Genomic DNA, 57671 nt, shown 5'->3' with positions numbered 1-57671 from the left:
AATGCAGGACCTAGGAGCAGGAACGTATAATGTTCCTACTGCATTGACGCTGCATAAGCTTGCTGCCATCCGCCAAGCAATTGATATCCCAATCGATTTATATGTAGAGGTGCCAGATAATTTGGGCGGTTTCCTCCGCTACTATGAAATTCCGGAAATTATTCGTGTATTGGCACCGGTGTACATTAAATTCGGTCTGCGGAATCATCCAGATGTGTACCCATCCGGAAGACAATGGGAAAGTACCAACATTTCACTGGTGAAAGAACGTGTCCGCCGTGCGGCGCTAGGCGTCCAAATGATTGAACGATATTATCCTGAGGCTAAAACATCCAAACTAGGTGCTGAAGGACTAGGGATTCCAAAGATTGTATCTGCAACGGCTAGTGTATAACTGCATTTCTTAAAAAATTACTGGGAGGAATTTAAGATGAAATTCGTTACTTACCGTAGTGAATCGGGTCCACAGCTTGGAATCATTGCAGCAGGAGATCAAGTTTTACATGCAGGCGATTTGAATGCACGTTACAAGGAGCAGCTTTCACAAGGCTGGGTGATTCCTGATGATATGAAGCAGTTTATTGAACAAAGTGAAACCTTGCTTCCTTATATAGAAGCCCTTCTTCAGTGTTATGAGAATGATTCGGAAAAACAGGACCTTAATAAGACCTCCTTGGCGGATGTAGAGGTATTAGCCCCCATCTCGCAGCCGGAAAAAATCATCTGTGTCGGTCTAAACTACCTAGACCACTGTAGAGAAACCAACATGGAGCCGCCACCCTCACCGGTTATTTTTTCAAAGTATGCCAATACCATCATTGGAGATAAGGACGCCATTGTACTGCCGATCAATTCCCAGCAAGTTGATTATGAAGCAGAACTTGCGATTGTGATTGGAAAAGAAGCAAAGTGTGTGTCAGAAGCGGAAGCGGAGGATTATGTGTTTGGTTACACGATTATGAATGACGTCAGTGCCAGAGATCTTCAATTTGCAGACGGCCAATGGTCTCGTGGAAAGTCGGCGGATACTTTTGCACCTATAGGGCCAGTGATAGTCACAAAAGAAGAGGTCGGAGATCCGCATCAGCTAGACATTTCGCTGACGTTAAATGATGAAATGATGCAGCAATCCAATACATCGAATTTAATTTTTACGATTCCAACCATCGTTTCCTACTTATCTCAGAGCATGACGTTAAAGCCAGGTGATCTGATTGCAACGGGGACACCTCCAGGAGTAGGAATGGGCAGAAATCCTCAAGTGTGGTTGAAGGAAGGAGACATGTTATCCATTTCCATTGAAAAAATTGGCACGCTCACTAATCATGTAAAAAATGATTCAAAAAACATCCAACATTCATCAGACAAGACCCTTTTAACCTCTAAGTAAATTTCTTCTAGATATGTTATAAACCGACTGACTCAGGATAAGCATTTAGACCCCATACGATGGAGTTGTGAGGTGAACCTGCTTACGAGTCAGCCTCCACTCTCTTCTAAGAATGAACAGAAATCCTATAGATTATTTGTAAACGATTACACTGCTGTTTTTTCAAATCTATAAATATAAACAGGAGAGTGAAAGAATGAAAATTAAACAAACAATTGATAGAGTCCCTGGCGGCCTCATGGTTGTCCCGTTACTAGCAGGAGCCTTGTTTAATACGATTGATCAACTGCATCTTCCCTTTATAATGGATCTCCTCAAATCACTGGGAGTGGCTCCTAACGAGGATGGAAACTATGAGTTTATGAAAATCGGAGGTTTTACACAGGCGTTATTTAAGGATGGTGCTTCCACCCTGTGTGCCTTATTCTTGTTTTGCGCCGGGAGCCAAATGAATCTCCGTGTCGGGGGAAAAGCACTTAAGAAGGGTGTGCTATTGACGTCCTCCAAGTATTTAGCTGGGTTTGCCATCGGGATGATTTGGGGGATACTGTCCGACCCCGTTCATGGCTTCCTTGGTCTATCGACGATGGCGATTATTGCCGCGATGACAAATGGTAACGGGGGAATGTTTGCGGCGTTGACGGGACAATATGGAAATCGTTCGGATGTTGGAGCAACGGCTATTCTCTCCCTGAATGACGGGCCGTTTTTTACCTTGATGGCACTTGGTATGATGGGTGCCAACTTCCCGCTTATTGCTTTTATCGCTGTCTTATTGCCGATTTTAATTGGTATGTTATTAGGGAATTTGGATCACGAAATCCGCAACTTTTTAGCGGCTGGAGAAACGTTGGTTATTCCGTTTTTTGCCTTTGCTTTAGGGGCCGGTATGAATTTGGCAAGCTTCTTTAACCCTGAGGTAGTTGGGGCTGGCGTGGTTCTTGCACTGATGACCGTTCTTATTTCAGGAGGTACGATGGCTCTTACCTTCAAGCTATTCCGTGAAAAAAGTATTATTGCCCCTTGGGCGGAAGCCTCTACGGCTGGAAATGCCGTGGCCACACCTGCAGCGATTGCAGCGGCTGCAACGGTTGCCAGCGGTTCAGGGTTAATGTCTGCTGCTGATGCAGAAGTATATCATGGCCTTGTGGCAATAGCATCGGCACAAATCTCCATTTCGACGATTACGACGGCCTTTCTAGTTCCGATTGCTGTTATCTTGGCTGATAAGTATCAAAGGAGACGCGGCATCGATGGGAAAGTAGAGTTCCACAATGAGGTTCAAACATCCGAAGTGAAAACCAGTATCGAAGAAAATCTGGGTTGATTTTTTGCAGTATTTCTACTATTTATTTGCTGGAAATGAAGGGAGCGATATCGTTGGACTATTCTTTTAACGGGTACAAGCGAAATGATGGGAAGGCAGGAATCAGGAATCATATTGGGGTGATCTGTTCTGTGGTCTGTTCCAGTGTAGTGGCTCGGGAAATTGCCGAAAAGGTTCATGGTGCGGTCCCATTTGTTCATGGTAATGGCTGTGCGCAGCTCGGCGACGATTTTAAATTAACGAAAAATATGGTAGCAGGGGTCGCAGATAACCCCAACCTTTATGCCTCGCTGCTGGTCGGTTTAGGCTGCGAAACGAATCAAGTAAGTGGCTTGCTAGAGAGTATTCCAAAAACCAAGCCGATAAAAGGTATCGGGATTCAGCAGCTAGCAGGTGGCGAAAACACGATTAATAGAGGTGTGGAAATAGCTGAACAATGGTCACGGGAAGCATCAAGTCAACAGCGGGAGCGCCTGCCAATCTCCTCACTGTCGGTTGGCATTTTACCGGTTGATTTAGATGAAGGTTCCCTAGAAAAAGCTGCTCCTGTTATAGGCGGGGTGGTGGACAGTTTAGTGGAGCAGGGAGCAAATGTCCTGTTTGGCCTTTCACAATCTTTAGAACCAGCGGGTCTTTTATTATCCCAACGTTCTGATGATGAAGAGGTGAGCAATCGTTTGAAGCGGGCCGGTGAGGGATTGCAGCGCCGACGATGGAAGGAAGTCAGCAACGGCTCGCTCACTCATGATAATTTTTCAGAACCAGAACAAACACTTGCCAGTCTTGAAGCGGAGATGACAGGTACCCAATCAATAAAAAGTGTGCTCGGATATAGCGAAATACCCGCTGAAAAAGGGCTTCATTTGATAACAGTTCCAAGCAATATCGTAGAGGCCTTATCGAATATGGCTTCGAGCGGTTGTAACCTTGTATTAATTGTCAGCAATAGAGGGGTGTTGACGGGATCGCTGGCATTGCCTTGTATGACCATTGCACCACAGCATCAAAACGAAGCGTTTGATGAGTTAATTGATTACACCGTTACATCCGAACCTGTTTCTCTTCAAGTGGAAGCGGTTATCTCAGAATTCCTCGAGATTTGTTCCGGTAAGCAAACATGTCTGGAACAACTGGAACTCGGTGAGTTTTCTATACCTCATGTAGGTACGACTTTTTAAACAAAGGATGGTGGGAACGAAATGAGCCAAAAATACAATGCACTGAAGCTTAATGAGAATGATAACGTAGCCGTGGCACTTAGGAACATAAGTGAGGGTGAATGGCTTTCTATTCAAGGGAGCGATGAAACTGTAGAAGTTAGGAAGACGATTCCTTATGGACATAAAATTGCGACGGTAGTGATCCCTAAGGATGGAAAAATCCTAAAATATGGGGAATGTATGGGGATTGCTACAGAAGATATTCAGCCTGGTTTCCATGTGCATGTCTTCAATGTCCGTGGATTGAAGGAAGAGGAACGATTGAGCACGCGAAAGGAGGTTCACTTGCCATGAAGACCTTTCAAGGATACCGGCGGGCGAATGGAAGTGTAGGGGTACGAAATCATGTCATAGTGATGAATACGGTTGGAGAGTTGGCCAGCTTTACGAAAAAAGTGGCTCAGTTGGTCCCGGGGGTTATTCCTGTTTCCCATCAGGCAGGAAAAGCCCAATATCCGGAGGATTTAGATCAGACGATTCGAACGCTTAAGGGTACGGCCGGGCATCCGAATGTGAGTGCCGCCCTTCTTTTAGGGATGGGCAATGACGACCCCGCCAAGGAAATTGTTGAAAGCTTAAAGGAAGAGGGCTGTTATGTCCATTCGATTACTTTTCAAAAGGATAAAAGCATTTCAGACATTTTGAAGGAAGGAAAGCAATGGCTCGAAACGGCAGTCGAACGAAGCCATGCCCAAGAAAAGGTAACGGCCGATATAACAGAATTGACTATTGGGCTTGAATGCGGCGGATCGGATGCATGGTCCGGAATCACCGCTAATCCCGCGATTGGGGCGTGCTCGGATGCGGTTGTACGAGATGGCGGTACCAGTATTTTAGCGGAGACGACCGAAGCTATCGGAGCGGAGCATATTTTGGCCAAACGAGCTGTTAGTCCGGCGGTCGGGGAGGCCTTTTTAAAAATTGTTCGAGAATACGAAGAACGAATCCGCGACACCGGTGAAGATATTCGCTCGGCCAATCCAACGCCGGGTAATATGGCAGGCGGGTTAACGACCCTTGAGGAAAAATCGTTAGGCTGTATTAAAAAGGGTGGGAATTCGACGTTGATGGAAGTGATCGCCTATGCACAAAAGCCAACAGAAAAAGGGTTTGTCTTTATGGACACACCGGGTTATGACGTGGAATCGGTTGCGGGCCTGGCTGCAGGTGGTGCTCAAATTGTCTTGTTTTCGACCGGGAAGGGCTCGCCGACAGGTTCGCCTATTGTCCCAGTGATTAAAGTGGGAACTAACCCAAGACTCTATGAAATCATGTCGGAGCATATTGATGTGAATGCCGGAAAAATCATTCAAGGGCTCAATACGATTGAGGAAATTGGTCAAGAAATCTATGACCTGATCATGCAAACGGCAGGCGGCAAGTTGACGGCGGCCGAAAGACATAAAAATCAAGAATTTGCAATTTGGCGATTGGCAGAAACTAGATAGAGAAGTGGGAGCATGGGGACGGTTCTCGTGCTTCCTTTTTAATGTTAAAAATGTGGTGAAAGCTTTGATAAATTTGTATATGATAGACTTGTATTATACTTCTCGTAAAATCTTAACACTTTGGAAAACCCTCTTATTTCTTTTCTCTTTTTTTCCATTAATTAAACTACACTTTTTCAATCTACAAATGACTTATCCCTTCGCATTTAATAAAAGATTTAGTTAATCCCCAATTTATGAATTCCTTTATTTTTTCGAATGTAAAAAATCTTGAATAGGTTAGTGGTGATAGAGATGCCTCGAGTTGCTCGCGTAAAAAGCTGGAGCGGTATTTACCATGTAATGTTGAGAGGAGCGAACCGACAGGAAATATTCCATGAGGAGGAGGACTGCTTAACATTCCTTAGAATTTTGGAGAGATATAAAATCAAATCAGAATTAAAAATTTTTGCATGGTGCTTGATGGGTAATCATGTCCATCTCCTTGTCAAAGAAGGAAATGAACCACTTTCAACCACCATGAAACGGATCGGTGTAAGCTTTGTTTCTTATTATAACTGGAAGTATCAAACAAACGGGCACCTTTTTCAGGGCCGATTCAGAAGTGAAAATGTGGAAGATGTTCGGTATATATTGACGGTCGTGAGTTATATCCTCAAAATCCAGTAAAAGCTGGGATGGTAGGCAAGGTGAATGAATGGAGATGGAGCAGCTGTCCTGGGTACTATGGAAATCATCTGGTTTCCAAAAGTCTGGTTGATTGCCAATACATACTTAAGTTTTTTTCAGATGATTTAGCCATTGCAAAAGCTCAATTCATTGATTTTAATGAGAGATATCTAAATGTTCAATGTTTGGATGAACCGGAGAATTATAAAAGAAGATTATCAGATGAAGAGGCAAGGCTTATGATCAAGGACGTGCTTGGTGGAATAGAGATAGCTCAGGTCAAGAGCTTGCCAAAGCTGCAAAGAAATGAGGTGTTCCAAGCAGTCAAAAAAATCAAGGGCCTGTCGCAACGGCAGGCAGCGAGAATATTGGGTGTGTCGGCGAGTTTGATTTTTAAAGCGTGATGGAGTGGTGCACGGGGACGGTTCTCATGCTTCCGAAGCATGAGAACCGTCCCTGTGCTTCCTTTGGTGAATTTAGGTTATATTAGATATATACATTGCTCAAATATAGATAGAAATGGTGAAACATGAATATTATAAAACAACAAAAAAGGACACTAAAGCCCGCCCAAATGATCGTGATTTATTATCTGATAGCTGTAGTGGTTTCTACCATATTATTAATGCTGCCGATTACACAACAGCCGAATGCTAAATTATTGTTTATTGACGCCTTATTTACGGCTGTGAGTGCCGTTAGTGTAACAGGGTTATCAACCATTGCCATTAATGAGGTACTTAGTGTTCCGGGCACATTTATTTTTGCTCTCATTCTGCAATTTGGCGGTATCGGGATTATGTTTCTTGGAACCACTATTTGGCTTTTAATTGGGAGACGTATAGGGATAAGAGAAAGAATGCTTATTATGACGGACCAGAACCTCCCGACCTTTTCTGGCATCGTTAAACTCGTAAGAAATATACTTATGCTATTTATGATTATTGAACTGGTTGGGGCTATTATATTTGGAACATACTTTTTAAAATACTTTCCTACTTGGCAAGAAGCTTATTTACAAGGTTTCTTTGCCTCTGTTAGTGCGGCAACGAATGCTGGATTTGATATTACGGGAGAATCCCTAGTTCCCTTTGCCCACGATTATTTTGTGTTAGTGATGACGATGGTGTTGTTAATTATAGGAGCGATTGGATTTCCCGTTCTTATGGAAGTCATCCAGTTTTTTAAACATAGAAAGAAAATTCCCTATCGTTTTTCCTTATTTACGAAAATAACGACGCTAACCTTTTTGGTTTTAATCGTTATTGGTACGATTTTGATCTATCTATGTGAATATAATCATTTTTTTGCCGATAAAACCTGGCATGAGTCGTTTTTCTATTCGCTTTTTTATTCGGTGTCTTCTAGGAATGGCGGGCTTAATACGATGGATGTTAACGAGTATTCCACTCCTACTCTATTGATTTTAAGCATTCTTATGTTTATCGGGACCTCTCCAAGTAGTGCTGGAGGAGGAATAAGAACGACATCGTTTGCGATTATGTTATTAAGTATCTATTATTTTGCTAACGGAAATACGACTATAAAAGTTTTTAAGAGAGAGCTTGTCATGGAGGATGTAATCAAGTCCTATATGGTCATTGCAACTGCGATGATGCTCTGTGGTGTTAGTACGATTATTCTTACGATATTGGAACCGACTTTTTCTTTAATGGAAATCATATTTGAAGTGTCTTCTGCTTTCGGGACGGTTGGATTTTCCATGGGAATCACTGCGGAATTAAGTACGATGGGTAAAATTTTTATTATGATTTTAATGTTCATTGGGAGAATTGGTATTTTTGCATTTTTATTAATAATAGGGGGTAAACCCATTAAAACTAATTATCAATACCCAAAAGAGCGAATCATTATTGGCTAATTTAAATAAGATTTTCAGAGTTTGTTGCAGTTCAATAGTAAAAAAGCCTATCCGTTCTTGGACGGATAGGCTTTTTTATATCTTGTCTGTAAGTATTCTCCGGTAAGTAATTCTATTTAATTATTCCTTAATGAAGGATACTCATCTAAACTCCCGGATTTTTTGAGGCCGTTTTTCAACCAAATCCTCATAAATAGAACTTGCATACATACGATTAAGGTATATATTGTTGTGTGATTTTCGTCACCACACCATTTTTTACTTCGATATGATAAGGAATTTGATGATGCTTATCTTGCTGTTTCAAAAAGGTGATAAACTGACTTCTAGTTACTTTTTCGTTCCATTTAATAGCGTATGAACTTCGTGTCTGCAGAACATATTGGGCATTATTTGAAATGGTAAAGGTGCGTATCTTCGGATTCACGTTCCGAATCCAGTATCCATCCGGTGCATGATCCATTTCTTTACTGCAATGACAGTCCTTTAAAAATTCTCGATCAGCAGCCTTGCCGAAATACCATTGTATATAATCAAATTTCCCCACCCATTTACCATGTTCGTATGTAAAGGAAGTAATATAGGTGGGTGCTTTTTCTGTTACTGACTGTTTTGAAACCTTGGTTGTTGCGGATGCTTTTGAAATCGTTGAGGGCAATAATAACAAAGTAAAAATCATTAGTACGGAAAAGAATAGTTTAATTGATCTTTGTATCTTCATGCGTAATTCCCCCTCTTTAATACTTGTCTACACTTAAAATATAATTGGTCTGCCTTAAAAACGGTGTCGATATAGGAGATACTAGTAAAATATTTTTTGCTTTAAATAATAGTTACCCTCTTTTAAGAGAAATCAATCCTAAGATGCAAGGGGACGGTTCTCATGCTTCTTTTGAAGCATGAGAACCGTCCCCTTGCTCATATATTTATTGAGGAGGGGGGGAAGGCATCATGAAGAATAACAAACTCATTATAAGCGGCTTGATTTTGGTTGTGGTTATTGTGCTTTTTATTTTTTCAGGCACAACAGTGGCATCTGGGTATAGAGGGGTTCTTTTACAATTAGGGGCAGTCAAGCCAACAATATTAACGGAGGGCTTTCATTTTAAAATTCCGTTCATTCAAAATGTGGAACAGGTTGAGGTCCGGGTTCAAAAAGAAGAAAGTTCTCAGACCGCTGCCTCAAAGGACCTGCAAATGGTCACAGCAAATGTCGCTGTCAATTATTCGGTTGATACTGGTGCCGTAAATAAGCTGTACCAAGAAATCGGTCCTGATTATCGCGCTCGCATCGTGGATCCTGCGATTGCTGAATCATTAAAAGCGGTTACAGCTCAATATACCGCTGAAGAGTTAATATCAAAACGCCCGGAAGTATCTGCTCAAGTGAAGGATATGCTGTCCAAGAAATTAACCAAGTATTATATGATCCTGGAGGATATTAATATTAAAGAATTCGCCTTCAGTGAGGAATTTAATAAAGCCATTGAATTGAAACAGACGGCCGAACAAAATGCGTTAAAGGCACAAAGGGATTTGGAAAGAATCAAGATTGAAGCGCAGCAGCAAATCACCCAAGCGGGTGCTGAAGCAGAGGCCTTAAGATTAAAAAAGCAGGAAGTCACACCGGAGCTAATCCAATTAAAACAAATTGAGGTTCAAGAAAAGGCGTTGGAAAAGTGGGATGGACGTCTTCCAAGTGTAACTGGAGGAGCTACCCCGTTTATAGATTTGAGCGGGACTACTGCTGAGGAGAAATAAAATGAAAAGGGAAGATGGGTGCAGGGGGACGGTTCTCATGCTTCCTTTGAGAACGAGTCAGGTTTCCATTCGGTGCAGTGGAAATTAACCAGACTCGTGTAGAGGATTAACAAAGAAGACTCCCTTCATAGGTTCGAAGGGAGTTTTAAGAATGAGATAACGGGTTTTGTTCTTATCAATTCACCGGAGAACGAAAGTTCATTGGCTAAGTGATGATGCAATTCAATCGATACTAATGATCCTTACGATACCTATTCCTAAGACTCCAATCGAGAAAAATGAATATTCACTTTTTATTTTACGGGTGCGATCCTTCTAATATGAGGGATCGCTTTTTTCTTCAATTAATGGGGCATCGTGGTGGAAGAATATTGAAATAGGAATAATGGCACTATAATGGTATTGGGCACGAGGAGCACCAAAAAGGTTGATTAACGTTCTATGCCCCATGAAAGGTATTGAGCCGCCATTTTATTTTATAATTTAAGTGTCTAAATAGGTAAAACTGAAGCGATGCCGAATTGGCATCGCATTTTTTCGAAAGAAAGTGGGGGGAAAGCTTTTATGGATTCACTGGAAAGAAAAAAGAAAATTGACCGTGAAAAATTCACAGTTAAAAATATCGTCAAAAGAGCTTTTTTTATTACTTTAGGTTCAACCATTATGGCTTACGGGTTAGAAGCCATATTAATTCCAAATCATATGATAGACGGGGGAGTAACAGGCCTGTCCATGATCTTGAGTCATGTGACAACAATCAACCTTAGCATATTTCTAATCATTTTAAACTTACCTTTCTTTTTCTTAGGGTATAAGCAAATTGGCGGCACCTTTGCTCTTAGTATGTTGTATGGAATTATCGCTCTTTCTGTGGCCACTTCTTTCATGCATGATGTAAGTCCGATTGTCCATGATAGGCTGCTAGCGGTTGTTTTTGGAGGGGTGGCATTAGGGTTTGGTGTTGGTTTAACATTAAGGAATGGTGGAGTTTTAGATGGTACAGAAACATTAGCGATTTTAATTGAGAAGAGGGCACCATTTTCTGTAGGTGAAATCATCATGTTTATAAATGTGATTATCTTCTCCGTTGCAGCCGTGGTGTTCGGGTTAGAAAATGCTTTATTTTCGATGCTTACTTATTATATTGCCTTTAAAACCATTGATATTGTAGAAAAAGGTTTGGAGGAAATGAAATCGGTGTATATCATAAGTGATCATAATACTGAGATTGCGGAGGCTATTACAGAGCGTTTGGGTCGGGGCATAACTTATTTACATGGAGAGGGTTCTTATTGTGGTATAGATAGACGTGTTATTTTATGTGTTTTTACAAGGTTAGAGGAAACAAAGTTGAAAGATATTATTAGAGCGTTAGATCCTCAAGCATTTATCATTACTACGGATGTATCTTCCGTTCATGGCGGGCGATTTAAGAAAAAAGACATTCATTAATACAATGTCTATGATGTCACGCGTGCGTTTCTACTAAAAGTGGAGACGTTTTTTCTTTGACAGTGTAAGTTTGAATATCCAATCTGATATTATCTTGGCGGTTTTTTGTTATTGAGTGTACGAATCGGGTTAGTTTAACAAAATGAAGGGCAATGTAATGGTGAATTTTGGTTATATTAGATATAATATATTGCTTAAAATAGATAGAAATGGTGGAACATGAAAATTATAAAACAACAAAAAAAGAACGCAATAAAGCCCGCTCAAATAATCGTTATTTATTATCTAATGGCTGTGGTTGTTTCAACCATCTTATTAATGCTGCCGATCACACAACAACCGAATGCTAAATTATCGTTTATTGATGCCTTATTTACGGCTGTTAGTGCCGTTAGTGTTACAGGGTTATCGACCATTGCGATTAATGAGGTTCTTAGTGTTCCGGGAACATTTATTTTTGCTCTCATTTTGCAATTTGGCGGCATCGGAATAATGTTTCTTGGAACCACTATTTGGCTCTTAATTGGGAGACGTATAGGAATAAGAGAAAGAATGCTTATTATGACGGATCAGAACCTCCCCACTTTTTCTGGAATCGTTAAACTCGTTCGAAATATTCTTATGCTATTTATTATCATTGAACTTGTAGCGGCTATTATTTTTGGAACATACTTTTTAAAATACTTTCCTACTTGGCAAGAAGCTTTTTTACAAGGTTTCTTTGCCTCTGTTAGTGCGGCAACGAATGCTGGATTTGATATTACGGGAGAATCGCTAGTTCCCTTTGCCCACGATTATTTTGTGTTAGTGATGACAATGGTGTTGTTAATCATAGGGGCGATTGGATTTCCCGTGCTTATGGAGGTTATCCAGTTTTTTAAACATAGAAAGAAGATCCCTTATCGTTTTTCCTTATTTACAAAAATAACGACGCTAACTTTTCTGGTTTTAATCGTTATAGGTACTATTCTGATCTATCTATGTGAATATAATCATTTTTTTGCCAATAAAACCTGGCACGAATCTTTTTTCTATTCTCTTTTTTATTCGGTCTCTTCTAGGAATGGTGGACTTAATACAATGGATGTTAATGAGTATTCCACCCCTACACTTTTGATTTTAAGCATCCTTATGTTTATCGGAACCTCTCCAAGTAGTGCTGGAGGAGGAATAAGAACGACATCATTTGCGATTATGCTATTAAGTATCTATTATTTTGCTAACGGAAATACGACCATAAAAGTTTTTAAGAGAGAACTTGTCATGGAGGATGTAATCAAGTCCTATATTGTCATTGCAACTGCGATGATGCTCTGTTGTGTTAGTACAATTATTCTTACGATCTTGGAACCGACTTTTTCTTTAATCGAGATCATATTTGAAGTGTCTTCTGCCTTCGGGACGGTTGGTTTTTCGATGGGAATCACTGCGGAATTAAGTACGATGGGTAAAATTATTATTATGATTTTAATGTTCATTGGGAGAATTGGTATTTTTGCATTTTTATTAATAATAGGGGGTAAACCCATTAAAACTGATTATCAATACCCAAAAGAGCGAATCATTATTGGCTAATTTACGAGAATGAGAAGAAATAAAAGGAAAAGGGAAGGTCTCATCATTATGCAGCATGAGACCTTCCCTATGATTTTCTTTTATCTGTTGATACTCATTTATTGTCAATAAAAAAATTCAATAAATTCATGTTTTAATTAGTATAAGCCCCGCCTACGCTAAATACTATGATGTCCACATTTCCCATCCAACCCAGTATAATTATACATTATAATGATTATATATTCAATAACTAAACATAAGCTAATTCATTCCTTTTTAAGGTTATTGAAAAAAGATCAATTAATAGGGTTTACTCATGCGACGCGTTTAGTTAGCAAAAGAAGTATGTTTTGTTTTCCATTTCTCCATTGCAATAAACAACCAAAAACTATATATGCCTAATGTAATTAAGCAAAGAAACCACCATTTAATCCAGTTCCCAAACAATTCAACTGCTGATCCAGTGAACTGTAATCTTCTCCCATTAATGACTGTGTGTCGTGTTTTCCATCCTAATATCATTGTAATTGCCCAGGGATAGCAAATCCCCAAAGTACAGATTGTTACAAGTCCGCCTAAGATAGACCATCCTATGTACTGAAATAACCCACCATCGAAATAAGATTTTTCTTGAGTTTGTGCAGCATAATTTTGTCTTACTGTTGATTCACTCACTAAACATCCCCCTAAAGTAAATAAACTAATACAGGATAATTGTATCATAAAATTATAGTAAAAAAGTACTATTTGAAGAGCAAAGGGACGGTTCTCATGCTACTGAAGCATGAGAACCGTCCCTTTGCTCTCTTCTCCCTATTTCCCACACGCCCATACGACTATCCGAATATACTGTCTAACGAGATTGTCGTATGGAGGGAAAAGATGATATGAAGAAACGTCAATGGGTTTGGAGTGTATTTTTAACCGCCATCTTGGTTCTTCCTTTACTTCTTATATTCTTCAACCAGATAACTACTCAAGTTCAGCTCTATTCGCCGCAAATGGTCCAAGATGTTTCTGCCAAACAAGTTGTAAAATCCCAAGAGGATTCAACCAAACAAGACGAACAAGCCAAAGCTGAATCCAAGCAAGGGGAGCAGCCTTCAAATAAACCAACCGATAAAGGTAATAAAGCCCAAGAAAAACCAGCGCAAGAAAAAAAGCCAACTATTGTTTGGGGAGTAGACACCGCTTCTAATGTTGACCAAGCATTTCTTCAGTGTGTAAAGGAGAATTATGGGGCACCAAGTGTATTTGGACGATACTTGGAGACCAAGGGAGATGTGTCGATGGGTTTGACCAAAGAAGAAGTCGATTTACTTCATCGGCAAGGGATCAAGATCTTACCAATTTTTAATCATTTTACAGAGGCTGTCGGTTATGATAAGGGGGTATCCGAGGCGAAAGAGGCAATTGCTTACGCACAAAAAATAGGAATACCTAAGGGAGTAGCCATCTTTGCGGATATCGAACCAACCTATCCAGTCGATGAAGCGTTTATTAGAGGATGGGTGAACACATTAGCTAGCTCGCCTTATAAGCCAGGAATTTATGGTGTTATAACAACAGATAGTGAACTCTCCGCTGCTTATCAAGCCGCTGTTTCGAAAGATAAAAAAGTTCAAGGGCAAACCATCCTTTGGAGCAGTAATCCTGATCCTGGTGTGACAGCGAAAAATAAGGCACCTGCCTTTCAGCCTGGAGCACCAAAGAATATAAATATCTCGATCTGGCAATATGGAATCGATGGGGAAACTTGTAATATTGATACTAATCTCATTCAATCTACTGTACTGAATAAATTATGGTAGGTTAAGATATGAAAAAAATGATGATATACGCTGCTCCTGTATATCATCATTTTTTTGTTTATGGGTATAACAAAAAATAGTGTCCGAGGTATTTGTTTTTAAAAAAAGTAAAGCTTGAGGCGCATCAAATTTACCTCAAGCATTTTTTGTACATTTATTACTATCGTATGCTGGAACTTGTAGGGGACTGTGGGAAATAGCGAACCAATATAAAATCTATTAAACTCTAAATTACCCACTCCACCATATATCTCGTTACGGTAGTTGCCAAGCTACATTGTAGTCATCGTATCCACCATAGTACTGCCAAATTTCTGCCTTTTCGTTTGTTCCAGGGAAATTGAGCCAATCTGAATTGCTCGTTGTCAAATCGGAAGGGATGTCACTAGGGTAATAAGCAACCCAATAAGCGCCCGGAGTGCTTGGTGAAAAGTTCCCCATCGTGAGTTCCCAGTTCCATGGAGACGAATAGGTACCTGGTTTTACACCTTGTCCATATTGATTTAGATAATTAACAAATGCGTTATAAATCGATTGATTATTTGCATAGTCATAGTCATTCATACCGGTTAAAGCCGATTCTACATCAATAAAGATAACAGGTCTAACTTTCGAACCATATACAATCTTCATAGCTTCGTAGGCTTCTAGTGCTAGTTTTGCCTGCTGCTCTCCCCACTCACTTGCAGACATTCCTATTGGCGCCATTTGTATACCAGATAAAAACCAATAACCGTAAACATAGCTAGCATTCTGTGCCCGTGCACTACTAAAATAAATTGCACTGCCTGTACTTTCATCAAATTGCACAGTGCTGCCATAACCTAACTTTCCTAGATAAAAATCTTCCCCTTCAGGATTCGCTGATGAAGCGGAATCCGCTCCGAACAAATATCCCGTTGTAGCATCAGCATCAGTTTCAGGTTCAGTCATTTCTACCGATGGGGTTTTCGAAAAGATGGCTGAGTTTGGGGCAGCATGCATTTTTGCGGTTTCACTAGCATGTATACTTGCTTGCGATTTCACAATTTTGCCCGCTTCCTTCTGTGGAATCTCAGCTTTTACTTCTGCTTTAGACTGAACAGGGACCTCCGGCTTTGCAGGAGTGGCCTTTTCGCTGGTATCTATATTTTGGGAACTGTTTGCTTGAATAGCCTTAACAGGTTCCACTTTTGTTTTATTTTGGGAACTATTTGCCTGATCGGCTTTAACAGGTTCCACCTTTACTTTATTTTGGGAACTGTTTGACTGAACAACTTTAACAGGTTCCACGTTTTCCTTATTTTGGGAACCGTTTGCCTGAGCAACTTTTACAGGTTCCACTTTTGCTTTATCAAGTCCAGCCGCTGCCGTAAAATGGCCTCCTGAAAAAAGCCCAAAAGACAATACTGTCGTTGCTACGAAAGATTTTACAAGTTTCTTTGTGTTAAGGTAATTTTTCATTCCAATTTTGCTCCTTTTAATTATCGTTACATGTAGCTAAATAAGTAGTGAACGTTAAGAAAAAAGGAGCTGCTTTTGGTGGTGGTGAAGGTGGAGCATTGATCCATTGATTACGGTACTTAGCCTGTTGAGAAGTATAGATGGGGCTAATGTTCAAACCAAAATTTTCATCCCAGTCAAACTGATTGGCAATAAAGCTTATCGTGCCTGCCCCCGGGCTGAACTGCTGATTTGATTGCCCTCCAGAGGATTGCATTCGTTGTGGAGGGTTATTCATGATTTCAACTTCTCTAGGATTCTTCCTATTATTAGATGGAGTCTTGTTTTCTTCATCCATTAACGGTTTATGTACCAAGGTTAGGGAATGACTCGTCTTTATTAATATTGAGGATTCAGCCTCTTCTGTATAATTTTCTGACTTAGCATTTAAACCTGGAGTCTGGATGTTGGTTTCCACCTCAGAATTTCTTTCATTTGAGGAGAGTGACTTAGGAGCCGCCGGAATCTTTTTCGTGATAGCATTTAGCTTTGCTCTTCCTGTTTGTCCTGTCTGTCCTGCAACTTCTACCTTTGCAACAGGGTTAGCAGTTTTTTCTGCCACTTCCACCTTTTCAACAGGGGCTGCAGTTTATCCTGTATCTTTCACTTTTGCAGTAACTACTGCCGGCTTACCAACATTTATATTCTTTTCTGAAGAAGGCACTGCCTTTCCAATACTCCTATTGGTCTTGTTTGGTGACTTTTGAACAGGTTTTGTTGGTACGGTTTGATGGGTTCTGGGATTCGTCTCTGGTTTTTGAACCACTCCACTTTGACTTTTATGTACGTTTTCAGGTGTAACGGAAACTGCTTTATTCGAAGCCATTGGAGTTTCAATTTTCTCCAAAACGAGAGTATGTACTTCAGAGTTTTGAGGTTACGGTTGACCGGCGGCTTCGTTTTTCTCTGCAAATACGTTATTTGGCAAGAAAGCGGCCGCCCCTAAAAATACACCCATTAAAATAAAATGCCGGATGTGCATTATTTCACCTCCTTTCAAAAACAGAGAATCATCACTTCCATGGACAGCATTCGACATTGTTTTTAAATTTTTGTCGGTTGTTCATTCCTTTAACAAATAAAGAGTTCTTTTAACCTAAGGTGAATCTATAATGCCTGAGTCGAATTTCCTTGAATTAGGGGAACTCATAGGCTATGAAACTTTTTATTTATCAAAATATAAAAAGCTGATTTTCAAATTTGAGAATCGACTCTGAAAAATTTAATTAAGCTAATCCACCTATTTAATTTTTCAATGCTGAGGTAAAAGGACAAGCAGCTTGTTTGAAGTCGGAGGGAAAACTCGTCATGTCAGAAATTTGGCGAAGATTGATAGGTTTCTAGTGTATTAAAAAGTGATAGAATGGAGTTGCAACTGAATATCGTGAGGGTGACTGGTTTGTGATCTTCTTTTCCAATAGGAAAGGAGGTGATATTCCTGGACTATTTTCTTGAAATTCTAAAGGAGATTCTAAAAGGAGTTTTGCGAGAAATTATCGCATATTTCTTTCGGAAAAACGTTCTAGAAAACAAGAAAACCACCCTGCGCCGTCGGAAGCAAAAGGGTGGTCTTCATAAATAATGTACACAAACAACCATCACCCTGACGGTAGAGGTTGCAGTGAGAAGTGTTAGCCGCACTTCTCTTTTTTATTATTATATTCATTATATACAATTATATTCTGCTTTAAAAGTGGAAGATAAGATGCTTGGGCGCCAACAGTGAATTTCTAATTTTTTTATCTATCATTCATGCCTTGTCCTCTTAAGCAGAAAGGTTGTACTATAGTATTTGTTGTTACAGGAAGGGAGATTCATAAATGAGCAAAAGAAAGTGGTGGATTCTTGCGGCAATTCTTTGGATGGCAGTCATTTTTACTTTTACGCAGGTCCCGTATTCTACTGGAAGCAGTACTTCAAGTGCGCTCGAGAAGCTATTTGTAGCATTACATATAAACTTGAATCAATCTGCTATAGATTTCTTAAATTTTATTGCGAGAAAAGCTACACACATTACGGTATTCGGTATCCTGGCATTTTTATTTTTTAAGTCTCTAGAAATCTATCGATACTCTTATGTCCTTTCATGGATTTTAACGGTTATTTATGCGATGAGCGATGAATATCATCAATCGTTTATGCCAGGGAGGACCGCGTCCATAAAGGATGTCTTTTTGTTTGATTCTGTCGGTGCCTTTCTTGTCCTACTGCTGACGTTTCTGATTGTTAGGAAGAGTAAGCAGAAAAACACAAAAGTGGGATAATTTTCTGCCAAGAAATCTAACTGGATTTCAAATAGTTAAAAGTATTAATCAAACGTTCATTTAGAAGTCATTATCTGAAGAAATGGTAAGCGGGGAGTTCAAAAGGCTCTCTGCTTTATTTTTCTCTTGCTTTCAGTTCCTCCGTTCAGATTATTCAATGTCTCACGAGTGCTATTGGAAATAATTGATAAATAGGATAGTGAATAACTTATTGTCGGCAATAGACTTTTATAGTAAGTTTTTTATAGTATCATATAAATAAGTTTTTGAAATCGATTGCAACTCGGTCAAAACTAAATTCATGTGAAAAATAAGGGGGTTCTATGAAGTCTCTTTTTCGTCTTATCTGTTTAATCATCGTTATTTTACTAACTGCGTGTGATGGTCATCAGTTAGAGGCGGTAACAGCCCAGAAAGAAAAGGTTCAACTTGAGTTTTTATCACCAAAATTTGAAACAGAGAGAGTTTTTAACGATCTCATTCAGGAATTTGAACAACAACATCCTTCCATTGAAATTAATCAGATAGTGGTACCAGGAGGAATGACGGTATTAAAAACGAGAATCGCGAGAGGGGATAGTCCGGATATTTTTATAACTTATCCCATTGAACAAGATTACCTGATTAGAGCCAAAAAAGGTTATTTATTAGATTTAACGCAAGAAGACTTCATTCAAAATATTGATCCCAATATACAAAATCGCTATCTAGTAAATGGAAAAATGTATGGAGCTGCCTTCACTCAGAATGCGGTAGGAGTAATATACAATCAGGATCAATTTAACGAATATCACCTTTCAATCCCTAAAACATGGGACGAATTTATTGCGGTAATGGAAAAATTAAAAGCCGCAGGTAAAACCCCCTTGTTGATGCCCAATAAGGATGCCGATAAAACGAGTGTCTTCAATTTAAACCTCGTAGCTAACGAAATTAACAACAACTATTGGAGACAAGATTCTTTTTCTCTATCGAAGGATCAGGCATGGCGGGAAATTTCAGAAAAGACTGTCAAAGTGCTTTCCTATGTACAACCAAATTCCTTTCAAGATGATTATTTTGCTGTGAATCAAAGATTTGCCAATGGAGAGGGAACGATGTATGTGATGGGGACATGGGCTTTACCAGAAATAGAAAAATACAATCCTCCCTTTCATTATGGAATTTTTCCGTTTCCCGCAACTAACCAACCGGAACAAAATAAAGTATTAGGCGGAGTCGATATCGGACTTGCTATCTCATCTGATACCAAACATCCAAAGGAAGCAAAAGAATTTTTAGCATTTTTAACAAAAAAAGAGGTGGCTCAAAGACTCTCGGATTACGAAGGCTCCATTAGCACGGTTAAGGGCGTAAGAGTCAATAAAGAGCAATTAAAATTGCTAAATCAAAAAATTATAGAGGGTAAGACAGTGAATTGGCCGAACCATTATTGGTCCGGAGGTACGGCAGCAGAATCGGACTTCCGAAAGTACTCGTCACAATTCTACTATGATAAGGACATCGATGCCTTTCTTATCAATCTCGAAAACATGTTTAATCATTATAAGCATTCAAAATAGAAGAAAGGTGTCTGCATGCTAAGATTTCAACAAAAAATGATACTCGCCTTTTTACTTTTTATCTTATTGCCTATTATTATATTGGGATTTGTCTCTTACAAAATTTCATCGACCACACTTCAGCAAAAAATCAGCAGTCAGACGGTCCAAACATTGAAGGCGGTTGACCGAAATGTAATGGCTTCGGTTTCTGAGGTAGATGCGTTTTCAGATTATGTCATTTCATCAGGTGAGATTCAGTCATATTTAAATACAAACGATCAAACTTCTATGATTGATTTTTATAATAAGCAGCAGGCAGTCGCTGGAATGATGCTGGGAAACTCTCAAATTGCTGATTTTATTTTATACAGGGAAAGCGGGGGAGCCACCCATTTGAGAGATACCCAAATCCCTGCATTTGAAATATTTCGATCAAGCCCTTTTTACCAGCAAATTATTAAAGAAAAGGGGAGACCCGTGTGGTTAACCCCTTCTGAAGATCAGCCATTTACACAAGACAAACGATTTTCTTTCACATTAGGAAGAGTGGTAAAGGATATTAATACGCTTAATAACTTAGGATATGTCATCTTAGACGTCAACATGAACTTGTTTGACTCGATTTTCAAGGATGTACAAGAAGGTACAGCCTATGGGATGTTAGTCAATCAAAATGGCAGGATCGTCTATTCATTAAATCGAGAGCTGATTGGCAAGCCCTTTGCTATTAATCATTTTTCCGACATTCAATCAAAGAAAAGCGGATATCTGATTGATAAGTGGGACGGGGAAAAAAGTTTAATTACGTATATGCCTTCAAGCTTCCACATGGGTTCAAGCTCTTCTTCCCTCATGATGATTTCGATTAAACCATGGAAGGATATTTCTAACGATATTACTCATATTCGAAATATGACCCTATTAATTGTCGGCTTAGCTTTACTCATTGCAGGTCTTTTTAACCTGTTTTATTTAAAACGTATTTCTCTTTTCATTCAAGAGCTATTAAAAGACATGAAGCTTGCTGAAAAAGGAACGCTAAGCATTCGGATGAGGCGTTATAAAATAAAGGAATTAGAGAATATCGCGATTGGGTTCAATAACATGATTGCACGTATCCAAAGGTTATTAAAAGAAGTGGAAACGGAACAGGAGAGAAAGCGGGAGGCGCAATTCAAGGTACTGCAACAGCAAATTAATCCTCACTTCTTATACAATACGCTTGAATCGATTAATGCCCTTGCATCCTTAAATGGTCAAAAGGATATAAGTAAAATGACGATTAACCTGGGTAAATTATTGCGAATCAGCATCAATGGCGGGTACGAAGTGAAGGTTAAAGATGAGATTCGGCATGTGATGAGCTACTTAGAAATTCAAAAGGTCAGATATGATAACCGTTTTTCATATGAAGTGGAGGTTGAAAAAGCACTGGAATACCAGCCTGTCTTAAAACTGATTCTTCAACCGTTAGTGGAGAATATCTTAATCCATGCATTTGATCAGGATCACACAGGTCTAATCAAAATTAGCGGGACCATTAGGAATGGACATGGCCAATTTTTCATCGAGGATAATGGCAAAGGGATGGAACATAACGTATTGCTTAAATTAAACCGTATAGAAGAAGATCGTCCTAAACATGGAGGACATGGTATTCGCAACGTTCAGGAACGATTAGAACTTTATTACGGTAAAAATTATGGATTAATGATTTGTTCAAGTGAAATTGAAGGTACGACGATTAGAATCTCATTCCCAATTCAAGGTGATAAACATGTATAAAGTATTAATAGCTGATGATGAGCCTTTGATATTAAAAAACCTGACACAAATTATCGATTGGCCGGCACTGAATTGTACCGTTGCCGGTACCGCCCAAAATGGTCATGAGGCGGTCGAAATTTTAGAAAAAGAACGGTTCGATCTCGTCTTAACAGATATCTCAATGCCTGGAATGACAGGTATTGAATTATTAAAACAGATCCAAATGATACCCTATAAACCCATCACCCTATTAATTAGTGGATATGATGATTTTGAGTATGCTAGAGAAGGACTAAAAAATAACGCCTTCGACTATATCCTAAAACCTATCGACTATGATGAATTGCAAGAATGCATTGAGCGTGCCATTGCCGAATTAAATCAACAAAAACTTAATGAACATGAATATGAAAAGTTCTTCATCTATGAATGGATTACAACAGAAAAAACAGACTTAGAGGTGCCGAATAAATACCAGCCCTATATCGCACTAGCTGTGAAATCCTATGAAAAAAACGTAGAGGTCGTCGTTCAACAAATACATGAGAACCTTTATGTCTACAGGATGTCGGATGAAGAGATCATTATCGTATTAACGGGTTCTGATGATTCGATAAAAGAATGTGCTGGGGATGTAGCCCAGCAAATCATCCATAAGGCTTCACAAAAGTGTATTGTTTCCATTGGCGACTACGTTGATTGTTTATTTGATGTTAAAAAGTCTGTTACCCATGCGAGGGAACTGCTTAAGTTTGATGCCTTTACAAAAAGTGCCATCATTACAGACGAATTGATTAAACAGGAGAATAAACCGAAACAATCAGCAGCGGACTTAATGGATGACGCCATCTCGTATATAAAGAATCATTTTGAGCAGGATTTAGGAATTGAGCAGGTGTCAGAACAGGTTGGCCTGAGTGTCAGCTATTTTAGCCATCTTTTTAAACAAAGAACAGGGGTTACCTTTCTCGAATACTTGACCAATGTAAGAGTTGATTATGCCTGCCTGCTATTGGAGAATCTAGATTTAAAGACCTATGAAATTGCTCTAAAAGTGGGCTATACTGATCAACGGTATTTCAGTCAGGTTTTTAAAAAGAAAATGAAGAAAACACCAAGTGAATATCGAAAAATGGTCAAATAACTTCTCAACATTTTTGAGAGGTTTTTTTTTATATTAAGAAAATTAACTTTGAACATTGTCCAGCTCCAGCGCCCTAGCGGCGAGACGCCTTCGCGCTCCGCCCTACGATAAGTCAACATCGAATCGCTATCGCTCTTCGTGTTTCCTTTATCTCAGTTGGAGCACTCCACAAGGAACGCTTCGGTAGCATAAGCATCGCACGAAGGAAAAGCGACAGCTTTTCCGAGGAGGCCATACGCCGCTGACCAGGGCGCTTGCGCTTTTCTAATTAAAGTAAGAATTTAAACATTGATAAGAGGAATACCACGTTTTGAAAGCGGTTCATTTCTATTATTCTTAATACATGAAAACGCTTTACAGAAAAAACAAGACAGAGGGGGAAATTTAGGTGAAAAAGTTTTTAGCACTTAGTATGGCTGTTGTTTTGTTACTTGGAATCTTAAGCGCTTGCGGAAGTAAGGAAAGTTCTTCGTCAGGGAGCGACGGTGGAGTCGTCAAATTAACCTTATGGCATCCAAAGGGGGACACTTCTGATGCGTACACAAAAATTATTAAAGAGTTCAATCAGAAATATAAAGGGAAAATCGAAGCAGAAATGACCTTTATCCCAAGGGGTAATAAATATGCTTATGAAGATAAGGTTTCTGCTGCAGCAACAAGTAATACACTGCCAGATTTAGTGGCAATGGATGGTCCGAATGTCGCGAACTACGCTGATTCCGGAATTATCCAACCAATTGACGGTCTTGTTGAGAATCAAGATGATTTTGTCAAGTCGATCATTACACAAGGTACTTATAATGGAAAGTTATATACGGTTGGAGCTACGGAATCAACGGTTGCCCTTTTTTATAACAAAAAAATGTTAGCAGATGCTGGCATTCAACCACCAACCAAGCTGGAAGATGCCTGGACTTGGGATCAATTCTATGAAGCTGCTAAAAAGTTAACGGACAAAAAGAAGGGCATTTATGGAGTAAACTGGACACTCGATTATGGCGAATGGATTATCTACTTCTCTGGTCCAACAGTTTGGAGTAATGGCGGCAACTTTATCGCGAAAGATGGTTCGAAAGCAGAAGGTTATGTAAACGGTCCAAAAGCAGTGGAAGCATTGAAATATCTTCAAAAGTTTACGAAAGAGGGTCTAGTGAACTTACAGCCTAAACCAACTGAATTTGAAGAAGGAAAGGCTGCGATGATGTTAATGGGTTCTTGGGAATGGAGAAAGTTACAAGATTATCCTAATACAGAATGGGGCATCACCTACTATCCAAAGAGCAACAGTGGCGAGCAAGTATCACCATCAGGCGATTGGAACTGGGGAATCTCCAAGGATACAAAGCATAAGAAAGAAGCTGCAACACTTCTAAACTTTATTTTGAATAAAGACAATGTAATTAAACTAGCTAAGGCCGATAATAAGCCGGCAGCACGTATGTCTTCATTTGAAGCCATGACCGAATGGAATGAAGCACCGCTTAATATTCTAAAAGATCAAGTGTTAAAGACAGCTCATCCTAGACCTGTAACTACTGCTTACCCTGTATTGTCAACCAAGTACGGTCAGGCTGTCCAAAACATCTTCCTAGGCGGAAATGTTAAGGAAGAATTAGATAAGGTAGCGAAAGAAGTCGATAAGGAAATTGGACGAAAAAAATAAAAACTAGATAAAAGGCAATCAATTGATTGCCTTTTTTCCTACAAGGTGGTGTGAAAAATGGAAACAATCGTTAGAAAAGGTGAAAGTCAGGTCAAGTACAAACGTAAAAGGAACATGACCTACGAGCGTCAGCAAAAAGTACTAGGAGTGTTGTTTTCTCTTCCCGCTTTAGTATTGTTGTTTACATTTTTGATCTTGCCAGTCGCTCTAGCATTTGTTTATAGCTTTATGAATTACAATATGTTAAACCCCGATGAAAAGGTGTTTACTGGTTTAGATAACTATGTAAGACTCTTCAAAGATGCCATCTTTTTCACGGCATTAAAAAATACGTTATATTTTACGGCTCTTGTTGTTCCTCTTCAATGTGGGGTTGCCCTTTTTCTAGCCATTCTCGTTAATAAAAAGGTAAAGGTGGCTTCCTTAGGACGGGTATTCTTCTTCAGTCCGGTTGTTACCTCCATGGTGGTCGTCGCGATTTTATGGACCTTTTTGTACAACGTGGATAATGGACTCATCAATCATACCTTGAACTTTTTTGGAATCAAAAATCAGCCGTTTTTGTTAAGTCCTAACCAGGCGATGAACAGCATTATCTTTATGTCAATCTGGCAGGCGGCCGGATTTCAAATGATGATTTTCCTCGCTGGATTAAAGGATGTGCCTGAGGAATTGTACGAAGCAGCTGAAATCGACGGGGCCAATGTATGGCAGAAATTTAGAAATGTTACCTTACCGTCTATCCAACATGTCACCGGCTTTGTCCTGATCATCACAACGATTCAAGCGTTTCGCTTATTCATCCAGCCATATGTCATGACAAACGGTGGACCAAGTGATTCTACCAAAACACTTGTCTTTATGCTTTATGAAAACGGGTTCCAGTTCCGGGATGTTGGTTATTCATCTGCGATTGCCGTTGTCTTTTTCCTAGTGGTACTTATTACATCCATGGTTCTTAAGAAACTATTAAAACAATAAAGGGGTGGACTTCTGATGACAAACCGTACGAAAAAAAGAATGGGGAAAATAGGGATTACGATAAGCATCCTTGTACTTGGGTTTTTGTTTATCTCGCCGCTCCTTTGGATGATTATTGCTTCAATCAAACCTGAAACCTTAATTTTTAAAGATATGGGATTTGAAGCGTTTATTCCTAAACAAATGACGTTTGATAACTATTCAAAAATTTTATTCTCCGATAATATTAATTTCTTTCATTATATGGGTAATAGTTTATTTACAGTTGGTATGATTGTGCTATTTGGTACCATTGTGAATTCGATTTGTGCCTATGCGCTCGTAAAATTGAAATTCCCTGGCAGTGACTATGTATTACTTATTATCATTGCTTTGTATGTCGTTCCGTTTGAGAGTGTCTTGATTCCCCTCTATATTGTCGTCAATAAATTTGGGTGGATTAATCAATATCCGGCACTGATTGTTCCGTTTATCGCCAGCGCCTTTAATATCTTTTTGTTCAGGCAGTTTTTCATGGGCTTTCCAAAAGAATTGGAAGAAGCGGCTCAAATTGATGGGGCTTCCCCATGGCAGACTTTTATTAAGATTGTTGTTCCTAACTCGAAACCTGTCTTTGCGACAGCTGCTATTTTAACCTTTGTCACCCATTGGAGTGACTTTATGTGGCCGCTGATTGTGGCAACCGACCAGTCGATTCAGACAGTACAAATAGGGATTCAATATTTGTTCACCGATAACAACATTCAGTATGGTCAGATCATGGCTGCCCTTACGTTAACAACCGTTCCGGTCATTTTGATTTTCTTATTTTTCCAACGTTATTATGTCCAAGGAATTACGTCTAGTGGGGTGAAAGGGTAATGAAAGAGGAAAATGGCAAGTGCGAAGTTGTATCCTTAGGGGAATTACTGATTGATCTAATTCCCCATCATGATTATACTGCCGATGCCCCTTCCTATGAAGCAAAGGTCGGCGGTGCGCCCATTAATGTATTGTCCGGATTAGCCAAGTGGGGACATACGACCGCTTATATTTCAAAGGTAGGGAACGATGCTTTTGGCGGCTATCTGAGGAAACAAGTAAAAGGTGCAAATATCAATGTCGATTATGTGCTGACTGAAAGAGCAGCCCCAACAACAGTAGCGATTGTATCTTTGGATGAAGAAAAAAATCGGACCTTCGATTTTATCCGTAATCCCGGGGCAGACCAGCTTTTAACAAAGGATGAGATTCATTGGAGTCTAATTCGAGAGGCTGAGGTCTTCCATTTTGGTTCTTTGTCTTTAACTCATCATCCGTCGAGAGAAGCGACATTGGCAGCATTGAAATATGCCAAAGAGAACCGTAAAACCATTAGCTATGATCCAAACTATCGACCGTTATTATGGGAGAATCAAGATGAGGCCAAACGGTGGATGATCGAAGGATTAAAGTGGGCGGATATCGTCAAGATTTCCGATGAGGAAGTACAATTTATTACGAATGAAGAAGATGCCTTGATGGCTGCCCAAGTGCTGGCAGAAACCCACCATATTCGGTTGTTGGTCATGACAAAAGGAAAAGAAGGTGCTTTGGTCGTTTGTAACGGACACGTCCTTGATGAAGATGGACATACGGTACAGCCTGTGGATACGACAGGGGCTGGGGATTGCTTTATGGCATCGGTGCTGCATCAGTTTTTAGTAAAGCGTAAGCCTATTAGTGAGTTGACGAAACAAGATTTAGTGGAACTATTACAGTTTGCGAACCGTGTGGCAGCCCATTCTACGACTATAAAGGGCGGTTTTAGCGTCGTACCCGCTTTGGATGAACTAGAAAAATTAACAAGAGGTGTTCAATATGTATGATGAGCGATATCGGCCCCAGCTTCACTTCAGCCCGAAAGAAAACTGGATGAATGATCCGAATGGATTGGTGTATAACAAAGGGGAGTACCATCTCTTTTATCAATATCATCCGTACAGTATGGTATGGGGCCCTATGCATTGGGGGCATGCCGTAAGTAAAGATTTGCTGCATTGGGAGGAGCTGCCGATTGCTCTCTATCCCGATGAGTTAGGACAGATTTTTTCAGGCAGTGCTGTCATTGACGCGCAGAACACAAGCGGCTTAAAGACGTCCGATGAAGATGTGATGGTCGCGATTTTCACCCATCACGGTGAGGATAATGAAAAGCAAAGTATTGCCTATTCCAATGATAGGGGAAGGACTTGGGTTAAATATGAAGGAAACCCAGTGATTCCTAATCCGGGACAAAAGGATTTCCGTGATCCGAAAGTATTTTGGCATGAGGAATCAGAAAAATGGGTGATGTCACTTGCGAGCGGTGATTGCATTCGTTTTTACGGCTCGCCTAATCTGATTGATTGGAAGCTTCTATCGGCGTTCGGAAGTGAATACGGTGCGCATGGTGGAGTTTGGGAGTGTCCAGATTTAATCCAATTGCTGGTAGAGGGGGAAGACCAAAAGAAATGGGTCTTGATTGTCAGTATTAATCCAGGCGGGCCGAATGGTGGTTCTGTTGTCCAGTATTTTGTTGGGGAATTCGATGGTGAGGAGTTTGTTTGTGATGATCGTCCGGAGGTTGTGAAATGGGCGGATTTTGGACGTGATTTTTATGCTGCCGTTACATGGAGTAATTTTCCTGAACCGATTTGGATTGGCTGGATGAGTAACTGGCAATACGCTAATCAAGTTCCATCTGAGCCGTTTAGGAGTGCGATGTCGATACCAAGGAAGTTAGGACTGCGCCGGGTTGATGGGGAGTTCACCTTGGTTCAATCCCCTATTGATCTTTCTTCATTATTTAAGAAAGTGATAGTATCAAATGAAACAATCACACTAAGGTCTAGTGAGACCTTTCAAGTTAAATTGGATAACCGCCAAATATTTGCGAAAGCGAATGTGATGAACAGTACCGCTTCCGAGTTTTTGATCACTTTTAAAGGAGAGCAGGAACGGCTGGAGATTGTCTTTGATCAAAAGAGAAATGAAGTACGGATCGACCGCAGGGATAGTGGTCAGATTTCCTTTTCTGAGCTTTTTGCCAGCATTGACCGGATGCCGTTGGCAAGATTGAATGATTTTACCTTGATACTCGATAAAACCTCCATTGAGCTGTTTGTCAATCAGGGTAATCGTGTAATGACAGAGTTATTCTTTCCATTAGAGTCCGAATTCACCTTAGAATTCAGGGCTTTGGATGGGGAAGTTATTTTAGAAAATGTTGAGTTACGTCATCTTGAATCTACTTGGAAATAAGAAAGGGTGTTAACCATGAATCCTTGGGAAGGGAAGACCTCTATATTCTTGAAAACTGTTACGAACATCGTCATCCTAAATTTCTTATGGGTGATTTGTTCGATGCCCGTATTGACGATTGGACCTTCTACTGCCGCGATGTATGGAGTAATTAGAAAGTGGCATTTGTATAAGGATGAAAGCGTCATTCGGAGCTTTATCCATGAATATCGGTTATTTTTTAAACAAGGATTTCTGGTGGGCACTCTATGGCTATTCCTTGGGATGCTGCTTTTATTAGATGTTTACTTTTTCTTGCAGGTGCCTGGCACCGTAAAAGTGGTACTGATTGTGGTAACAGTGACAACGTTTATTCTTTATATGTTGACTAGTGCTATGTTGTTTCCGATTATGGTTCATTATCAAACAAAAGGAACTGAACTGATTAAACAAGGGTTTACGTTTTCTATTATTGATGGGAAGACAACTTTTGCCATTATCCTGATGTGGATTGGGGCAGGTATGGTACTTTTTTATGCGCCATTAATGGTTCTTGTTATTGTTGTTCCTGTTTCGATGATCTCATTCCGGTTTTCGATGATGGCGTTTGATAAAGTTGGGAAGCTGCCAAGGATACAATCGAGGTATATTCCTTTCACTACGGGATCTGATCCACGTTCTAGTTAATATTAGAGTGGTGGGGAGATTTGGTTGAAGACATTTTTTTTGCTAAACAAAAAGAACCCAATCTAATTAACACATAGAATGGGTTCCACTATTTAATGTACTAATACGTTATTTAATTGGCTTTCAATTTGCCCATTGTTTCAACACTTGCTCTTTTCCAATCTCGTGAATTTCTTCTTGTGTCAGGTTTTTATCAGCTATCACATTAGTTTGATATAATTTTCCCTTGAAGGGTACATAGATGGTATACATGCACATGATGTTCATTCTCCTTTTGATAAGATAATATTTTTTCATAGTTTATTTACCCATATATTATTCTCTTAATCCTCTTAATAAGGATTATATTAACGCGATTCAATTAAACCATAACGTCCGTCTCTGCGTTTGCAGCTTCCTTCTTGATTAAATGCCGTTCTAGCTTTGAAACGTTCTTTTTAACATATTCCCGAATTGCAAAAGTTCCCTCAATGTTTTCTCCACCGATGTTATATTTCATTTGTGAATTCCTCCTCATCATTGATCAATTGCAACGTTAGAAGATTCTGTATCTTAAACCATGTCTGTATTGTGCACCACTAACCTGAATGTTTCCTTAACTTTTAATAGGGATAGGATGCCATTTAAAAAAACATAATGGGCAACTTGTAATGCAAGGAATGGAGGAGCGATGTGTGGAAATCAAATAATAGGATTGTGCTAACATACATATTAAAGGCGTAATCATTAAAATCGCGTAGGAATCAAAAAATCTAAATTTTTTTAGAAATGGAGGGAATTCATATGAGGGAATTAAACGGAGTGGACTGTGCAACAAAGCTGAATACTGCGTTAGCTAAAGGCCTCAAATCCAACGGTATTCAGTATGTTGCACGCTACCTCGGAAACAGTTGGAAATCGATGGACAAAACAGAGGCAGATGCCATTTTAGATGCCGGGTTACAGATCGTAAGTATATGGGAAACCAATCCGACGAACGTGGCTTATTTTACAAAGGAAAAAGGGATCTTAGATGCAAAAGAAGCATCTTCATATGCGAACACAATTGAACAGACAGCAGGAAGCGCCATTTACTTTGCTGTTGATTATGATGCTCAACCATCTGACATGGCCTCCATTTTAAACTATTTTTCGGGTGTGCGAGACGGAATGGACCAAAGTTATAAAGTGGGAGTTTATGGTTCCTATTCTGTGCTCCAAACGCTTTTTCGTTCCCGAGACGCGTATTTTTATTGGCAGACAACTTCATGGTCCCGTAGCAATGTAGCTGATTTTAACGATATTCTTCAATATCAGCATAATACAACACTAGTAGGTATCCAAGTTGATTATAATGAATTTTCGAATAGTGCTGGGTCGTGGAGCAGAGCTGTCTCGGATGCAGGTTCGCCGCAGTCTGCTATAACCACCTATACTGTTCAACCAGGTGATACACTAAGCGGAATTGCTGCGAGATTTAATACAACGGTTGGTGAGTTGGTCAAAATAAATAAAATCGAGAATCCTAACATTATTTATGCTGGTCAAATTTTGCGGATTTCGATTAAAAAATCATCAGAACCTGCTTTTTATATCATAAACACGGGAGATACTTTGTCTCAAATAGCATTGGTTTTTGAAACAACAGTGGCCCAGCTGCAAGCTTGGAATGGTATTAGCGATCCGAATGTTATCCGGGCTGGTCAAAAGATACGTGTGAAATAATCCCGCGATTCTCGACATTTCTTTTAAGCATTTGGAAACTGAAATACACTATTGATGCGGTTCATCTCCTTTTTAAACAATCGTTTGGTTAGTGTTGAATCATCGGGAAATGACGAGAAAGATGTCAGTCTAAACGAAAAGTGGAGAATTTTCCGGGAAATTAAGTTTTTTTCTGCGGGGAATTCGACATTAATTTTTAGTGGTTTATAAAAGCAATTGTAGCAGGGCATCCCTTTCGGCTGTTTCAACTAAACGTTTGTTTAGTAAAGCTTAAATGATTGTGGTCGAATATGTGTTGTTTTAATGCCCGTTTTATTTGATAAAATCGCATAATTCTCTATTTGAATTTCCAGTACTTAACGATAAAAGTAAACTACAAAATATGTGGTAAAAACGACTCTCAAAGATAACGATGAGAATCGTTTTTTTTTTTTTTTTTTGCATAAATATGGAAGTACGGAGGGCACTTTCTATTCAAAATGGAAGCACGAGAACCGTCCCCATGCTCCCTTCTTGAAAAAAGATGTTAGATTTAATCACATGATTATGGAATATTTTCTCTTTTAGTATTAATTTAAATACATAATATTTTAAAAGTTACTATAATTCAAAAAACAGTATCACAAATTACCGTGTTGTATAGAAGGAGGGGAGTAAATGAATTTTGAAGAGGTGGCTGTTGCCAAGATACCTCAAAGCATTGTTGCTCAAATTAGAAAAAAATTAATAGATGGGAGTTTAAAGCCAGGACAATTGCTTCCTTCAGAGGTAAAGCTTGCAGAGATGTTTGGGGTCAGTAGAAGCTCTATAAGGGATGCCATGCAAATACTTGAAAGTACTGGAGTGGTTAGCAGGCGTAAAAGAGGGGGGACAACTATTCGTCATATCACAATTGAGGATATGGCCAATATTTACTCGCCCAAAGCTGAAAATGAAACACTTTTTGATTTAGTCGAGACCCGTGAAATCCTAGAAATTGCTGTTGTTGGTTTGGCTGCCAGAAGAGCGAATGAGCATGACCTAGAAGAATTAGAAAAATTAATAGCTTGGATGGAGGAACAGCCTGAGCAAGCATCACAAGCGGACATTGCATTTCATCTAACGTTAGCGCGAATCACGCAAAATCAAGTGTTGACCAATATTATAAAATCATTGGAAGAAATGATGAATCGTTTACAGGAAAAAACTATCTATTATCCCGGCAGGTTGGCAAACATTATTTTAGAGCATCGGCAGATTGTGTCTGCCATTAAGTCAAGAGATGAAAAACTGGCGAAAGAGTGTATGAAACTCCATCTGGATCACTTATGTGAACTTCTTAAAAAGATATAAGTCAGACAATAAGACTTTTGCACTTAAAGGGGGATGAATCAGCAGCTGGAAAAAAAAGACCTTAAGGGTTCATGTGGCTTCAATAAGTCAGACAATAAGGCTTTAAAGCTTACAGCTTCAATAAGTCAGACAATATGATTTATCGGTTTCCCGTTTTATGAATGAAGGGTACCCAATAAATCTTAAAAAATATGGGAGGGTGGTTTATCTGTGCAATTAACGATTGAAGGCGTAAATAAAGGATTTGGAACGAAAAAAGTATTAAACGATATTCATCTTCAAATTAAACCACATGAAATTCTCTGTATCCTAGGTCATAGCGGTTGTGGAAAATCAACTCTACTAAACTTGATCGCAGGGTTTTTACAACCCGACTCCGGTTCTATCAAGGTAGATGGAGTTCCTGTGACAGGGCCTTCCAAATCGCGCGGCGTTGTTTTTCAGGATCATGCCTTGTTTCCTTGGTATGACGTGATAACGAATATTTCCTTTGGACTGACAGTACGGGGTATGCCGAAGCGTGAAGCAGAGGAAAAGGCGATGGAGTACCTTCGATTAGTCGGTCTGCAGGATTATGCGAATCATTACCCGGATGAACTTTCAGGCGGAATGAAGCAGCGTGTTGGTATTGCCAGAGCACTTGCAAGCGGGCCTGACATATTACTAATGGATGAACCCTTTGGAGCTCTTGATATTTTAACCCGCGATACGATGCGGAAAGAATTACTCCGTATTTGCCAGGAGCTTCGGCCGATGGTGGTCTTTGTCACTCATAGTATTAGTGAAGCCATCCATTTGGGTGACCGCGTCATCGTAATGAAAGATGGAGATATAGCCGAGGTCTTTGATGTAGGAATTCAACATCCGAGAATGTATGACAATCCTCGATTTACTCAATTAATGACTGAAATTGAACAGGTTTTGATGGGTGAAGAAGAATTAAGTCAAGTCATACGAGATTAAGGGGGAAATCCATATGAGAGAGGTATCAACCATTAGTGAAATGGCACCATTGCAAAAAACGACCACTGTAAAGAAAAAGATTGACTATCGAGCCATACTGCAGAGTGTCTTGCCAATTGTTCTGTTTTTTGCCATATGGGAGGCATTTGGGAGGATAAATCAGCAATTAAGTTTGTTTAATCCGCTTTTCTTACCGCCTCCGACCGTGATTCTATTGGATGGATGGATCCTTGCAAAAACTGGAATCATTACCGCAAGTATTTTATCCAGCACCTTTCGGATTTTAGCAGGTTTCAGTTTAGGGTGCGTATCCGCTCTCGTAATGGGTGTGATCATGAGCAGATCCCGTTTCGTCGAAAATTGGATATCTCCCATTATTAACCTGGTCGGCCCTATCCCGGCACTTGCACTTCTTCCGCTTTTCATTATTTGGTTTGGAATTGGTGAATTTCCGAAGGTTTTGCTTATCGCCTGGTCAACGTTTATCCCAGTGCTCATTTATACTTTGGACGGCCTGAAATCAGTCAACTCTACTCTAGTTCGTTCCGCTTTGAGCCTTGGGGCCAATCAAAGGCAAATTTTCACACGAGTGATTCTTCCCTCTGCTATCCCCAATATTCTTGTAGGAATACAGGTCAGCTTAGGCTTATCCTTTGGGGCGCTAGTCGTTTCTGAAATGATGGGGGCTGAGAACGGTCTTGGCTACATTATTGTCGATGCCAGGAATTACTTTAAAATATCCAATATGTTTGTAGCTATTATCCTAATTGGGCTCGAGTACAGTTTATTCGCTTATCTATTAAAAAAGATCGAGAGCAAGGTATTGTTTTGGAGAAAAGGAGGAGCAAAGAACGCAGTTGAGAAAAAATGATAGGCTGACGTTTATCAAGTATTCTATTCATTTATTCAGTGGGAGGAAGGGGAAATTTAAATGAAAAAACGTAAAAGTTTTCGAGTAACACTTTGTCTTTTAGCCATTCTTGTTCTTGTCTTGGCTGCTTGTGGAAAAAGTAATGAAGAAACTTCTGCAGGGACTGCGAGCGATGAAAAACCCGAGATGGACAAGCTTAAGCTAATGGGTGTGCGTGATGCGCAAATTTCTGCAGCACAAATCATTGCTGAAAAAAAGGGCTTTTTTAAAGAAGAGGGCGTTGATGTAACAAACCAACTCATTGAAAATGGCCCGGAAATGGGTTCTATGATTGCCGGTGGCAGTGCTCCCATCAGTTTGATGTCCAACTTCCTCGCCATTACGTTGAAAGCCTCCAATGTTCCGGTTAAAGTGGTTGCGGTGTTGGATCAAATGGCCGGTACGCAGGCTATGGTAGGCTCTAAAAACTTAAAGTTAACAGATGCTAAGGATTTAGAAGGCTTAAAGGTTGGCATGCCTAATGGAGCAGAGGTTAGATATGCCATGGATAGCATGGGCAAAGAGCTGGGCGTAGATGTAAGTAAAATTAAATTCATCAATATTGCTCCAAGCGATGGACTGGCTGCCCTGCAAAGAGGTGATATCGATGCCCTTGCAGCGTGGGAACCATTTATTACTAAAGGAATCGAGGCAGGTGGAGAGTTTGTTCTTAGCGGCCGAAAGAGTAACCTTCCGGACAAAAAGGGCGATGTGCAATGGTTAAGTGTCCATTCTACTATGATGGCGACCGACGATTTCTTGAAGAAAAACCCAAATACAATCAAAGCACTTATCCGAGGCTTAAAGAAAGCTACTGATTTTATTAATTCTAATCGTGAGGAAGCCGTTAAAATCTTGGCTCCTGAATTGCATTTGACAGAAGCTGAACTGACGGAAATCATGAGCCGAAACGAATATTCAATGGAAGTCAATGATACGTATTGGAAAGAAAGCAATAGTGATGGAATCATGGATTATTTCATGAGTGTCGGGAATATCAAATCCAAGCCAGAGGTTAAATCTTACAACGACTTTAGCTTACTGAAAGAGGTCTATCCAGACTTAATCAAGTCAGACTTGAAATAAAGTAGTGACCGTCCTTCTATGCCACGACTTAGAAGGGGCGGGCTTACATCTATTATTTGGGCAGTCCAGAGTTTGCTAGCGTGGAAGAAGGTAAAAATAATCCGTAGAAAAGAGGAACGAATCATGGGGAAAACAATCATTAAAAACGGCTGTATTGTAACAGCCAGCGAAACTTATTATGCAGATATTCTTATTGAAGGTGAGAAGATTACGGGAATTGGCGGGCAGATGGAGATAGAGGGAGCACCCATTATTGATGCAGAGGGTTTGTATATCCTCCCTGGTGCAGTGGATGAGCATACGCATATGTCCATGCCTAATGGTGAAAATGGCGAGATTTTATCTATGCCATGGGAAACAGATACGATCGCCGCTGCAACAGGCGGGACCACCACCATCGTTGATTTTGCCATTCAAGAAAAAGGAGCAACCCTAAGGGAGACGATACAAAAATGGAAGGATCGGGCAAATGGTAATACAGCCATTGATTACAGCATGCATATCGCTATTACTGATTTAACGGAGGAAATTATTGAGGAGATCCCTTCTGCTGTCGAGCAGGGAGTATCGACCTTTAAACTATTCATGGCTTATAAAGGGGATAAGATGGTAGATGACGCCACCTTGTTCCGTGTCCTGCAAAAATCAAAACAAGTGGGCGGGCTTGTTATGGTTCATGCAGAAAATGGGGAAGTGATTTCTCTGCTTCAAGAGCAATTAATTAATGAAGGAAAAACCGAGCCTATCTATCATGCTGTCAGCCGTCCGTTAGAAATTGAAGCGGAAGCCACCCGCCGTGCCATTGCGTTAGCGAAAGTAACGGAAGCTCCAATTTTTATCGTTCATGTCTCTGGAGAAGAGGCAGCAGAGGAAATTCGCAGAGCTCGTTCTAATGGCCAGCCTGTCTACGGGGAAACCTGTCCACATTATCTATTTTTGGATCAGTCCTACCTTGAACTGCCAAATTTTGAAGGGGCAAAATATGTCTGTTCCCCGCCGCTAAGAGAGAAATATCACCAAGAAAAACTCTGGGATGCCATTTCGGAGGGAACTTTACAGTGCATTGGAACCGATCATTGTTCCTTCAATTTTAAAGAGCAAAAGCACTTGGGATTTGATGATTTTACAAAGATTCCGAATGGAGGAAATGGGATCGAGAACTGGATTCAGATGCTATATACCTATGGGGTAAAGCAAGGGAAAATTTCCTTGAACCAATTAGTAGAGCTGACATCAACCAATCCCGCTAAATTTATGGGCTTATTCCCGAAAAAGGGAACAATCGTAGTGGGAAGCGATGCTGACCTTGTCTTATTTGATCCCTCAATAAAACTAAACATTTCTGCTGCAAATCAAAAGCAAGGCAGTGATTACAATTTTTATGAAGACTTCGCGATCCAGGGATCCCCTCGGCATGTGATGCTTCGCGGAGAAGTAATTGTAGAAAATGGACGCTATACAGGAGACCTAGCGCAAGGGGAATTTGTCAAAGCAGAGCCATATGGAGAAGCATATCAAACTATTAAAAAAGCTGGGGGGAATCGAAATGAACATCAACCAATCGAGACTACAGGAGCACTTTGAGATTATATCGCAAATAGGGAAAATTGGGGAAACGGGTCTTTGCCGGCCCGCTCTCTCCGCTATTGAGAAGGAAGCCTTCTCTGTCGTTGCCGGCTGGATGGAGGAAGCAGGAATGACCGTCCGGATTGACGATTGTGGAAATTTAATCGGTCGATTAGAAGGGAAAAATGTGGAAGGCCCAATCCTGATGATGGGCTCCCATCTGGATTCACAGCCGTATGGTGGCCGTTTTGATGGAACAGCTGGTGTATTGGCGGGTGTGGAAGTAGCGATGGCGTTAACTGAACAAGGAATAACACCGGAGGTCCCGATTGAAGTGGTAGTATTTTGCGATGAGGAAAGCTGGCGCTTTAAAAAGGGAGTTTTTGGCTCAAGGGGGATTGTTGGCAAGCTAGAGCCAGGGGAGCTTGAGCGAACCGATAAGGATGGAATCACACGGAGACAAGCCTTGCTTAATTTTGGCTGCAACCCGGACAAAGTAGAGGAGTGTGTCTATCCGACTGGTTCGATTGGTGGATTTCTAGAATTGCATATTGAACAGGGGCCAATACTGGACGTCCAAAATAAGCCAGTAGGGATTGTCACAGGAATCGCTGGACCATTATGGCTTACCGTGAAGGTAGCAGGATTTGCCGGCCATGCTGGTTCAGTGCCGATGGATTTACGGAAGGATGCCTTATTGGGCACTGCTAAGATGATTGGGGAAGTTAACCACATTGTCAGACAAGAGCCTGGTGCCCCTTCGGTTGCCACAGTTGGAAGTTTGAGGGTATTCCCGGATTCGCCAAATATCATCCCTGAAAAAGTGGAATTCACCATAGATTTACGAGATATTGACCTTGATCGGCGTAACCGCTACGAACAACAGATCCGTACGATGATTGAGGAAGTCGCAGCTAGTTATCACCTTACTGCAGAGGTTCAGGAAGATACAAACCTAGAGCCTGTAGATTGTGCTGAATGGATACAATCCATTATTCAGGAGGAAAGTGAAAGTCTGGAGCTGGATTGTCCAAAGCTGATGAGTGGGCCATTTCATGATGCCATGGTTATCGCAAATGCATGCGACATAGGCATGATTTTTGTACGATGCAAGGATGGTATCAGTCATAATCCGGCCGAATTAGCCAGCTACGAGGATCTTGCACTAGGAACGGAGTTGCTCTATAAATCAGCATTGAGGGTAGCTTCTAAAATAAATCAGCAAATATCCTCTAGAGCAGGGAGTTAACAGTGGTTTTCTTTAGTTAATTCTAGATAATAGATTGATGGAGGAGGATTAGATGAGTGTATTAATCACAGGAGGTTCAGGGTTTGTAGGCATTAATATTACTGAAAGACTTTTGGATGAACATCTGGATGTTGTCAATTATGCCACTTTCCCCGTTCCGGAAGAAGCAAAGGATTCCTTAGCAGGACGTCCGGGAAGCTATACGTATGTGGAAGGCGATGTTCTGGACTCTGTCTTGTTGGATTCTGTAATTAAACAATATAAGATAAACACGATTATTCATGCAGCCGTCATCACACCAGATGAGGAACGAGAGAAGCTTTATAGCAGGAATATCCTGAATGTAAATTATATGGGAACCGTCGAGGTCCTTGAAGCTGCACGAAGAAATGGGATAGAAAAATTTATTTATTTAAGCTCTGTTTCAGTTTATGGCGATACAGCCTTCGAGGAGGATTGTTTGCTAGAATCTGGCTCGATTCCATGTCCAAGGACCTTTTATGAAATTTCGAAGTTTGCCGCAGAGAGGACGGCATTAAGGTATAAAGAGTTATTTGGCCTTCCTGTCATTGCAGTCCGGTTAGGCCAGATTTTTGGGCCATGGGAGCACTACACCGGCATCCGCCATACCCAATCCGGACCTTTTCAGGCCCTGAGGCATGCCGCATTAAACCAGGAGGCCATTTTACCCCGTCCGGGATTAAGAGATTGGGTCTATAGCCGGGATATTGCCAATACGATTAAGGAAATTATAGGGAAAACTGATTTGCAATATGACTTATATAATATTGGTTCAGGACACTCATGGACAGTGGAGCAATGGTGCCAACTGCTGGAAAAGGAGTTTCCTCATTTCAACTACCAAATAACAGAAAATCCAAATCTAGCAAACGTTGACTTTTTTGTTCCACAGGATGCCCATCCCTTAGCCATTGAACGTTTGCAGACTGATGTTGGTTATTACCCAAAATACGGGATCGAAGAAGCATTTCAGGATTATATAAATTGGGTAAAAAATACATCAATATTTTGGACAAATCCAAATAAAAGAAATCAAGCAAAGGAAAATCATCTTTCCTTATAGAAAGGATGTACTTAAACGTGGCAAAAATCTTCATTTCTGGTGAAATTCCAGATATAGGTTATGACCTTCTATCGGAACATGAATTCGAGGTTTATATGGGAGAGAAGTTGATCACGGAAGAAGAACTGATTGTGGGTGTCCTTGGAGCGGATGCCCTGCTTTGTCCCCTTTCTACCAGGATAACAAAGACCGTGATTGAGGCGGCCCCACACTTGAAAATCATCGCTAATTTTGGAGCAGGCTTTGATAATATTGATATCGAAGCAGCAAATGAACGGGGCATTCATGTTACAAATACACCAAGCGTTTCGACAGAAGCGACGGCTGAATTGACACTTGGATTATTGCTGGCCCTTGCCAGACGCATTCCGGAAGGAGACCAACTCTGCCGAACGGAAGGATTTAACGGATGGGCACCGCTTTTCTTTTTAGGAAGAGAATTGAAAAGTAAAAAACTCGGCATTGTGGGCTTTGGAAAAATTGGCCAGGCAGTGGCTGCTCGAGCCAAAGCGTTTGGTATGGAAGTGTATTACACGGGCAGATTCCAAAAAGAATATACGATTGAAGAACAGTATAACGCCACATTTTTGGATTTTGAGGAGCTTCTTCAGTCATGTGATGTCATCACTGTACATACCGCCTATACTGAAAGCACACATCATCTTTTCACAAAAGATGCTTTTAGGAAAATGAAAAAGGACGCACTCTTTCTGAACTTATCAAGAGGTCCGGTCGTCAAGGAAGCCGATCTCGTTGAAGCACTGCAAGCAAAGGAAATTGCAGGAGCTGCCCTTGACGTTTTCGAATTCGAACCACACATTACGGAGGAGTTAAAACAATTTAAGAACGTGGTTATAACCCCCCATATCGGCAATGCTACGGTTGAGTCGAGAAATGTAATGGCCGAGCTCTCGGCCAGGAACATTTTGAACGTATTGGAACATAAGAGACCTTTGACACCTGTTTTGGGGTCTGCTGCCCGGTGGACAAAAGTTTAAGATGCTGGATTTGATTGGAGGAAAAGCCTTCTTAGAATTCGCTCTATATTAAGGAATGGCTCAGTTTAGTTGAACTGAGCCATTTTTTTATTTAAAAAAATCAAAGCATGCCATCTATTTTGTTACAATTTTATTTACATTTAATCTATATAAAGCAGAATAGGTTATTAAAAAATACTGACAGCCCTCGACATTTCTTTCAATCATTTTGTGGGAGAAGTTCAGAATTGGTGCGGATTGGCTCGTTTTTATCCAAATATTTGATTAAAGGGGGATCATCGGGAAAAGTAAAGAATTTTGTAAGGTCAAACGAAAACAATAGAATTTTCCGGGAAATTGACTTCTAGTCTGTGAAAGGATATGACAATATTTTTTACTAGTTTATAAGAGAAATTCATACAGGACGTACATTTCGGCATTTTAAACTAAACGTTTGGTTAGTTTAGCCTATAGCGATTATGGTCAAAAATGTCGTTTTAGAGCCCATTTTATCTGATAAAATGGGTTAATTCGTAATATGGAAGTATGGGGAGAGCTCTTTTTATTCATAATGGAAGCACGAGAACCGTGCCCACGCTCCCATTTGTTCAATTATTATGAAAATAATATAAAGAAAAATAGGTAGTTTGCAGTAGGGTTCAAACCTGGGAAAACAAGGTTGAGGCTGAGTTTATGGGTTTGTGAGGTTATTTTCCTATTGAATAGTACCTATTAATCCTAAGATGATAGAATTTCTTCTTTACAATTATTTACACTCGCTTAAAGTTTCCCCTCTATAATGAAAACCGTAATAAAAATTGATTTCTTAGAGGGGATGAATATGGTGCGTGAGATACCTTTGAATGAATGGATGAAGAATCTTGGAATGGATAGACTAGAAAAAAATATCGACCGCCGGAGTTTTTTACAGGGGGCAAGTAAAATTGCAGGACTTTCACTGGGACTAGCTATTGCTCAATCAGTGGGTGGATTTGAAGTGAACGCGGATCCGTCCTTCAGTGACTATCCATTTACACTAGGTGTTGCCTCTGGTGATCCGATGCCCGATGGCGTCGTTCTGTGGACAAGACTTGCTCCGGATCCATTAAATGGGGGAGGGATGCCGCCCCATAGTGTCCCAGTCAAATGGGAGCTGGCAACCGATCAGAATTTCCGTCATATCATCCAACGGGGAACGGAACTGGCGAGACCCGATCTCGGGCATTCAATCCATGTGGAAGTGAGTGGACTAAAAGCCAACGCAGTGTATTATTATCGTTTTAAATGTGGTAATGAAATAAGCCCGGTTGGAAAAACAAAAACCCTGCCGCCTGCTGGGACAAGCGTTTCCGCACTTAACTTTGCGTTTGTATCCTGCCAGCAATTTGAACACGGATACTACACAGCTTACCAGCACTTAGCCAAAGAGGATTTAGACCTCGTTTTCCACCTTGGCGATTACATATATGAGTACGGACCAAATGAATATGTTGCTTCAACCGGAAATGTCCGCACCCACAGTGGTCCAGAAATAAAAACCATTAATGATTACCGGAACCGCTATGCTCAATACCGCTCGGATGAGCATTTAAGAGCCGCGCATGCAGCTTTTCCATGGATCGTTACATGGGATGACCATGAGGTCGAAAACAATTATGCTAACGTGATACCGGAAAAAGGTCAGTCGGTGGAGGAATTCATTGTCCGCAGAGCAGCGGCCTACCAGGCTTATTATGAGCATATGCCGCTTCGCAAATCTACTATGCCGCAAGGGGCAGATATGAAAATCTACCGTGATTTTGAATACGGCAATCTCGCGTCCTTCTTTGTTCTCGATACGCGTCAGTATCGGGATGACCAGGCAAACGGAGATACAAGCTCCCCGCAGACAGCGGAATCGCTTGATCCAAAGCGGACATTGATGGGGACGGAACAAGAACACTGGTTATTTAAGAAACTTGATCAGTCAAAGACGGGTTGGAATGTCCTTGCCCAGCAAATTTTCTTTGCCCAACGGAATTATGGAACGGCGACTAAGCCTAAGTACAGCATGGATTCATGGGACGGTTATCCTGCCGCTCGTCAACATGTTTTGGATTATGCCAAATCCAAACAATTAAACAACATGATTGTTTTAACAGGAGATGTCCATGCGAGTTGGGCGTCGAACTTAACAGAAGATTTCAATGATCGAAGCTCAAGGATCTTTGGTGCTGAATTCGTCGGTACGTCCATCACTTCAGGTGGGAATGGGGCGGATAAGCGGGCAGATACGGACAAAATTTTAGGCTTGAATCCGCACATTAAATTCTTTAATGACTACCGAGGCTATGTTCGCTGCCGGGTTACCCCTGAACGCTGGCAGGCAGACTACCGGGTGGTTCCTTATGTGTCAGCAACTGGTGCCGATATATCGACACGAGCATCGTTTGTTTTTGAAAAAGATGAGCAGGGACTGAAACAGGTTTCAACTACCCAAGTACCATTAGGCTTACAGCTTTCAACTGAGGTGGAAGAGGATCGAAATAAGGCCCATAGCCGTGCCCATCTAAAGCAATTAGAGAAAAAAGGAGCTAAGGTTCCGAATTAAGCGCCCACAAATGACTATTATTAAGGAGCTGTTCTTCGATGTTTTCAAATATTGGTATTCCCGGTTTAATCCTTATCCTTGTTATTGCGCTGATTATTTTCGGACCGTCTAAGCTGCCGGAAATCGGGCGTGCCTTTGGCCGGACGCTGTCCGAGTTTAAAACGGCGACAAAGGAATTAGTTTCAAGCGATGAAAAAGAGGAAGAGAAAAAGCCTGCTTTAACAGCTGTAAAAAAAGAGGGATAACAGGGTTTTCGTTTTAATGTGTGGACGGGGAAACTCGTCCTCTTTTTTTGAAAGGAAAAGGGGGGCATAAAGAATGGATCGCAAAGAGCTGCATGTGATGGAGCATTTAGAAGAGTTACGGGGAAGAATGATTAAAACCTTGTTAGCCTTTATCGTATTTTTTATTTTGAGTTTTATCTATGTAGAACATATCTATCAATGGCTGATTAGAGACCTGGATCAGAAGCTGGCGGTGCTCGGCCCAAGTGATATTTTATGGGTCTACATGATGATTGCAGCTGTTTGTTCGCTGGCAGGGGTGATTCCGGTAGCTGCCTATCAAATATGGAGGTATATCGCGCCTGCCTTGAACCGCGAGGAACGAAGGGTGACCTTGGGGTTTATTCCCTTTCTTTTTCTGTTATTTATAATCGGGGTTGCATTTGGCTATTTTGTGCTGTTTCCTACTGTATTAGGATTTCTGACCTCCTTATCCCAGGGTCAATTCGAAACCTTATTTACGGCGGAAAGGTATTTTCGGTTTATGCTGAATCTGACTCTCCCGTTCGGATTGCTGTTTGAAATGCCGTTAGTGGTGATTTTTTTAACGAAGTTAGGAATCTTAAATCCTTTAAGACTAGCTAAAGCGCGGAAGATTTCCTATTTTGTTCTGATTGTCATATCCATTTTGGTGACACCGCCGGATTTTATGTCGGATATCCTTGTGACGGTGCCATTGCTCATTCTGTATGAGTTGAGTGTCACTCTTTCAAAAATAGTCTATCGAAAACGTCTGCTGAATGAGGGCCTTTCGGTTACATAATGAAACAAAGGGTACCGCTCTAGTACGGTACCCTTTGTTTCATGAAAGCGAGTTAAAGTGGGATTTTATTATCGAGGTAGGATAATCTATCGCTTTCGATTCTGTTCTGATACCTTATCTAATTTTTCTTCAATTCGTTGTAATTGCACGTTTCTTTGCTTTGTAGAACGGACAAATAAGACTATTAATATAATAAAAATAATAGGAACAAGGAATGTAAATAGTTGAAAAATAATGTCTCCAATATTTAAACTCATACTAATCCGCCTCTCTTTTTTCTATATTATACTATTTTTCTCAGAATCATGGGGACGGTTCTCTTGCTTCAGAAGCAAGAAAACCGTCCCCAAGATTCCAAATGAAAATAGAAGAAAAACAGCGAAATAGTGAGAAAACAGCATAAAATACACGCTTACATTGGAAATGTACCCGTTTTTATGAGGAATGTTTCCGTTTTCCAGGACTTTGCCAAAAAACACCATTCTATACGATAATAAATATATAAATTATGGAAGGTGGTAATAAAATGAAAAAGGCAATGGAAAACTTTATGAATACTTACGGAAAGTACATGGCAGCATCGGCTTTCGCTTTAAAACCATGCAGTAAAAGTGAACTACAATATGTGGTGGAATTATTTAGAAACGACTCTCAAAAATAAAGATGAGAATCGTTTTTTTTTTTGCATTAATATGGAAGTATGGGGAGAGTTCTCGCTATTCAAAATGGAAGCACGAGAACCGTCCCCATGCTCCCATCTATCCAATAAAGTGCGCTAACTCTCGATTGAGTTTATCTCGTTCATCCCAGAATAGTCCGTGGCCGCTGTTTTGAAATGGGACTAGTTTGGAGTTTCTGATTCCTTGTTTTTGTGCTTCAGCTAAGGGGAAGAGGCATACTTGGTCATGGACACCATGGAGAATGAGTGTCGGAACGTGAATCTGTGCTAAATCATAAAATAGTTTTTCTTCGTATAGCCAAGTGTTTGCAATAGCGGCAGTTGACCAGCTTGCAGCCTGCAGTCCTAATTGGAAAAACCAATCCGAGAATGCTTGGGTGGTATGCTGAAAGAAAAAAGTGTCTCCAAATCCTCGCAGCATATTGGGCCGGTCATTATAGGTTCCTTTAATGATGTTGAGTACATCTTCTTTTTTTAGTCCGTGTGGAAAGTAGGGACGTTGGATCAAACTTGGAGCTGCCGCGGCCAGTAGGGCGAGCTTGGAAACCCCATAACCACCGTGGCGGGCCATATATCTGATGGCAATCGCTCCACCGGTGGAGTGTCCTGCTAGTGTGATATTTTGTAAATGTAGTGCTTCGATAACAGCCCTCAAATCGTCCGCAAGTCTGTCGTAGTCATATCCTCCCCATGGTTTATCTGATTTCCCGAATCCTCTTTGATCCCAGCCAATACAACGATAGCCCACTTTTGGCAGTTGGTTAGACTGGTATTCAAACAACTGATGGTTTCCCGGCCAGCCATGAAGGAACAAAATGGTCTTATCGCTCTCTGGATTAACGTCTTCTACATAAATGGACACGTTTGCTTCCACTTGAATATAGTAGCCCATACAGATTCCTCCATAAGTTGAGTAGTCTTTTAGACTATATTCTCGGTTAGGAAGGAAATGAACCAAAACGTTCAAGATGACTAAATCAGTAAATGTCAGTCCATTTTTAAAAAGAAAAAAGCCAACGTCCTCGCTAACAGGAATTGGCTTTTTTTAATATAAACACATTTTTTATCTTTTTTAACCACTGTTAAGACTTAATTAAGGTTGGAGTTTCATAATGCAGACATGGACTTAAAGAAAGCATCTAAAAATGGAAAGGAGTCCTTGAAATGCAAAAAAAGAAATTTACCTCTTGGGGAGTTAGCTTTGCGAGTCTTGCTCTCGTTGCTGGAATGATGTCATATATGGGAATTAAAAAGGATACAACAACCAATACAGCTGCAGCCACGACAACACAAAGTACAACACAATCATCTCAAAACGGAAGTACCCAAGATTCATCGATAACCTATGAAGTCCCTAGTCAATCGACAGATACCACTGGATCTACAACTACCAGCGAATCTACTGATACTAGCGGGACTACAGACACAAGTGGAACTGATCAATCTGTTTCACAAGACCATTCGTTTCCAAGTCAACATGGAGGCTTTGATACAACAACCGGGGGAACCTGATGAAGTATAAGTATCATTTCAATCATTACGATAGTGCATTTGATACTACTACAGGAGGAGCCTTAACATGTATAAGTATAACTTCAATTCAATGAGTACAAAGGTACAAATATTGATAAGTAAAGAATTGTTTGCCAATGATCTCATGCCCGTATATAAATTATTTGCGTCTGTCGAAGACACCTGCAGCCGGTTCAAAGAAGCTAGTGAGTTATCCAGATTAAATCAGCAGCTAGAAAAAGAAGTCGAGGTATCGGATCAATTTTTTAACATTTTAAAAGAAGCACTTAGATTTTACGAAGAAACAAATGGAGTGTTTAACCCAGGTATATTGTCAGCGATCGAAAACAGCGGCTATACAAAATCAATTGAGTTTATCAAAGGGCGGGAGTTAGCGGCTCCCTCCCCTATATCTCCAGTATTTACGAAACTCAGACCTTATCAATTAGCTGAGGATAGACAAACGGTGGTTTTGTATACTCGTATTGATTTAGGCGGAATCGCTAAGGGCTGGGTAATTGATCGCGCAGCTGATATCTTATCACAATATGGATTTGGTTTTGTTAATGTGGGCGGAGATATTCGGATTTTTGGAAGGCTGCCGCGGCCCTTAAATATTGGTATTGAAGATCCCTTTGACCCATCAAAAATGCTCTCTTCTATCCAGATATCCGATGGGGCTGTAGCGACTTCTACTTCGATGAAAAGAAGGTGGAAGGTGAGCGGCAAAAGTAAGCATCACCTTATTGATGCCACAACAGGCGAGCCATCTGCGAGCACTATTATTTCTTCTACTGTAACGGCACCAACCGCAGTAGAAGCGGATGTATTAGCAAAAGTGGTTCTTTTATTGGGAGAAGAGCGCGGGAAGGCCTTGCTTTCTGTCAAAAAGAATCCGGCGGTTATCATAAATGAAGTAAAAGAAATCTGGAGAGGTGGCGAATAAAATGGAGTCTTTAGAATGGTACGCAATCCGGGCGACTGGGGTTGTGGCTTATCTATTATTATATTTGGCGGCATTAACAGGACTATATTCTGCAGTACAAAAGAAGCGGAAAAAGAAAGTGAATAATCTCCTGCATTTTCATGAGGTAGTGTCAGACTGGTCATTGATTATGACGGCCGGTCACTTAGGAATTTTATTGATTGATGCATACATGAAATTTAGTTGGTCTGATTTACTGATTCCATTTAGCGGCAGCTATGAAACCATTTCTATGGGATTAGGATCTATCGGCTTTTATTTTTTAATTTTAACGATTGTCACATCGAAGTTCCGTAAGAAAATTGTTTATCAAAGATGGCAAAAACTGCATGCCCTTAATCCTATTCTGTATATTTTAGTAACAGCACACGGGTTAATGAGTGGTACGGACTTCCAAGGGACGGTTTTGGCTGTTGTTAATATCGTGCCAGTTGTTCTTATGCTAGGAATGTTTCCTTCTGATAAGAAGAAGCTGACTGATGGGAATCCTGTAACTTAGGGTTTCTATGGGTTTGATAGGTTCAAGGCTGCCAATGTTGACAGCCTTTTTATCTTGCTTTCAATAAACAGTAACATTGAGCTATTCCATTTTTTATACTATAATTTTAAAACAATAGTTTTTAAGATGGAGTGAAGTCTTGATGGAGAAAACAAGCGGTACGCCTTATTATGAGCAGATCAAGAGTTATTTTATCGAGGAAATCGAAAGTAAAAACTTGAAGCATGGTGATAAGCTTCCATCAGAGAGAGAACTTGCGGAAAGATTTAATATTAGCAGGATGACCGCAAGGCATGCGATTTCTATTCTGGAGCGGGAAGGGTTTGTTGAAAGAATTGTTGGGGCAGGAACGTTTGTGACCAATAAACGAATTCAAATGGACTTTATAACCTTTAGCAGTTTTACCAATGTATTACTGAACAAGGGTTTAGTTCCTTCCACCAAAATGCTTGAAATCAGCAGGGAAAAAGCAAAGGCTTCTGTGGCAAAGGCCTTAGAAATTAATACTGATGAGGAGATTATTATTATTAAAAGGTTAAGGCTGGCAGATGGAATGCCGATTTCGATTCAAGTTTCCCATATTCCTTATAAGTATTGTGATGGAATTGAAAAGCACATGGAAGAAAACGCTTCCGTCTATGAAGTCCTTGAAAAGTACTACGGTATTAAACTAGTGAAGACAAAACAGTTTATGCGCGTATCACTGAGTAATGAGGCAGAGAGTAAATTATTAAACATACGAAATGAAAGCCCATGTATCTTCTTTGAAGAAACGACTTCAGATTCTCTTGGAAGGATCATTGAATTTTCCCAGTTAACGACTCGATCGGATATTGTAAACTATTATTCAGAACAAACCTTATCAGACTAAACTAGTTCGACCCCGTTTCCATTGAAAGAAATTTTTGTTAAAAAGTTGTTGAATTTTTAGAATCTATAATTTATTATATATTTTAAGTAAGGGCTTTCAAAAAAGGAAGGGGGAGAATATAGTTTAGTTAATAAGCTTATTTTTAATGGTATATACCATTTATGTTTTCTAACAACATCATCCTTGTTTAATACCCCTAGAGAAGCCGATTTACGCAAAATCTATTAGTTGTTTTTTAACCATTCGAAAATATGTCAGAGATTCTTACGAAAAAAGAGAAAAGATTGATAAAGTGAATTATAATCATATTATAAATGGTATATACCACTAATGCTCGAGTGGAAAGTTTTTGAATGATTATTCAACTATTAAAAATAGGGAGGTATTGCGATGAATGTTGAACAACGAAGTATTGAGTTTATTCCGCATAACGAAAGACATGGAAACGTAAGAAATTTGTTTTCGATTTGGTTCAGTGCAAACACAAACGTTATGCCATTACTCAACGGTTGTATGGGAATTGTGTTGGGTCTCAACATCTTTTGGACGTTAATTGCAATGATTCTAGGAAACTTAATTGGCGGCCTTTTTATGGCATTCCATTCCGCGCAAGGACCTAAGCTTGGGATCCCGCAGATGATCTCGAGCCGGGTACAATTTGGGGTCATCGGGGCAGCGATTCCGATCATTATGGTTTTTGTAGGCTGTCCGCTATTCGGTGCTGCTGAATCACTATTAGTAGTTGACGCGATTAAGTCCGTAGTGTCTGTACCAGAAGTAATTGGATTAGTGATTTTTGGTGTTGCCACCATCTTTATCACCTTTTATGGCTATGATTTTATTCATAAGTTTAGTAACGTTATGACCATCCTATCATTAATTATCTTTGCTCTTACAACCGTTTTTGCTCTTCAACTTGATTTACCTGCTGGTGCATGGTCCGCTTCTCAAGGATTTAATCTAGGGGCCTTTTTAGTGGTCATGGGTCTCGGGGCATCTTGGCAAATCGGCTATGGCCCATGTGTAGCGGATTACTCTCGATACCTTCCAGCCAATACATCGACTACCTCTACTTTCTGGTATACGTACACGGGCACGGTATTATCTGGTATATGGATGCCATTGGTTGGAGCGATTATTGCAGCCGGTATTCCAAATGCAGCTGATCATATTAATACTAGTATTGCTACTCTTTTTGGACCATTTGCACCATTAGCCTACATTTCTCTCATCTTAGGAATTATTATCATGAATACCGTTATTACTTATAGTGGATACATGTCACTAGTAACTTGCTTTTCCTACAATAAGCAGCATATATCAAAAAACAGCAAGTTTTGGATTATTACGTTTATTGTAGCGCTTGGAACCATTATTGCGATCACGACAAAAGATCATTTCAACGATTATTTTGGTGATATCATGGTTTTCCAAATGTATTATCTAATCCCTTGGACTTCTGTCAATCTGATTGACTTTTATTTCTTCCGTAAGGGTAAATACAATATTCCGGAAGTTTATGATGTGAATGGAGTCTATGGTAAGTATAATTGGTCTACCATGGCAGTCTATATTGTAAGTTTCTTCATTCAAATCCCGTTTATGAGCTTTTCCTTCTACAAAGGGCCTATGTTTACAGCACTTGGCGGAGCTGATATTACTTGGATTGTTGGGTTAGCCGCTTCAGGCATACTTTATTATTTCTTCATGGGACCAAAGGTTAAAAACCGATTAAGTAAAGAATTAAATGTAGAGAACGATGAAAAGAGAGTGGCTCAGTAAATTCCATTAATTGGGTGTTTTGTGATTTGTTAAATAAAAAATAAATAAAATGGTATATACCATTAATCAGGAGGAATTCAAATGTTAAATTTTAATGAAGAAAACTATCTAAGTGTATTAAATGGAGCTGTTCATGTAAGAAGTCAGATTGAAAAAATTGCGGATGAAGTTTCTGCGGCTGGATATAAGAATGTCTTTTTAATTGGCTCAGGCGGTACGATTGCCCTGAAGTATCCTTTAGAGTACATTTTAAAAACAAATTCAGATATCCCTGTTTACGCAGAAATTGCTGCTGAATTTATTGTTATGGATCATCAACGTCTTAATGAAAAATCATTGGTTGTTTTGTCTTCTTTATCGGGTACCACAGAGGAAACCGTAGCGGCCGCAAAGTTTGCCAAGAAACAAGGGGCAACAACGATTGGTTTTGTTGGAGAAGAGAATACACCACTTGCCAATGAAACGAAATATACGGTTATCAACCATGCGGCAAACGATACTCTTTGTGAGGAAATGCATATCCAGTTGTATACGTTGATTTTCCGCTTAATGCATCTGCGAGGAGAATTCCCTGAATATGAGGCATTGATGGAAGATTTAGAGAAGCTACCTTACGAATTAGTTCTAGTAAAGGAAAGAACTGAACGAAAGGCAGAAGAATTTGCACTTAAATATAAGGATGAAACTTACCACATGATCGTTGGCTCGGGAAATCTATGGGGAGAAACCTACCTCTATGGCATGTGTGTATTAGAGGAAATGCAATGGATCCGGACAAAAACCATTCATGCGGCGGAATTTTTCCATGGAACAATTGAATTAGTTGAAGAGGATACCAGTGTTATTTTATTGTATGGCGAAGATTCTACCCGTCCACTAATGGATAGAGTGGGGAATTTTGTTAATCGTTATACAAAGGAAATTACCATCTTTGATACGAAGGATTATGAGCTAAATGGTATTAGAGAACAATTCAGAGGATTCTTCTCTCCAATCGTCATGGCTGCATTACTGGAACGAGTAAGTGTTCATTTAGAAGAAAAGCGGAACCATCCATTAACAACCAGAAGATACTATCGTGTGGTTCAATATTAAAACAGATAGATTTATAGGTGCTGCTTAAGTAAACTAAAACTTAAGCAGCACCATTTTTAAGCCAAAGAATGGCAGGAGGATCTGAGATGAAAGTGATCGGTTTTGGAGATAATGTCGTAGATAAATATGTTCATATCGATACCATCTACCCTGGTGGAAATTGTGTTAATTTTGCTGTAAATGCGAAAAAGCTAGGTGTGGATTCTGCTTACATGGGCGTTTTTGGTAATGATGAGGCAGCCAGGCATATCATTGACACGTTAACGGAAATAGGGATCGATCTATCTCAATGTGTTCAGTATCCAGGGGAGAATGGCTGTTCAGAAGTAGGGTTAGTAGATGGAGATCGTGTCTTATTAGGCTGGAATGATGGCGGAGTTGCCAATGAAAAGCCGATGGTTTTAGAAAAAAGTGAACTGGATTATTTAGGCGAATTTCAATTGATCCACTCAAGCTGTTACTCCAAGACTGAACTAGAATTAGCAAAGCTTAGGAGCCTGGATTCATTAGTGAGCTTTGATTTTTCTGAAGATGAGATGTTCCGTCAGGAGGATTATTTGAAAAAGGTTTGTCCAAACATTGATTTTGCCTTGTTTTCAGGAGGCAGCTCATCTGTGGATCAAATTAAAGAGCTAATGATGAAAATTGTAAGCTATGGTACTCGTTATGTTCTAGCTACTCGAGGAACTCAGGGAACAATCTTTTTTGATGGAGAAACCTTTTATGAGGGAACAGCGAAAATTGTCAAACCGATTGATACGATGGGATGCGGCGACTCGTTTTTGACGGCGTTTCTTATTCACCTTCTGCAGTATGGATGGAGTAAGATGGAACAACCTAATGAGGAAACAATTCGGGAAGGTTTGAAAAAGGCAGCAGACTTTTCCGCAGAGAATTGCTTTATTGAAGGTGCATTTGGATACGGAAAAAAATATACAGCCGTTTAACCAAGGAAGCAAGGGGACGGTTCTCATGCTTCTGAAGCATAAGAACCGTCCCCTTGCTCATACCTTTTTCATATGAGATAGATTTAGGGGGGCGAGGATGAAGGAATACTGGATTAAGAGTATCGGGCTTGATATCGGAACGAGTACAACGAAGTTTGTTGTCAGTCACTTGCAGGTAAAGGAGACAGGAGGACAGTTTAGTTTACCGAGCTGCCAGATTGTTGACCGCAAAGTACAGTATGCTAGCCGCATTTATACCACTCCTTTAGTGAATCACTATGAGATTAATATCGAACAATTAAAGGATATTTTGAACTATGAATATGAGAGGTCGGGAATTGACCTGCATGATATAAAGGCAGGTGCCGTGATTATCACAGGGGAAACGGCAAGAAAAGATAATGCCGAAGCCATTATTCATTATTTAGCAGAACGTGCCGGTGATTTTGTAGTAGCGGCTGCCGGTCCGGATCTAGAGGGGGTTTTAGCTGGAAAAGGCTCCGGGGCGATGAACCATTCGAAAGAAATAGAGGGTGTGGTGGCCAATGTCGATATTGGAGGAGGTACCGCTAATATCGCCTTATTTCAACAGGGGAAAGTCCTGCAAACCCTGACTTTCCATATTGGAGGGAGACTTATTCGCTTGCAGAAGGATGGAACCATTGACTATATTTCGGACTATATCGTGCCGTGGTTAACTGCCAACGATTTTCACCTTCAAATAGGAATGTCCGTTGATTATGATTTTATTCAACGAATTTGTCACCGGTTGAGTGAAGCCTTACTTTCCTTATTAATTGGTTCTCCAGAATATGCACCAGAATTATTACTTCTTCAACCCACCTCTATTACCCTTCCTCCCGTTGATGAAGTGATTTTTTCAGGAGGGATTGGGCAGATGCTGACGGAGGAGCCTCCTGAGTCTTTGGAAGAGGTGACTAGGCATGGGGATATCGGGCCATTACTTGCCGCTTCGGTAAAAATAGTGTCTGATTCCTATCCTGTACGAGCTGGAGTCGCAAGTGAAACCACAAGAGCGACCGTGATTGGAGCGGGAATGCAAAATACGGAGATTAGTGGCGCAACCGTTTATGTGAAGGAATCGCTTTTACCAAAACGAAATGTTCCGATTGTTAAAGTGAAGGTTGATCCTTTGGCAGATCTTCGTTTACGGATTAGTGAGGCAATGGAACAGGCGAGAAACTCCTTTGATACGAAATTAGAAACTCCACTTGCACTTGGGTTATCCAGAGTTGAAGAGTGTACGTATGCTATATTACAAGATATTGCTGACTCAATTTATTACCCATTTATTCAGCATTTCCCACAGGCGCAGTGCTTGATTGTCATCTGTGAAAGCGATATGGCCAAAGCGCTTGGTCAAGCTTTAGCTAAACGCTGCAAGGAGCGGTTGGAAGTCCTATGTATTGATCAGATTGATTTTACGTATGGTGATTATATTGATTTGGGCTTGCCTGTTGCAGGGGAGGCAATTCCGGTCTCCATTAAAACTCTAGCTTTTGTCTAACGAGGTGTTCAAATGGATAAAAAAACAACGATATTAGGTAAAACCTATCAATTTAGTAGTTTAAAAGAAATTATGGCGAAAGCGAATGAAGAACGTTCGGGTGATGAGCTGGCTGGGATTAGTGCTGAAAATATGAAGGAACGCATGGCAGCAAAAATGGTATTGGCTGATTTAACCTTGGCAGATATTCGGAATCATTCTTTATTGCCGGCAGAGGAGGATGAGGTTTCAAGGGTAATCGAAGAAAGTATCGATGACAATATATATAGAAGGATTAAGAATTGGTCGGTAGCGGAGTTGCGGGAATATATCCTAAGTGATGGTCCGGATTTATTGGGTATTAGTAAGGGTTTAACTAGTGAAATGATTGCGGCGGCTGCAAAAATTATGTCCAATTTAGATTTAATCCAAGCCGCTTCAAAAATTAAGGTGGAAACCCATTGTCAAACAACGATTGGACAGTCGGGGGTTTTGGCGTCAAGGGCGCAGCCTAATCACCCCTCTGACCATCTTCAGGGTATGAGGGCATCTTTATATGAAGCTTTAAGCTATGGGATTGGGGATGCGGTTATTGGGATCAATCCAGTTATTGATACGACCGATAATATTTATACTTTATTAAAAGAAACGAAACAGATCATTAACGATTTTTCGATTCCGACACAAAATTGTGTGTTGTCTCACGTGACAAGTCAAATGCGAGCCATTGTGAAAGGAGCGCCAGCGGATTTGATTTTTCAAAGCTTAGCTGGAACACAAAAGGGAAATGAATCATTTGGGATTTCTGTATCCTTGCTGAATGAAGCTAATGCTCTAATCAATGAACTTGGTACAGCAACAGGGGAAAACAGATGGTATTTTGAAACAGGTCAAGGATCAGAGTTATCGTCTGAGACTCATTTTGGGATTGACCAGGTCACGTTAGAAGCAAGATGCTATGGACTTGCAAGGATCTATAAACCGTTTTTGGTAAACACGGTTGTTGGGTTTATTGGACCTGAGTACTTATATGACAGTAAACAAGTGATCAGAGCAGGATTGGAAGATCATTTTATGGGGAACATGCACGGACTGCCAATGGGTGTGGATGTTTGTTATACAAACCATATGAAGGTCGACCAAAATGATATGGATAACCTGAGCACCCTGTTAGGCGCAGCTGGTGTGAACTTTGTGATTGGTGTCCCGATGGGGGATGACTGTATGTTGAATTACCAATCATTGAGTTACCATGATATTGCGACATTGCGTAGTGTGTTGAGGCTGAAGCCTGCTCCTGAATTTGAAAGCTGGCTGGAGAAAGTAGGGATTATGGAAAGTGGCAAGTTAACGACTTTAGCCGGTAATCCAGCTCTTTTTATGGGAGGAAAATCGTGATGAATGAATTAGATTTTTTAAAACGACTTACTCCTGCCCGGATTGGAGTTGGCCGCACGGGGACAAGGCCGTTAACAAAGGATTCTTTATCATTTCGAATTGACCATGCGGCCGCAGTGGATGCCGTGTATGGCGAGGTATCGCAAGACCTGTTAGATCAAATGGGTTTATTTACGGTTGAAACGCGTTATGGTTCGAAGGAGCGGTATTTGAAAAGACCCGATCAGGGGCGGCTCTTATCCGAAGAAGGGGAGAAGCTGATTATTGAGAAGTGTGTATTGCGTCCTCAGGTTCAAATTGTGATTTCGGACGGGTTAAGTGCAAGTGCAATTCAAAAGAATATTATGGATGTATACCCGACGTTACTGGATTCCTTATCGGTCTATAATCTATCAGTCGGTACGACTTTCTTTTTAAAAGGAGGAAGGGTTGGGTGCATGGATGCAATTGGTGAGCTTTTGCAGCCGGAAGCCTTTGTTCTTTTGATTGGGGAGAGACCCGGTTTGGTTAGTGCGGAATCGTTAAGTGCCTATATGTGTTACAGGCCTCAAAAGGGTACGAAGGAATCGGACCGGATGGTAATCTCTAATATTCATCGAAGAGGGACGCCTCCTGTTGAGGCTGCCGCTCATATCGGAACAATGATTCATAAAATGCTTGAGCAAAAAACGAGTGGGGTTGGTCTAGTTATTTAGGATGAAGGGAAAACTCCAGTTATGGGACTGGGGTTTTGTTCTGTATAATTATTGGGCCAACCTCTACATTTGCTACTTGTTCTGTCCGTATCAGCCCTGGATTCGGTATTTTTTAGCATGAAGATTAAGACAGTTATTTTTCAAAGAGTTTAAACCTTCTCATAATGAATAATAATAATAGTTGGAAGAAATTAGCTTATGAGAGGGGAGACGTCATGTTACATACAGTTGTATCGTACTTAAGAGTGGTGCTTCCCTTTATCTATATAATTTGCACTTGGCGGTTTGCTGATTGGAGAAATTGGAGGAAATACTATCCCACCATCCTTTTCATTATAAGCGTTGATTTTTTTATTTCTGTCCTTATGTACGAATACCCATTATGGACTTTTCGTGGTTCATTAATTATTCCCAACCATACTATTGCTGATTTCCTTTTAACATTTATCATGTTCCCCAACCTGACCTTACTGTACTTATCCTTATATCCGTATCAATCACATCTGCCTAAACAAGCTTTATATATTGGCAGCTGGTTTATTTTTGAGGTGATCATGGAGTATCTGTTTATGAATGCGAAACTTATCACCTATGATCACGGTTGGCATTTTGGCTGGTCATGCTTGGTTTGGCTTTTTCTGTTTATTGGATTACGTCTCCATCATACGAGGCCGCTTTGGGCATGGGTACTCTGCTTTGTGTGTTCTGTGTTTTTAATCCTATACTTTCAGATTCCGGTAACTAAATATAGATAATTTAAAATAAAAAACACATATGGAAGTATATAAAAAACCCTCCATTTTTTTAGTAACGAGTTCTCTTTTGGGGTGCAAAAGTCAATTTCACAATACATTTTTACCGTGAATTCACACATGAATTCACGTTTTTTATTTCCTTGATTGTAATGAGAAATGCCTTTTATTTTTGTCAAAATTAAAAGGATAGTTTAATAACAATAATAATATAATAAAAAACAATACTAATTTATTGTAAAACGATAAATTATGTGGTAAGGTCAAAACTGACGTTAAATAAGTGAGGTGCACTTTATGAAACGAGGAAGAACACTCTTTTTGAAGATGGCTGTTAGTCTTATTGGAATCCCAATTCTCGCTTTGTGCATATTTTTAGTGCCTAAGATTGGGAATTTTGCTGGAGAATTGTATCCAGAAATGGCTTATGTGAAATCTCTCGTTTTAATCGATATGTACGCAGCAGCGATTCCTTTTTACTTTGCTCTGTATCAGGCTTTTAAACTTTTAAGCTATATTGATGAGAACCAAACGTTCTCGGAATTATCGGTAAAGGCTTTAAAGAATATAAAATACTGTGCCATCACAATCAGTACCTTGTATCTGCTAGGTATGCCGCTCTACTATCTCATAGGGAAGAGAGTTGACCCTCCAAGTTTCATACCAATCGGATTGGTCATTATTTTCGCCTCTATGGTTATCGCCGTTTTTGCTGCTGTCCTCCAACGGCTTCTAAAAGAAGCAATTAACATAAAATCAGAAAATGATTTGACGGTCTGAGGTGGAGGATATGGCAATTATTATTAATATTGATGTGATGTTAGCAAAACGAAAAATGAGCGTCACAGAGCTTTCGGAGAGGGTTGGAATTACTATGGCGAATCTTTCCATTCTGAAAAATGGAAAAGCAAAAGCGGTTCGTTTTTCAACATTAGAAGCGATATGTAAGACTTTGGATTGTCAGCCAGGTGACATTTTGGAGTACAAAAGCGACGAAGACACTCCATAAAAATAGACATTAAATTTCACTAGTGTTGCATTAAAAATGTCGTAATTTTCAGTTTAGTCATCTTTCTTATTTAGAGCCAAAAAAGTAAATACCCAATCAAAGGTGGCTCCATCCATTTGGAAATTTATTTACAATTAGACCTA

The 57671-nt window shown here is 40.1% G+C and carries 58 protein-coding genes (1 of these 58 running past the window's edge); 49 read left to right on the top strand and 9 right to left on the bottom strand.

What is annotated here, in order from left to right:
* The 9 genes from M3226_RS23845 to M3226_RS23805 form a co-directional block, all read left to right on the top strand.
* A protein-coding gene (locus M3226_RS23845) for a U32 family peptidase (RefSeq protein WP_251571144.1) crosses the window boundary here: on the top strand, window positions 1-394 show its 3' portion. The gene continues 557 nt to the left of window position 1, outside the view; the window shows 394 of its 951 coding nt (coding positions 558-951); its start codon lies beyond the left edge, outside the window; the stop codon is at window positions 392-394.
* Between the two features lie 36 nt (window positions 395-430).
* Window positions 431-1390 (top strand): fumarylacetoacetate hydrolase family protein, encoded by a 960-nt coding sequence (locus M3226_RS23840; protein ID WP_251571143.1) that lies wholly within the window; start codon window positions 431-433, stop codon window positions 1388-1390.
* A 196-nt stretch (window positions 1391-1586) separates the two neighbouring features.
* Window positions 1587-2717, top strand: coding sequence for a 2-keto-3-deoxygluconate permease (locus M3226_RS23835; protein WP_251571142.1), 1131 nt, complete (start codon window positions 1587-1589; stop codon window positions 2715-2717).
* A gap of 53 nt (window positions 2718-2770) precedes the next feature.
* Window positions 2771-3895, top strand: a complete 1125-nt coding sequence (locus tag M3226_RS23830; protein ID WP_251571141.1) for a UxaA family hydrolase — start codon at window positions 2771-2773, stop codon at window positions 3893-3895.
* A gap of 21 nt (window positions 3896-3916) precedes the next feature.
* A complete protein-coding gene (locus M3226_RS23825) occupies window positions 3917-4231 on the top strand; it encodes a UxaA family hydrolase (protein WP_251571140.1) in 315 nt (104 codons plus the stop codon).
* Window positions 4228-5385: a UxaA family hydrolase gene (locus M3226_RS23820; protein ID WP_251571139.1), complete on the top strand. Its 1158-nt coding sequence runs from the start codon at window positions 4228-4230 to the stop codon at window positions 5383-5385. The genes M3226_RS23825 and M3226_RS23820 overlap by 4 nt, the downstream gene beginning before the upstream one ends.
* A gap of 294 nt (window positions 5386-5679) precedes the next feature.
* Window positions 5680-6054 carry a transposase gene (locus M3226_RS23815; RefSeq protein WP_308211980.1) on the top strand — a complete coding sequence of 125 codons (375 nt, stop codon included), beginning with the start codon at window positions 5680-5682 and terminating at the stop codon, window positions 6052-6054.
* 20 nt (window positions 6055-6074) lie between these two features.
* Window positions 6075-6458 carry a hypothetical protein gene (locus tag M3226_RS23810; protein WP_251571138.1) on the top strand — a complete coding sequence of 128 codons (384 nt, stop codon included), beginning with the start codon at window positions 6075-6077 and terminating at the stop codon, window positions 6456-6458.
* 125 nt (window positions 6459-6583) lie between these two features.
* A complete protein-coding gene (locus M3226_RS23805) occupies window positions 6584-7936 on the top strand; it encodes a TrkH family potassium uptake protein (RefSeq protein WP_251571137.1) in 1353 nt (450 codons plus the stop codon).
* A gap of 214 nt (window positions 7937-8150) precedes the next feature.
* Here the strand turns inward: M3226_RS23805 and M3226_RS23800 are convergent, their stop codons facing one another.
* Complete coding sequence (locus tag M3226_RS23800; protein WP_251571136.1) at window positions 8151-8657, bottom strand: hypothetical protein; 507 nt, start codon at window positions 8655-8657, stop codon at window positions 8151-8153.
* A gap of 230 nt (window positions 8658-8887) precedes the next feature.
* Between M3226_RS23800 and M3226_RS23795 the strand changes: the two genes are divergently transcribed.
* The 3 genes from M3226_RS23795 (at window position 8888) to M3226_RS23785 (ending at window position 12724) form a co-directional block, all read left to right on the top strand.
* The gene (locus M3226_RS23795; RefSeq protein ID WP_251571135.1) at window positions 8888-9697 is read left to right on the top strand and encodes a prohibitin family protein; all 810 of its coding nucleotides are present in this window, start codon (window positions 8888-8890) and stop codon (window positions 9695-9697) included.
* A 564-nt stretch (window positions 9698-10261) separates the two neighbouring features.
* The gene (locus M3226_RS23790) at window positions 10262-11149 is read left to right on the top strand and encodes a YitT family protein (protein WP_251571134.1); all 888 of its coding nucleotides are present in this window, start codon (window positions 10262-10264) and stop codon (window positions 11147-11149) included.
* Between the two features lie 219 nt (window positions 11150-11368).
* Complete coding sequence (locus M3226_RS23785) at window positions 11369-12724, top strand: TrkH family potassium uptake protein (protein ID WP_251571133.1); 1356 nt, start codon at window positions 11369-11371, stop codon at window positions 12722-12724.
* Window positions 12725-13033: 309 nt separating this feature from the next.
* Here the strand turns inward: M3226_RS23785 and M3226_RS23780 are convergent, their stop codons facing one another.
* Window positions 13034-13381: a DUF898 family protein gene (locus M3226_RS23780; protein WP_251571132.1), complete on the bottom strand. Its 348-nt coding sequence runs from the start codon at window positions 13379-13381 to the stop codon at window positions 13034-13036.
* A 212-nt stretch (window positions 13382-13593) separates the two neighbouring features.
* Between M3226_RS23780 and M3226_RS23775 the strand changes: the two genes are divergently transcribed.
* Window positions 13594-14517 carry a glycoside hydrolase domain-containing protein gene (locus M3226_RS23775; protein ID WP_251571131.1) on the top strand — a complete coding sequence of 308 codons (924 nt, stop codon included), beginning with the start codon at window positions 13594-13596 and terminating at the stop codon, window positions 14515-14517.
* Window positions 14518-14772: 255 nt separating this feature from the next.
* On the opposite strand, the gene M3226_RS23770 is transcribed toward M3226_RS23775, so the two are convergent.
* From M3226_RS23770 to M3226_RS23760, 3 genes are read right to left on the bottom strand one after another with little or no spacing between them, the layout of a single operon-like run.
* Window positions 14773-15960 (bottom strand): hypothetical protein, encoded by a 1188-nt coding sequence (locus tag M3226_RS23770; protein ID WP_251571130.1) that lies wholly within the window; start codon window positions 15958-15960, stop codon window positions 14773-14775.
* A 16-nt stretch (window positions 15961-15976) separates the two neighbouring features.
* Window positions 15977-16561 carry a hypothetical protein gene (locus tag M3226_RS23765; protein ID WP_251571129.1) on the bottom strand — a complete coding sequence of 195 codons (585 nt, stop codon included), beginning with the start codon at window positions 16559-16561 and terminating at the stop codon, window positions 15977-15979.
* Window positions 16562-16588: 27 nt separating this feature from the next.
* Window positions 16589-16825: a hypothetical protein gene (locus M3226_RS23760; protein WP_251571128.1), complete on the bottom strand. Its 237-nt coding sequence runs from the start codon at window positions 16823-16825 to the stop codon at window positions 16589-16591.
* Between the two features lie 994 nt (window positions 16826-17819).
* Here M3226_RS23760 and M3226_RS23755 point away from each other — a divergent pair.
* From M3226_RS23755 to M3226_RS23710, 10 genes are all read left to right on the top strand, one after another.
* The gene (locus tag M3226_RS23755) at window positions 17820-18263 is read left to right on the top strand and encodes a VanZ family protein (protein WP_251571127.1); all 444 of its coding nucleotides are present in this window, start codon (window positions 17820-17822) and stop codon (window positions 18261-18263) included.
* A gap of 323 nt (window positions 18264-18586) precedes the next feature.
* Window positions 18587-19825 carry an ABC transporter substrate-binding protein gene (locus M3226_RS23750; protein ID WP_251571126.1) on the top strand — a complete coding sequence of 413 codons (1239 nt, stop codon included), beginning with the start codon at window positions 18587-18589 and terminating at the stop codon, window positions 19823-19825.
* A 15-nt stretch (window positions 19826-19840) separates the two neighbouring features.
* A complete protein-coding gene (locus M3226_RS23745) occupies window positions 19841-21592 on the top strand; it encodes a cache domain-containing sensor histidine kinase (protein ID WP_251571125.1) in 1752 nt (583 codons plus the stop codon).
* The gene (locus M3226_RS23740; RefSeq protein WP_251571124.1) at window positions 21585-22718 is read left to right on the top strand and encodes a response regulator transcription factor; all 1134 of its coding nucleotides are present in this window, start codon (window positions 21585-21587) and stop codon (window positions 22716-22718) included. The genes M3226_RS23745 and M3226_RS23740 overlap by 8 nt, the downstream gene beginning before the upstream one ends.
* A 388-nt stretch (window positions 22719-23106) precedes the next feature.
* Window positions 23107-24381 (top strand): ABC transporter substrate-binding protein, encoded by a 1275-nt coding sequence (locus M3226_RS23735; protein ID WP_251571123.1) that lies wholly within the window; start codon window positions 23107-23109, stop codon window positions 24379-24381.
* 57 nt (window positions 24382-24438) lie between these two features.
* Complete coding sequence (locus tag M3226_RS23730; protein WP_251571122.1) at window positions 24439-25362, top strand: carbohydrate ABC transporter permease; 924 nt, start codon at window positions 24439-24441, stop codon at window positions 25360-25362.
* 15 nt (window positions 25363-25377) lie between these two features.
* Entirely contained in the window at window positions 25378-26223 is an 846-nt protein-coding gene (locus M3226_RS23725) for a carbohydrate ABC transporter permease (protein WP_251571121.1), read from the top strand.
* On the top strand, window positions 26223-27209 hold the full coding sequence (locus M3226_RS23720; RefSeq protein ID WP_251571120.1) for a carbohydrate kinase family protein: 987 nt from the start codon (window positions 26223-26225) through the stop codon (window positions 27207-27209). The genes M3226_RS23725 and M3226_RS23720 overlap by 1 nt, the downstream gene beginning before the upstream one ends.
* The gene (locus tag M3226_RS23715; RefSeq protein WP_251571119.1) at window positions 27202-28623 is read left to right on the top strand and encodes a glycoside hydrolase family 32 protein; all 1422 of its coding nucleotides are present in this window, start codon (window positions 27202-27204) and stop codon (window positions 28621-28623) included. Before M3226_RS23720 ends, M3226_RS23715 begins: the two co-directional genes overlap by 8 nt.
* A 15-nt stretch (window positions 28624-28638) precedes the next feature.
* Window positions 28639-29289, top strand: coding sequence for a YesL family protein (locus tag M3226_RS23710; RefSeq protein WP_251571118.1), 651 nt, complete (start codon window positions 28639-28641; stop codon window positions 29287-29289).
* A 123-nt stretch (window positions 29290-29412) separates the two neighbouring features.
* Here M3226_RS23710 and M3226_RS23705 read toward each other — a convergent pair whose 3' ends face one another.
* Both M3226_RS23705 and M3226_RS23700 read right to left on the bottom strand, forming a co-directional pair.
* Complete coding sequence (locus tag M3226_RS23705; RefSeq protein ID WP_251571117.1) at window positions 29413-29547, bottom strand: BA3454 family stress response protein; 135 nt, start codon at window positions 29545-29547, stop codon at window positions 29413-29415.
* 103 nt (window positions 29548-29650) lie between these two features.
* Window positions 29651-29788 carry an HPF/RaiA family ribosome-associated protein gene (locus M3226_RS23700; RefSeq protein WP_374110678.1) on the bottom strand — a complete coding sequence of 46 codons (138 nt, stop codon included), beginning with the start codon at window positions 29786-29788 and terminating at the stop codon, window positions 29651-29653.
* 284 nt (window positions 29789-30072) lie between these two features.
* Between M3226_RS23700 and M3226_RS23695 the strand changes: the two genes are divergently transcribed.
* The 12 genes from M3226_RS23695 to tatC all read left to right on the top strand — a co-directional run bounded on the left by M3226_RS23695 (window position 30073) and on the right by tatC (window position 43797).
* Window positions 30073-30993 carry a LysM peptidoglycan-binding domain-containing protein gene (locus M3226_RS23695; protein ID WP_251571116.1) on the top strand — a complete coding sequence of 307 codons (921 nt, stop codon included), beginning with the start codon at window positions 30073-30075 and terminating at the stop codon, window positions 30991-30993.
* Between the two features lie 657 nt (window positions 30994-31650).
* The gene (locus M3226_RS23690; RefSeq protein WP_251571115.1) at window positions 31651-32325 is read left to right on the top strand and encodes a FadR/GntR family transcriptional regulator; all 675 of its coding nucleotides are present in this window, start codon (window positions 31651-31653) and stop codon (window positions 32323-32325) included.
* Between the two features lie 210 nt (window positions 32326-32535).
* Window positions 32536-33288 (top strand): ABC transporter ATP-binding protein, encoded by a 753-nt coding sequence (locus M3226_RS23685; protein ID WP_251571114.1) that lies wholly within the window; start codon window positions 32536-32538, stop codon window positions 33286-33288.
* Window positions 33289-33301: 13 nt separating this feature from the next.
* A complete protein-coding gene (locus tag M3226_RS23680) occupies window positions 33302-34159 on the top strand; it encodes an ABC transporter permease (protein ID WP_251571113.1) in 858 nt (285 codons plus the stop codon).
* 60 nt (window positions 34160-34219) lie between these two features.
* A complete protein-coding gene (locus tag M3226_RS23675; protein ID WP_251571112.1) occupies window positions 34220-35284 on the top strand; it encodes an ABC transporter substrate-binding protein in 1065 nt (354 codons plus the stop codon).
* 123 nt (window positions 35285-35407) lie between these two features.
* Window positions 35408-36868 carry a dihydropyrimidinase gene (gene hydA / locus M3226_RS23670; protein ID WP_251571111.1) on the top strand — a complete coding sequence of 487 codons (1461 nt, stop codon included), beginning with the start codon at window positions 35408-35410 and terminating at the stop codon, window positions 36866-36868.
* Window positions 36831-38099, top strand: a complete 1269-nt coding sequence (locus M3226_RS23665) for a M20 family metallo-hydrolase (protein WP_251571110.1) — start codon at window positions 36831-36833, stop codon at window positions 38097-38099. The genes hydA and M3226_RS23665 overlap by 38 nt, the downstream gene beginning before the upstream one ends.
* A gap of 52 nt (window positions 38100-38151) precedes the next feature.
* Window positions 38152-39183 carry an NAD-dependent epimerase/dehydratase family protein gene (locus tag M3226_RS23660; RefSeq protein ID WP_251571109.1) on the top strand — a complete coding sequence of 344 codons (1032 nt, stop codon included), beginning with the start codon at window positions 38152-38154 and terminating at the stop codon, window positions 39181-39183.
* Between the two features lie 17 nt (window positions 39184-39200).
* On the top strand, window positions 39201-40181 hold the full coding sequence (locus tag M3226_RS23655) for an NAD(P)-dependent oxidoreductase (protein WP_251571108.1): 981 nt from the start codon (window positions 39201-39203) through the stop codon (window positions 40179-40181).
* Between the two features lie 820 nt (window positions 40182-41001).
* The gene (locus M3226_RS23650; RefSeq protein ID WP_251571107.1) at window positions 41002-42750 is read left to right on the top strand and encodes an alkaline phosphatase D family protein; all 1749 of its coding nucleotides are present in this window, start codon (window positions 41002-41004) and stop codon (window positions 42748-42750) included.
* 38 nt (window positions 42751-42788) lie between these two features.
* Window positions 42789-42995: a twin-arginine translocase TatA/TatE family subunit gene (locus M3226_RS23645; RefSeq protein ID WP_144565837.1), complete on the top strand. Its 207-nt coding sequence runs from the start codon at window positions 42789-42791 to the stop codon at window positions 42993-42995.
* Between the two features lie 73 nt (window positions 42996-43068).
* Window positions 43069-43797, top strand: a complete 729-nt coding sequence (gene tatC, locus M3226_RS23640) for a twin-arginine translocase subunit TatC (protein WP_251571106.1) — start codon at window positions 43069-43071, stop codon at window positions 43795-43797.
* An 86-nt stretch (window positions 43798-43883) separates the two neighbouring features.
* On the opposite strand, the gene M3226_RS23635 is transcribed toward tatC, so the two are convergent.
* Entirely contained in the window at window positions 43884-44054 is a 171-nt protein-coding gene (locus tag M3226_RS23635) for a DUF4083 family protein (RefSeq protein WP_251571105.1), read from the bottom strand.
* 269 nt (window positions 44055-44323) lie between these two features.
* On the opposite strand from M3226_RS23635, the gene M3226_RS32310 reads away from it, so the two are divergent.
* A complete protein-coding gene (locus M3226_RS32310; RefSeq protein WP_285857969.1) occupies window positions 44324-44458 on the top strand; it encodes a hypothetical protein in 135 nt (44 codons plus the stop codon).
* Window positions 44459-44555: 97 nt separating this feature from the next.
* On the opposite strand, the gene M3226_RS23630 is transcribed toward M3226_RS32310, so the two are convergent.
* The gene (locus M3226_RS23630; protein ID WP_251571104.1) at window positions 44556-45368 is read right to left on the bottom strand and encodes an alpha/beta fold hydrolase; all 813 of its coding nucleotides are present in this window, start codon (window positions 45366-45368) and stop codon (window positions 44556-44558) included.
* Between the two features lie 272 nt (window positions 45369-45640).
* On the opposite strand from M3226_RS23630, the gene M3226_RS23625 reads away from it, so the two are divergent.
* From M3226_RS23625 to M3226_RS23565, 13 genes are all read left to right on the top strand, one after another.
* On the top strand, window positions 45641-45988 hold the full coding sequence (locus M3226_RS23625; RefSeq protein WP_251571103.1) for a hypothetical protein: 348 nt from the start codon (window positions 45641-45643) through the stop codon (window positions 45986-45988).
* A 67-nt stretch (window positions 45989-46055) separates the two neighbouring features.
* Window positions 46056-46934: an FAD:protein FMN transferase gene (locus tag M3226_RS23620; protein ID WP_251571102.1), complete on the top strand. Its 879-nt coding sequence runs from the start codon at window positions 46056-46058 to the stop codon at window positions 46932-46934.
* 1 nt (window position 46935) lies between these two features.
* Window positions 46936-47472, top strand: a complete 537-nt coding sequence (locus M3226_RS23615; RefSeq protein WP_251571101.1) for a ferric reductase-like transmembrane domain-containing protein — start codon at window positions 46936-46938, stop codon at window positions 47470-47472.
* Window positions 47473-47614: 142 nt separating this feature from the next.
* The gene (locus M3226_RS23610) at window positions 47615-48343 is read left to right on the top strand and encodes a GntR family transcriptional regulator (protein WP_251571100.1); all 729 of its coding nucleotides are present in this window, start codon (window positions 47615-47617) and stop codon (window positions 48341-48343) included.
* Between the two features lie 390 nt (window positions 48344-48733).
* Window positions 48734-50125, top strand: coding sequence for a purine-cytosine permease family protein (locus M3226_RS23605; RefSeq protein ID WP_251571099.1), 1392 nt, complete (start codon window positions 48734-48736; stop codon window positions 50123-50125).
* A gap of 81 nt (window positions 50126-50206) precedes the next feature.
* Window positions 50207-51220, top strand: a complete 1014-nt coding sequence (locus M3226_RS23600) for an SIS domain-containing protein (RefSeq protein WP_251571098.1) — start codon at window positions 50207-50209, stop codon at window positions 51218-51220.
* Between the two features lie 86 nt (window positions 51221-51306).
* Window positions 51307-52167, top strand: a complete 861-nt coding sequence (locus M3226_RS23595; RefSeq protein ID WP_251571097.1) for a PfkB family carbohydrate kinase — start codon at window positions 51307-51309, stop codon at window positions 52165-52167.
* Between the two features lie 97 nt (window positions 52168-52264).
* Window positions 52265-53695, top strand: coding sequence for an ethanolamine ammonia-lyase reactivating factor EutA (locus tag M3226_RS23590; RefSeq protein WP_251571096.1), 1431 nt, complete (start codon window positions 52265-52267; stop codon window positions 53693-53695).
* Window positions 53696-53707: 12 nt separating this feature from the next.
* Window positions 53708-55072, top strand: a complete 1365-nt coding sequence (locus M3226_RS23585) for an ethanolamine ammonia-lyase subunit EutB (RefSeq protein WP_251571095.1) — start codon at window positions 53708-53710, stop codon at window positions 55070-55072.
* Window positions 55072-55767, top strand: coding sequence for an ethanolamine ammonia-lyase subunit EutC (gene eutC / locus M3226_RS23580; protein WP_251571094.1), 696 nt, complete (start codon window positions 55072-55074; stop codon window positions 55765-55767). Before M3226_RS23585 ends, eutC begins: the two co-directional genes overlap by 1 nt.
* A gap of 215 nt (window positions 55768-55982) precedes the next feature.
* Window positions 55983-56522 (top strand): CBO0543 family protein, encoded by a 540-nt coding sequence (locus M3226_RS23575; protein ID WP_251571093.1) that lies wholly within the window; start codon window positions 55983-55985, stop codon window positions 56520-56522.
* Between the two features lie 294 nt (window positions 56523-56816).
* Window positions 56817-57299 carry a DUF2975 domain-containing protein gene (locus M3226_RS23570; protein WP_251571092.1) on the top strand — a complete coding sequence of 161 codons (483 nt, stop codon included), beginning with the start codon at window positions 56817-56819 and terminating at the stop codon, window positions 57297-57299.
* Window positions 57300-57309: 10 nt separating this feature from the next.
* The gene (locus tag M3226_RS23565; protein ID WP_251571091.1) at window positions 57310-57528 is read left to right on the top strand and encodes a helix-turn-helix domain-containing protein; all 219 of its coding nucleotides are present in this window, start codon (window positions 57310-57312) and stop codon (window positions 57526-57528) included.
* Window positions 57529-57671: the final 143 nt, after the last annotated feature.

Source organism: Neobacillus cucumis, from assembly GCF_023715505.1.
The sequence above is the reverse complement of the archived record's forward strand: the minus strand, read 5'-3'. Positions and strand labels throughout refer to the sequence as shown.

Coding starts and splice junctions, on each gene's coding strand:
- M3226_RS23840 (WP_251571143.1), top strand. CDS start 431: ATGAAATTCGTTACTTACCGTAGTGAATCGGGTCCACAGCTTGGAATC.
- M3226_RS23835 (WP_251571142.1), top strand. CDS start 1,587: ATGAAAATTAAACAAACAATTGATAGAGTCCCTGGCGGCCTCATGGTT.
- M3226_RS23825 (WP_251571140.1), top strand. CDS start 3,917: ATGAGCCAAAAATACAATGCACTGAAGCTTAATGAGAATGATAACGTA.
- M3226_RS23820 (WP_251571139.1), top strand. CDS start 4,228: ATGAAGACCTTTCAAGGATACCGGCGGGCGAATGGAAGTGTAGGGGTA.
- M3226_RS23815 (WP_308211980.1), top strand. CDS start 5,680: ATGCCTCGAGTTGCTCGCGTAAAAAGCTGGAGCGGTATTTACCATGTA.
- M3226_RS23805 (WP_251571137.1), top strand. CDS start 6,584: ATGAATATTATAAAACAACAAAAAAGGACACTAAAGCCCGCCCAAATG.
- M3226_RS23800 (WP_251571136.1), bottom strand. CDS start 8,657: ATGAAGATACAAAGATCAATTAAACTATTCTTTTCCGTACTAATGATT.
- M3226_RS23795 (WP_251571135.1), top strand. CDS start 8,888: ATGAAGAATAACAAACTCATTATAAGCGGCTTGATTTTGGTTGTGGTT.
- M3226_RS23790 (WP_251571134.1), top strand. CDS start 10,262: ATGGATTCACTGGAAAGAAAAAAGAAAATTGACCGTGAAAAATTCACA.
- M3226_RS23785 (WP_251571133.1), top strand. CDS start 11,369: ATGAAAATTATAAAACAACAAAAAAAGAACGCAATAAAGCCCGCTCAA.
- M3226_RS23775 (WP_251571131.1), top strand. CDS start 13,594: ATGAAGAAACGTCAATGGGTTTGGAGTGTATTTTTAACCGCCATCTTG.
- M3226_RS23770 (WP_251571130.1), bottom strand. CDS start 15,960: ATGAAAAATTACCTTAACACAAAGAAACTTGTAAAATCTTTCGTAGCA.
- M3226_RS23760 (WP_251571128.1), bottom strand. CDS start 16,825: ATGGCTTCGAATAAAGCAGTTTCCGTTACACCTGAAAACGTACATAAA.
- M3226_RS23755 (WP_251571127.1), top strand. CDS start 17,820: ATGAGCAAAAGAAAGTGGTGGATTCTTGCGGCAATTCTTTGGATGGCA.
- M3226_RS23750 (WP_251571126.1), top strand. CDS start 18,587: ATGAAGTCTCTTTTTCGTCTTATCTGTTTAATCATCGTTATTTTACTA.
- M3226_RS23745 (WP_251571125.1), top strand. CDS start 19,841: ATGCTAAGATTTCAACAAAAAATGATACTCGCCTTTTTACTTTTTATC.
- M3226_RS23740 (WP_251571124.1), top strand. CDS start 21,585: ATGTATAAAGTATTAATAGCTGATGATGAGCCTTTGATATTAAAAAAC.
- M3226_RS23730 (WP_251571122.1), top strand. CDS start 24,439: ATGGAAACAATCGTTAGAAAAGGTGAAAGTCAGGTCAAGTACAAACGT.
- M3226_RS23725 (WP_251571121.1), top strand. CDS start 25,378: ATGACAAACCGTACGAAAAAAAGAATGGGGAAAATAGGGATTACGATA.
- M3226_RS23720 (WP_251571120.1), top strand. CDS start 26,223: ATGAAAGAGGAAAATGGCAAGTGCGAAGTTGTATCCTTAGGGGAATTA.
- M3226_RS23715 (WP_251571119.1), top strand. CDS start 27,202: ATGTATGATGAGCGATATCGGCCCCAGCTTCACTTCAGCCCGAAAGAA.
- M3226_RS23710 (WP_251571118.1), top strand. CDS start 28,639: ATGAATCCTTGGGAAGGGAAGACCTCTATATTCTTGAAAACTGTTACG.
- M3226_RS23705 (WP_251571117.1), bottom strand. CDS start 29,547: ATGTGCATGTATACCATCTATGTACCCTTCAAGGGAAAATTATATCAA.
- M3226_RS23700 (WP_374110678.1), bottom strand. CDS start 29,788: ATGAAATATAACATCGGTGGAGAAAACATTGAGGGAACTTTTGCAATT.
- M3226_RS23695 (WP_251571116.1), top strand. CDS start 30,073: ATGAGGGAATTAAACGGAGTGGACTGTGCAACAAAGCTGAATACTGCG.
- M3226_RS23690 (WP_251571115.1), top strand. CDS start 31,651: ATGAATTTTGAAGAGGTGGCTGTTGCCAAGATACCTCAAAGCATTGTT.
- M3226_RS23680 (WP_251571113.1), top strand. CDS start 33,302: ATGAGAGAGGTATCAACCATTAGTGAAATGGCACCATTGCAAAAAACG.
- M3226_RS23675 (WP_251571112.1), top strand. CDS start 34,220: ATGAAAAAACGTAAAAGTTTTCGAGTAACACTTTGTCTTTTAGCCATT.
- hydA (WP_251571111.1), top strand. CDS start 35,408: ATGGGGAAAACAATCATTAAAAACGGCTGTATTGTAACAGCCAGCGAA.
- M3226_RS23665 (WP_251571110.1), top strand. CDS start 36,831: ATGAACATCAACCAATCGAGACTACAGGAGCACTTTGAGATTATATCG.
- M3226_RS23660 (WP_251571109.1), top strand. CDS start 38,152: ATGAGTGTATTAATCACAGGAGGTTCAGGGTTTGTAGGCATTAATATT.
- M3226_RS23650 (WP_251571107.1), top strand. CDS start 41,002: ATGGTGCGTGAGATACCTTTGAATGAATGGATGAAGAATCTTGGAATG.
- M3226_RS23645 (WP_144565837.1), top strand. CDS start 42,789: ATGTTTTCAAATATTGGTATTCCCGGTTTAATCCTTATCCTTGTTATT.
- tatC (WP_251571106.1), top strand. CDS start 43,069: ATGGATCGCAAAGAGCTGCATGTGATGGAGCATTTAGAAGAGTTACGG.
- M3226_RS23635 (WP_251571105.1), bottom strand. CDS start 44,054: ATGAGTTTAAATATTGGAGACATTATTTTTCAACTATTTACATTCCTT.
- M3226_RS32310 (WP_285857969.1), top strand. CDS start 44,324: ATGAAAAAGGCAATGGAAAACTTTATGAATACTTACGGAAAGTACATG.
- M3226_RS23630 (WP_251571104.1), bottom strand. CDS start 45,368: ATGGGCTACTATATTCAAGTGGAAGCAAACGTGTCCATTTATGTAGAA.
- M3226_RS23625 (WP_251571103.1), top strand. CDS start 45,641: ATGCAAAAAAAGAAATTTACCTCTTGGGGAGTTAGCTTTGCGAGTCTT.
- M3226_RS23620 (WP_251571102.1), top strand. CDS start 46,056: ATGTATAAGTATAACTTCAATTCAATGAGTACAAAGGTACAAATATTG.
- M3226_RS23615 (WP_251571101.1), top strand. CDS start 46,936: ATGGAGTCTTTAGAATGGTACGCAATCCGGGCGACTGGGGTTGTGGCT.
- M3226_RS23610 (WP_251571100.1), top strand. CDS start 47,615: ATGGAGAAAACAAGCGGTACGCCTTATTATGAGCAGATCAAGAGTTAT.
- M3226_RS23605 (WP_251571099.1), top strand. CDS start 48,734: ATGAATGTTGAACAACGAAGTATTGAGTTTATTCCGCATAACGAAAGA.
- M3226_RS23600 (WP_251571098.1), top strand. CDS start 50,207: ATGTTAAATTTTAATGAAGAAAACTATCTAAGTGTATTAAATGGAGCT.
- M3226_RS23595 (WP_251571097.1), top strand. CDS start 51,307: ATGAAAGTGATCGGTTTTGGAGATAATGTCGTAGATAAATATGTTCAT.
- M3226_RS23590 (WP_251571096.1), top strand. CDS start 52,265: ATGAAGGAATACTGGATTAAGAGTATCGGGCTTGATATCGGAACGAGT.
- M3226_RS23585 (WP_251571095.1), top strand. CDS start 53,708: ATGGATAAAAAAACAACGATATTAGGTAAAACCTATCAATTTAGTAGT.
- eutC (WP_251571094.1), top strand. CDS start 55,072: ATGAATGAATTAGATTTTTTAAAACGACTTACTCCTGCCCGGATTGGA.
- M3226_RS23575 (WP_251571093.1), top strand. CDS start 55,983: ATGTTACATACAGTTGTATCGTACTTAAGAGTGGTGCTTCCCTTTATC.
- M3226_RS23570 (WP_251571092.1), top strand. CDS start 56,817: ATGAAACGAGGAAGAACACTCTTTTTGAAGATGGCTGTTAGTCTTATT.
- M3226_RS23565 (WP_251571091.1), top strand. CDS start 57,310: ATGGCAATTATTATTAATATTGATGTGATGTTAGCAAAACGAAAAATG.